General features: G+C 59.6%; 43 protein-coding genes and 1 other annotated feature (2 of these 44 only partly in view). Of the genes, 15 read left to right on the forward strand and 28 right to left on the reverse strand.

Features of this window, described 5'->3' with window-relative positions:
- Positions 1-747: the start of an asparagine synthase B gene (asnB, locus tag OGM81_03940; GenBank protein UYJ44295.1), read on the reverse strand. Its footprint begins 834 nt before the window's first position; only the first 747 of its 1581 coding nucleotides appear in the window; the start codon lies at positions 745-747; the stop codon falls past the left edge of the window.
- Between the two features lie 529 nt (positions 748-1276).
- Between asnB and OGM81_03945 the strand changes: the two genes are divergently transcribed.
- From OGM81_03945 to OGM81_03955, 3 genes are all read left to right on the forward strand, one after another.
- Positions 1277-2017, forward strand: coding sequence for an ATP-binding cassette domain-containing protein (locus tag OGM81_03945; protein ID UYJ44296.1), 741 nt, complete (start codon positions 1277-1279; stop codon positions 2015-2017).
- A complete protein-coding gene (locus tag OGM81_03950; GenBank protein UYJ44965.1) occupies positions 2017-2934 on the forward strand; it encodes a SufD family Fe-S cluster assembly protein in 918 nt (305 codons plus the stop codon). Before OGM81_03945 ends, OGM81_03950 begins: the two co-directional genes overlap by 1 nt.
- Before the next feature lie 180 nt (positions 2935-3114).
- Entirely contained in the window at positions 3115-3801 is a 687-nt protein-coding gene (locus OGM81_03955; protein UYJ44297.1) for a VanZ family protein, read from the forward strand.
- 301 nt (positions 3802-4102) lie between these two features.
- On the opposite strand, the gene ilvD is transcribed toward OGM81_03955, so the two are convergent.
- The 4 genes from ilvD to ilvB form a co-directional block, all read right to left on the reverse strand.
- Positions 4103-5761, reverse strand: coding sequence for a dihydroxy-acid dehydratase (gene ilvD, locus OGM81_03960; protein UYJ44298.1), 1659 nt, complete (start codon positions 5759-5761; stop codon positions 4103-4105).
- Between the two features lie 62 nt (positions 5762-5823).
- Positions 5824-6843, reverse strand: a complete 1020-nt coding sequence (gene ilvC, locus OGM81_03965; protein ID UYJ44299.1) for a ketol-acid reductoisomerase — start codon at positions 6841-6843, stop codon at positions 5824-5826.
- Between the two features lie 136 nt (positions 6844-6979).
- Positions 6980-7564: an acetolactate synthase small subunit gene (gene ilvN, locus OGM81_03970; GenBank protein ID UYJ44300.1), complete on the reverse strand. Its 585-nt coding sequence runs from the start codon at positions 7562-7564 to the stop codon at positions 6980-6982.
- Between the two features lie 10 nt (positions 7565-7574).
- Positions 7575-9239 (reverse strand): biosynthetic-type acetolactate synthase large subunit, encoded by a 1665-nt coding sequence (gene ilvB / locus OGM81_03975; GenBank protein ID UYJ44301.1) that lies wholly within the window; start codon positions 9237-9239, stop codon positions 7575-7577.
- Between the two features lie 83 nt (positions 9240-9322).
- Positions 9323-9567, reverse strand: a binding site (T-box leader).
- 126 nt (positions 9568-9693) lie between these two features.
- Here ilvB and OGM81_03980 point away from each other — a divergent pair.
- Positions 9694-10869, forward strand: coding sequence for an ATP-binding protein (locus OGM81_03980; GenBank protein UYJ44302.1), 1176 nt, complete (start codon positions 9694-9696; stop codon positions 10867-10869).
- A gap of 119 nt (positions 10870-10988) precedes the next feature.
- Here OGM81_03980 and ilvA read toward each other — a convergent pair whose 3' ends face one another.
- Positions 10989-12194 carry a threonine ammonia-lyase gene (gene ilvA / locus OGM81_03985; GenBank protein UYJ44303.1) on the reverse strand — a complete coding sequence of 402 codons (1206 nt, stop codon included), beginning with the start codon at positions 12192-12194 and terminating at the stop codon, positions 10989-10991.
- Between the two features lie 284 nt (positions 12195-12478).
- Here ilvA and kduI point away from each other — a divergent pair, with 284 nt between their 5' ends.
- Positions 12479-13324, forward strand: a complete 846-nt coding sequence (gene kduI / locus OGM81_03990; protein ID UYJ44304.1) for a 5-dehydro-4-deoxy-D-glucuronate isomerase — start codon at positions 12479-12481, stop codon at positions 13322-13324.
- Between the two features lie 123 nt (positions 13325-13447).
- On the forward strand, positions 13448-14257 hold the full coding sequence (locus tag OGM81_03995) for a gluconate 5-dehydrogenase (GenBank protein UYJ44305.1): 810 nt from the start codon (positions 13448-13450) through the stop codon (positions 14255-14257).
- 391 nt (positions 14258-14648) lie between these two features.
- On the opposite strand, the gene OGM81_04000 is transcribed toward OGM81_03995, so the two are convergent.
- The 3 genes from OGM81_04000 to OGM81_04010 form a co-directional block, all read right to left on the reverse strand.
- Complete coding sequence (locus OGM81_04000; GenBank protein UYJ44306.1) at positions 14649-15521, reverse strand: aldose epimerase; 873 nt, start codon at positions 15519-15521, stop codon at positions 14649-14651.
- A gap of 307 nt (positions 15522-15828) precedes the next feature.
- Positions 15829-17313 carry an altronate dehydratase family protein gene (locus OGM81_04005; protein ID UYJ44307.1) on the reverse strand — a complete coding sequence of 495 codons (1485 nt, stop codon included), beginning with the start codon at positions 17311-17313 and terminating at the stop codon, positions 15829-15831.
- 337 nt (positions 17314-17650) lie between these two features.
- On the reverse strand, positions 17651-19150 hold the full coding sequence (locus OGM81_04010) for a tagaturonate reductase (GenBank protein ID UYJ44308.1): 1500 nt from the start codon (positions 19148-19150) through the stop codon (positions 17651-17653).
- Between the two features lie 378 nt (positions 19151-19528).
- Between OGM81_04010 and uxaC the strand changes: the two genes are divergently transcribed.
- A complete protein-coding gene (uxaC, locus tag OGM81_04015) occupies positions 19529-20971 on the forward strand; it encodes a glucuronate isomerase (GenBank protein ID UYJ44309.1) in 1443 nt (480 codons plus the stop codon).
- Between the two features lie 118 nt (positions 20972-21089).
- Here the strand turns inward: uxaC and OGM81_04020 are convergent, their stop codons facing one another.
- The 10 genes from OGM81_04020 to typA all read right to left on the reverse strand — a co-directional run bounded on the left by OGM81_04020 (position 21090) and on the right by typA (position 35095).
- Positions 21090-21584 (reverse strand): DUF5662 family protein, encoded by a 495-nt coding sequence (locus OGM81_04020; protein ID UYJ44966.1) that lies wholly within the window; start codon positions 21582-21584, stop codon positions 21090-21092.
- 28 nt (positions 21585-21612) lie between these two features.
- Positions 21613-22947, reverse strand: coding sequence for a hypothetical protein (locus tag OGM81_04025; GenBank protein UYJ44310.1), 1335 nt, complete (start codon positions 22945-22947; stop codon positions 21613-21615).
- A gap of 217 nt (positions 22948-23164) precedes the next feature.
- Positions 23165-24787: an MBL fold metallo-hydrolase gene (locus OGM81_04030; GenBank protein UYJ44311.1), complete on the reverse strand. Its 1623-nt coding sequence runs from the start codon at positions 24785-24787 to the stop codon at positions 23165-23167.
- A gap of 69 nt (positions 24788-24856) precedes the next feature.
- Positions 24857-27673 (reverse strand): GH25 family lysozyme, encoded by a 2817-nt coding sequence (locus OGM81_04035; GenBank protein UYJ44312.1) that lies wholly within the window; start codon positions 27671-27673, stop codon positions 24857-24859.
- 246 nt (positions 27674-27919) lie between these two features.
- Positions 27920-29323 (reverse strand): FAD-dependent oxidoreductase, encoded by a 1404-nt coding sequence (locus OGM81_04040; GenBank protein ID UYJ44313.1) that lies wholly within the window; start codon positions 29321-29323, stop codon positions 27920-27922.
- 62 nt (positions 29324-29385) lie between these two features.
- Positions 29386-30090 (reverse strand): DUF308 domain-containing protein, encoded by a 705-nt coding sequence (locus tag OGM81_04045; GenBank protein ID UYJ44314.1) that lies wholly within the window; start codon positions 30088-30090, stop codon positions 29386-29388.
- Positions 30091-30103: 13 nt separating this feature from the next.
- Positions 30104-30703 carry a cytidylate kinase-like family protein gene (locus OGM81_04050; protein ID UYJ44315.1) on the reverse strand — a complete coding sequence of 200 codons (600 nt, stop codon included), beginning with the start codon at positions 30701-30703 and terminating at the stop codon, positions 30104-30106.
- 180 nt (positions 30704-30883) lie between these two features.
- A complete protein-coding gene (locus tag OGM81_04055) occupies positions 30884-32149 on the reverse strand; it encodes an oligosaccharide flippase family protein (protein UYJ44316.1) in 1266 nt (421 codons plus the stop codon).
- A gap of 24 nt (positions 32150-32173) precedes the next feature.
- Complete coding sequence (locus OGM81_04060) at positions 32174-33187, reverse strand: hypothetical protein (GenBank protein UYJ44317.1); 1014 nt, start codon at positions 33185-33187, stop codon at positions 32174-32176.
- Positions 33188-33265: 78 nt separating this feature from the next.
- Positions 33266-35095 carry a translational GTPase TypA gene (gene typA / locus OGM81_04065; GenBank protein ID UYJ44318.1) on the reverse strand — a complete coding sequence of 610 codons (1830 nt, stop codon included), beginning with the start codon at positions 35093-35095 and terminating at the stop codon, positions 33266-33268.
- A 233-nt stretch (positions 35096-35328) separates the two neighbouring features.
- Between typA and OGM81_04070 the strand changes: the two genes are divergently transcribed.
- Positions 35329-36990, forward strand: a complete 1662-nt coding sequence (locus tag OGM81_04070; GenBank protein ID UYJ44319.1) for a putative manganese-dependent inorganic diphosphatase — start codon at positions 35329-35331, stop codon at positions 36988-36990.
- A gap of 244 nt (positions 36991-37234) precedes the next feature.
- Here OGM81_04070 and gltX read toward each other — a convergent pair whose 3' ends face one another.
- The 7 genes from gltX to OGM81_04105 all read right to left on the reverse strand — a co-directional run bounded on the left by gltX (position 37235) and on the right by OGM81_04105 (position 46469).
- A complete protein-coding gene (gltX, locus tag OGM81_04075) occupies positions 37235-38677 on the reverse strand; it encodes a glutamate--tRNA ligase (GenBank protein UYJ44320.1) in 1443 nt (480 codons plus the stop codon).
- A 128-nt stretch (positions 38678-38805) separates the two neighbouring features.
- On the reverse strand, positions 38806-40095 hold the full coding sequence (gene hflX, locus OGM81_04080) for a GTPase HflX (protein UYJ44321.1): 1290 nt from the start codon (positions 40093-40095) through the stop codon (positions 38806-38808).
- Positions 40092-40670: a GNAT family N-acetyltransferase gene (locus OGM81_04085; protein UYJ44322.1), complete on the reverse strand. Its 579-nt coding sequence runs from the start codon at positions 40668-40670 to the stop codon at positions 40092-40094. The genes hflX and OGM81_04085 overlap by 4 nt, the downstream gene beginning before the upstream one ends.
- Before the next feature lie 8 nt (positions 40671-40678).
- Positions 40679-42127 carry a polysaccharide biosynthesis C-terminal domain-containing protein gene (locus tag OGM81_04090; GenBank protein ID UYJ44323.1) on the reverse strand — a complete coding sequence of 483 codons (1449 nt, stop codon included), beginning with the start codon at positions 42125-42127 and terminating at the stop codon, positions 40679-40681.
- Positions 42128-42360: 233 nt separating this feature from the next.
- Positions 42361-43674, reverse strand: coding sequence for a hypothetical protein (locus tag OGM81_04095; protein UYJ44324.1), 1314 nt, complete (start codon positions 43672-43674; stop codon positions 42361-42363).
- Between the two features lie 182 nt (positions 43675-43856).
- The gene (locus tag OGM81_04100; protein UYJ44325.1) at positions 43857-44798 is read right to left on the reverse strand and encodes a hypothetical protein; all 942 of its coding nucleotides are present in this window, start codon (positions 44796-44798) and stop codon (positions 43857-43859) included.
- 189 nt (positions 44799-44987) lie between these two features.
- Positions 44988-46469, reverse strand: a complete 1482-nt coding sequence (locus tag OGM81_04105) for a hypothetical protein (GenBank protein UYJ44326.1) — start codon at positions 46467-46469, stop codon at positions 44988-44990.
- A gap of 170 nt (positions 46470-46639) precedes the next feature.
- Between OGM81_04105 and OGM81_04110 the strand changes: the two genes are divergently transcribed.
- The 4 genes from OGM81_04110 to OGM81_04125 all read left to right on the forward strand — a co-directional run bounded on the left by OGM81_04110 (position 46640) and on the right by OGM81_04125 (position 50316).
- Positions 46640-47200, forward strand: coding sequence for a DNA-3-methyladenine glycosylase I (locus OGM81_04110; protein UYJ44327.1), 561 nt, complete (start codon positions 46640-46642; stop codon positions 47198-47200).
- A gap of 261 nt (positions 47201-47461) precedes the next feature.
- Positions 47462-48961 (forward strand): glycoside hydrolase family 28 protein, encoded by a 1500-nt coding sequence (locus tag OGM81_04115; GenBank protein UYJ44328.1) that lies wholly within the window; start codon positions 47462-47464, stop codon positions 48959-48961.
- A gap of 75 nt (positions 48962-49036) precedes the next feature.
- Positions 49037-49594 (forward strand): TIGR01440 family protein, encoded by a 558-nt coding sequence (locus tag OGM81_04120; GenBank protein ID UYJ44329.1) that lies wholly within the window; start codon positions 49037-49039, stop codon positions 49592-49594.
- Complete coding sequence (locus tag OGM81_04125; protein UYJ44330.1) at positions 49594-50316, forward strand: YggS family pyridoxal phosphate-dependent enzyme; 723 nt, start codon at positions 49594-49596, stop codon at positions 50314-50316. Before OGM81_04120 ends, OGM81_04125 begins: the two co-directional genes overlap by 1 nt.
- Positions 50317-50445: 129 nt before the next feature.
- Here the strand turns inward: OGM81_04125 and OGM81_04130 are convergent, their stop codons facing one another.
- Both OGM81_04130 and OGM81_04135 read right to left on the reverse strand, forming a co-directional pair.
- Complete coding sequence (locus OGM81_04130) at positions 50446-52521, reverse strand: elongation factor G (GenBank protein UYJ44331.1); 2076 nt, start codon at positions 52519-52521, stop codon at positions 50446-50448.
- A 274-nt stretch (positions 52522-52795) separates the two neighbouring features.
- The gene (locus OGM81_04135; protein ID UYJ44332.1) at positions 52796-55084 is read right to left on the reverse strand and encodes a SpoIIE family protein phosphatase; all 2289 of its coding nucleotides are present in this window, start codon (positions 55082-55084) and stop codon (positions 52796-52798) included.
- 218 nt (positions 55085-55302) lie between these two features.
- On the opposite strand from OGM81_04135, the gene OGM81_04140 reads away from it, so the two are divergent.
- The 3 genes from OGM81_04140 to OGM81_04150 form a co-directional block, all read left to right on the forward strand.
- Positions 55303-57075, forward strand: coding sequence for a sel1 repeat family protein (locus tag OGM81_04140; GenBank protein UYJ44333.1), 1773 nt, complete (start codon positions 55303-55305; stop codon positions 57073-57075).
- Positions 57076-57107: 32 nt separating this feature from the next.
- Positions 57108-57266 carry a binding-protein-dependent transport permease gene (locus tag OGM81_04145; GenBank protein UYJ44334.1) on the forward strand — a complete coding sequence of 53 codons (159 nt, stop codon included), beginning with the start codon at positions 57108-57110 and terminating at the stop codon, positions 57264-57266.
- A gap of 121 nt (positions 57267-57387) precedes the next feature.
- A protein-coding gene (locus tag OGM81_04150) for a radical SAM mobile pair system MarR family transcriptional regulator (protein ID UYJ44335.1) crosses the window boundary here: on the forward strand, positions 57388-57671 show its 5' portion. The gene runs 154 nt beyond the window's last position; the window shows 284 of its 438 coding nt (coding positions 1-284); its start codon is at positions 57388-57390; its stop codon lies off the right edge, out of view.

Genomic DNA, 57671 nt, shown 5'->3' on the forward strand with positions numbered 1-57671 from the left:
GATGGGCTTGCCCAGCTTTTTAGCTGCAATGGCGCAAACCAGGCTGGAGTCCAGGCCGCCGGAAAGCAGGAAGCCCACGGGGGTGTCGGCATCCAGCCGCTTATCCACGCCAGCCACCAGCTTTTCGCGGATGTTCGTCAAAATTTCAGGCAGTTCATCCTGGCTGTAGGCCGGGGTATCGGCGATGTCGCAGTAGCGCACAAACTGGCCGTTGCAGTAGTAGCTGCCGATGGGGAACGGATAGATCTTTTTGCACAGCCCAATGAGGTTTTTGGCCTCGGAGGCAAAGGCGATATGGCCGCTCTCGCTGTAGCCGTAGAACAGCGGGCGGATGCCGATGGGGTCGCGGGCAGCGATGAGCAGCTTTTTGCGGCTGTCGTACAGAATCATGGCAAACTCGGCGTCCAGATGCTTGAACATGTCCAGGCCGTACTTGTAGTACAGCGGCAGGATGATCTCGCAGTCGGAGTCTGACTCAAAGGTGTAGCCTTCAGCTTCCAGTTCGGCCTTGACGGGGCGGAAGCCGTACAGCTCGCCGTTGCAGGCAACGCAATCGGCACCGCGGAAGAAGGGCTGCATGCCCTCCGGCGTAAGGCCCATAATGGCCAGGCGGCCGAAGCCCAGCAGGCCGAACTCGGTCTCGGCGACGCGCTGGTCGTCCGGGCCGCGGCTGGTGGTGCGCAGCAGATACTCAGTAAACGTTTCCTTGGGCAGATCATGCCCGGCATAACCCATGATACAGCACATTTTGGTGACACTCCTTTAGATTTCCAACACCTGTTATTCCCCCGAACGGCAATAAAAAAAGACAGCCCATTCGCCCTGCATTAGGACGAATCGCTGTCTTGGATCCGCGGTGCCACCTAAATTACCGCAGCCGAAATAATGGCATACGGTCACTTTTTCCGTACACGTTCACCTTTGAAACGCTGCCGCTGTAACGCACGGCCTGCGGCATCCCCTACTCCTCTGCGGTTTCAGTTTGCAGCTGTCAGGTGTTCTTTCGCGCCCCGTCCCCGTCCCGGCTTACACCAGATGTCGGGCTCTCTGTGCGGATGTTGGGCGGTACTTTTCCCGGTCATCGCTTTTATCAGCTAAAGCATAGCACCATTTTGGGGCCGTGTCAAGCGTTTTTGGGTAGTTTTAGCTAACAGACCGTTTGGATTTTATTTTGCCTAAAATCCACCTTTTTATAGGGTTTTATCTTGTTTTGGGCGTTTTGGCATGGTACAATAAACTGCAGAGCATTATTTATTAACGGAGGAATCACCTTTTTATGTTAGAGCTTCGTCATGTCGGCTTTGAGACCGACGACAATAAAGAGATTCTGCGGGATGTCAGCCTGACTGTGCAGGACCGTTTTGTGGCCATCACCGGCCCCAACGGCGGCGGCAAATCCACGCTGGCCAAAGTCATTGCCGGTATCTACCAGCCCACCAGCGGCCAAATTTTGCTGGACGGCGTGGACATTACCCACATGTCCATCACCGACCGCGCCAACCTGGGCCTGAGTTACGCCTTCCAGCAGCCGGTGCGCTTCAAGGGGCTGCGGGTCAAGGACCTGCTGAGCCTGGCCGCCGGCAAAAATACCAGCGTCAACGAGGCCTGCAGCTATCTGAGCGAGGTCGGTCTGTGCGCCCGTGATTATGTGGACCGTGAGCTGAACGACAGCCTGTCCGGCGGCGAGCTGAAGCGCATCGAAATCGCCATGGTGCTGGCCCGCGGCACCAAGCTGTCCATCTTCGATGAGCCGGAGGCGGGCATCGATCTGTGGAGCTTCCAGAACCTCATCCGCGTGTTTGAAAAGATGTACGAGCAGACCCGCGGCAGCATCCTGATCATCAGCCATCAGGAGCGCATTTTGAACATTGCCGACAAAATTGTCGTTATTAAAAACGGCCAGGTGGAAAAAGAGGGCGCCCGTGCGGACATCCTGCCCGCCCTGCTGGGCAGTGCCGACGCCGGCAGCCCGGCCTGCAGTGTGCTGGCCGACAAAGTGGAAGGGGTGCGCAAATGATCGACGCAATTGAACAAAACCTGCTGCGGGAGGTCGCCGACCTGGACAGCCTGCCCGTAGGCGCTTACAACATCCGCGCCAATGGCCAGCTGGCGGGCCGCAACACCACCGCCAACATTGACATCGTGACCAAGGACGACAAGCCCGGCATCGACATTTACATCCGCCCGTTCACCAAAAACGAGAGCGTGCACATTCCCGTTATCCTGAGCCAGACCGGCCTGACCGATCTGGTGTACAACGATTTCCACATCGGCGAGGGCGCGGACGTGACCATCATCGCCGGCTGCGGCATCCACAACTGCGGCGGCGGCAACGCCCAGCACGACGGCATCCACACCTTCTATCTGGCCAAAAACGCCAAGCTGCGCTACGTGGAAAAGCACTACGGCGAGGGCGACGGCCGCGGCAAGCAGGTGATGAACCCCACCACCATCGTGCACCTGGCCGAGGGTGCGCAGATGGAGATGGAGACCACCCAGATCGCCGGTATCGACGATACCATGCGCAAAACCAGCGGTGATCTGGCCGAGGGCGCCAGCCTGGTCATCCACGAGAAGATCATGACCACCGGCGACCAGCATGCTGTGACCGATTTTGACGTAGACCTGAACGGCGAGGGCTGCTCGGCCAACGTGGTAAGCCGCAGCGTGGCCAAGGACGTGAGCAAGCAGGAGTTTATCAGCCACATCAACGGCAACTGCGCCTGCGCGGGCCACTCCGAGTGCGACGCCATCATCATGGACCACGCCTCGGTCATTGCCAGCCCGGCCCTGACCGCCAACAGTGTGGACGCCAGCCTGATCCACGAAGCCGCCATCGGCAAGATTGCCGGTGAACAGCTCATCAAGCTGATGACCCTTGGCCTGACCGAAAAGGAAGCCGAGGACCAGATTGTGAACGGATTTTTGAAGTAAGTTTTCACAACAAAACAGCCGCCCGGCGCAGAACCGGGCGGCTGTTTTTGTTGACGATGCGTAGAAAATTGCGTATACTGTGAAGTAGGCAATTCGGAAATCGTAACACATCCGAAATACAAGTAAGGAACTTGTTGCTATACCATAGAATAAAAAGGAAGGGGTTCTAGCATTAGGGATATGAAGATTAAAAGAAAACATAGTTTCCAATTTATGACAATATTATATTTTATAATCGTATTCTGTATGTGTATCACTCGATTTAATATCATCATGACTCTTGTCGGCGGTCCACTAACAAGAATTGATGCAGTCAACATGATACCCTTTCATAGCATCAGAGAGAATTTAAAGTATGGACACAGTCCTATTTCATGGGATATGCTTTATAATATAGTCATGTTTGTGCCATTCGGAATTATATATTGCTATTATCAGAAAACATTTTGCATATATAAAGCAATCGGCTTGTCGGTCTTAACAACATTTTCAATTGAAATGGCACAGTTTATTTTTAAAACAGGCGTTGTGGATATAGATGACCTTATTGTAAATACAATTGGCAGTTTAGTTGGTATCTTCTTTTATATTGCACTACAAAAAATATTGCAACGGGCACAAATGTTGGATGTACACGAAGTAATTGATACAGTTGCAACAATACTGCCTCCGTTATTCATCACCTTCGTTGTCAAAATGTTTTTTGGCGATGGTTCACCAAAGCTGCTTTTTATTCACAATATAGTTCTAATAAGCTATGGTATTTTCGACTATACATTTTTAATAAATGATTTTTCCTGGAAATCAAAGCTGTTTTACGCAGCATTTTATGTTGGGATTTTCTGGTTGCTCCTTGCCATACTATAGAAAATATAGTTGCAGGTAAAATCATTTCTGCATACCATGCACAGATTGCTAAACTCTAGGGCAATACCGCATAATTCTAAGTGCCGATACGGCGAGCGAGGTGCGGCAGCTGCTAAGCCAAAAGCGCAGATAATACTTTGTGTATTATCGAGCATTTTGGCAACGCAGATGCCGTGCCGCAGCCGCCGGAGCGGTGCTTAAGCCGTCAGGCGGGAATTGTGCGGTGTTGCTCTAGTTTTTCATTCAGCAAAAAAACGGCCTGCCCGTCAATGTACAACGAGCAGGTCGCTTTTATTTGCGATTATTTCAGCACAGCACCCAGGTTGGCGCTGGTGACAAGGCGGGCGTAGCGGGCCAGCCAGCCGGTCTTGATGTTCGGCTCGGGCTGGACATAGGCGGCCTTGCGGGCGGCCAGCTCTTCGTCGCTGACGGCCAGATGGATGGACGCATTCGGGATGTCGATCTCGATGGTGTCGCCTTCCTTGACCAGACCGATGGGACCGCCGGAGGCAGCCTCCGGGCTGACGTGGCCGATGGCCGCACCGCGGGATGCACCGGAGAAACGGCCGTCGGTGATGAGGGCCACGGTGGTATCCAGCTTCATGCCCGCCAGCGCACTGGTGGGGTTGAGCATCTCGCGCATGCCGGGGCCGCCCTTAGGACCTTCGTAGCGAATGACCACCACGTCGCCGGGGTGGATCTCGCCCGCATAGATGGCGGCAATGGCGGTGTCCTCGCTGTCAAAGACGCGGGCCGGGCCGCTGTGGACCTGCATTTCGGGCGCAACGGCGCTGCGCTTGACCACGCAGCCGTCCGGGGCGATGTTGCCCCACAAAATCTGCAGGCCGCCGGTCTTGGAGTAGGGGTTGTCGATGGAGCGGATGGCCTTGTCGTTCATGATATGGGCACCCTGGATGTTCTCGCCCAGGGTCTTGCCGGTAACGGTAGGAACATCCAGGTCCAGCAGGTCAGCCTTAGCCAGCTCGGCCTGCACCGCCGGGATGCCGCCTGCTTCGTACAGGTCGGGCATATGGGTGGGGCCCGCCGGGGCCAGGTGGCACAGGTTGGGTGTTTTGGCGCTGATCTCATTGAAGAGGTTCAGGTCGATGGGGCAGCCTGCCTCCTGGGCAATAGCCAGCAGGTGCAGCACCGTGTTGGTGGAGCAGCCCAGCGCCATATCGCAGGTCAGGGCGTTGCGGATGGAACGCTCGTTGATGATCTGGCGGGCAGTGACGCCGCGCTTGACCAGATTCATGATGGCCATACCGGCGTGCTTTGCCAGCTGCAGACGCTTGGAGTAAACCGCCGGGATGGTGCCGTTGCCGGGCAGTGCAATGCCGATGGCCTCACACAGGCAGTTCATGCTGTTGGCCGTGTACATGCCGGAGCAGGAGCCGCAGCCGGGGCAGCAGTTGCAGGTGCAGTCCTCCAGCTGCTCATCGTTGATAAGCCCGGCCTTGTAGGCACCGACAGCTTCGAACATTTTGGACAGGCTGACTTCCTCACCGCCGTAACGGCCGGCCAGCATGGGTCCGCCGGAGCAGACGATGGCGGGCACATCCATACGCACTGCCGCCATGACCATGCCGGGCACAATTTTATCGCAGTTGGGCACCAGCACCAGGCCGTCCAGCTGGTGGGCCATGTACATGGTCTCGACGCTGTCGCAGATCAGTTCACGGCTGGCCAGGGAATATTTCATGCCCACATGACCCATAGCGATGCCGTCGCAGACACCGATGGCAGGAATCAGAATGGGGGTGCCGCCTGCCATGCGCACGCCGTCCTTGACGGCCTGGGCCAGCTTGTCCAGGTTCATGTGGCCGGGCACGATCTCGCTGTAGGCGGAAACCACGCCGATCAGCGGGCGGTCCAGTTCCTCCGGCGTGTAGCCCAAAGCATAGAACAGGCTGCGGTTCGGTGCCCGTTCGGGGCCTTTTTTGACGTTATCGCTGTTCATTTTTTCTCTCCGTTTATCCAAAAGGCCTTCCCCGCAGGGGGGAAGGCGTTGTTTTGTTAAAATTACTTCTTCAGCCAGCTCATCATCTTACGCAGCTCGGCGCCGACCTTCTCGATGGGGTGCTCGGCAGCCATGCGGCGCTGTGCCAGGAAGTGGGTCTTGCGGCCGCCCTTGGGGCTCATCTCGGTCAGGAACTCGGATGCGAAGGTGCCGTCCTGGATCTCCTTCAGGACCTGCTTCATCTCCTTGCGGGTATCCTCGGTGATCAGGCGCTTGCCGGTGCGGTAGTCGCCGTACTCAGCAGTGTTGGAGATAGAGTAGCGCATCTTGGAGAAGCCGCCCTCGTTGATCAGGTCAACGATCAGCTTCATCTCGTGGCAGGTCTCGAAGTAAGCCATCTCGGGGGCGTAACCAGCCTCGACCAGGGTGTCGAAGCCAGCCTGGATCAGCTCGCAGACGCCGCCGCAGAGGACAGCCTGCTCGCCGAACAGGTCGGTCTCGGTCTCCTCCTTGAAGGTGGTCTCCAGGATGCCTGCACGGCCGGCGCCGATGCCGGAAGCGTAGGCCAGGGCGATCTCCTTAGCCTTGCCGGTGTAGTCCTGCTCGACGCAGATCAGAGAGGGGCAACCCTCGCCCTCGGTGTACAAGCGGCGGACGATGTGGCCGGGGCCCTTGGGGGCGATCATGATGACGTCAACGTTCTTCGGCGGGGTGATGGTCTTGAAGTGGATGTTGAAGCCGTGAGCGAAGGCCAGGGCCTTGCCCTCGGTCATGTAGGGGGCGACCTGGCTGTTGTAGATGTCAGCGCACAGCTCGTCGGGAACCAGCATCATAACAACGTCGCCAGCCTTGGCAGCCTCTTCGACTTCCATGACCTTGAAGTTCTCGTGGGTGGCGGCGAACTCAGAGGCTTTCTCCCAGTGGGCAGAGCCTTTGCGCAGACCGACGACGACGTTGACGCCGCTCTCGGCCAGGTTTTCGGAGTGGGCGTGGCCCTGGGAACCAAAACCGATGACAGCAACCGTCTTGCCGTCGAGAACGCCGAGGTTGCAGTCGGAATCATAATACTTGTTGATAGCCATGGTGGGTGTCTCCTTTTTAATGTTGAATTTTTTTATTTTTAATTTTTAACGAAAAACAAATTGTGTGGATACCGTTTTGTAGGGGCGGATACAAGCATCGACCCCTACGGATTGGTGGAAGATTTCAACCTTTTTGCTATTTCTGCGGGCAATGGGTGCCCGGCAGGGGCAACTGCGCATCCCGCACTTCCTGTGCGGGCTTTTGCATGTGCTGGTGTTTGCCGCCGCGCTCCAGCGCGGTTACGCCGGTACGGCAGAGCTCCAAGATCTCGTAGCCATTGAACATGGTCAGGAACGCGTCGATCTTATCGGGCTTGCCGGTCAGCTCAAAGACCATGCTGTCCGGCGACAGATCGATGATCTTGGCCTTGTAGATGCTGGAAATTTCCCGCAGCTCGGCGCGGCTGTGGTTGTCGCAAGCCACCTTTAAAAGCAACAGCTCGCGCTGCAGGCTCTTTTCGGGGTCCAGCTCAAAGACCTGGCGGGTGACTTCCAGCCGCTCGGTCTGCAAGATCAGCTGGCTGAGGGCCTGCTCGCTGCCGCGCAGCGTGACCGTGATACGGCTGATGGAGGGGTCGTTGGTGGCCGAGACCGTCAGGCTGTCGATGTTGAAGCCGCGGCGGCAGAACAGGCTGGCCACGCGGGCCAGAACACCGTTGCTGTTATCCACCAGCAGGCTGATGACCCGGCGCTGGTTATTGGGGTTTTGTGTCTGTTCCATGCAGCTCACCTCATTCCATGATGATGTCTTCGATCGTGCCGCCGCCGGGGATCATGGGCAGCACTTTTTCGTCCTTGCCGATGCGGCAGTCGATCCAGCTGGGGCCTTGCTGCTTCATGGCATCGGTGAAAGCGGCCTTGAACTCCGCCGGAGTAGTGGCACGGTAGCCCTTGGCACCAAAGGCCTCGGCCAGCTTGACGAAATCGGTCTTGCGGTGGGGGTCGGTGTCGGAGTAGCGCTTCTCGTAGAAGGTCGTCTGCCACTGGCGGACCATGCCCAACACCTGGTTGTTGAAGATGACCGTGATGATGGGCAGGTCGTAGCTGACAGCGGTGCAGCCTTCGTTGAGGTTCATGTGGAAGGAGCCGTCGCCGGTGAGCATGACCACACGGGCATCGCGGCCCAGGGCCATTTGCGCGCCGATGGCCGCGCCGTAGCCGAAGCCCATCGTGCCCAGGCCGCCGCTGGTGAGGAATCCGCGGGATTTGGTGTGGTGCAGATATTGCGCAGCCCACATCTGATGCTGGCCGACGTCGGTAACATAAACAGCTTCAGGCCCGGCCTGTTCGCAGATCTCGTTGATGATCTGATGGGGTTTCAATTCGGTGTCACTATCCACAGGTTTGTAGTCCATGGCCTGCCAGACGTGGATCTGATCCATCCAATCGGCGTGCTTGGCCTCTTTAACGTGGGGCAGGATGGCCTGCAAAACGTAGCTGGCGTCGCCGGTCAGGCTCAGGTCGATGTCCACGTTCTTGCCCAGCTCGCTGGGGTCGATGTCGATCTGGATGATCTTGGCACGTTTGGCGAAGGCGTCAGGGTTCAGGGCCACGCGGTCGCTGAAGCGGGTGCCCACGGCGATGACCAGGTCGGCCTCGTCGATGGCCTTGTTGGCAGTGTAGCAGCCGTGCATGCCCAGCAGGCCGAGGTTATGCTCTTCGCCGTAGCTCAGCACACCGGCAGCCATCAGGGTGTAGGTAGCGGGGATGTCGGCCTTGGTCAGCAGGTCGCGCAGGGGCTGGCAGCCCACCGCACTGCGCACACCGCCGCCGAAGTAGACGATGGGGCGCTTGGCCTCGTTGATCATGGCGGCGGCTTTCTGCACGTCCTCCTCATTATAAGAGGTAACGGTGCGGATCAGCTCCGGCTCTTTGGGGGTGAACTCGCAGACCGCGGCGGTGACGTCCTTGGGGATGTCCACCAGTACCGGGCCTTTGCGGCCGGATTGGGCAATGCGGAAAGCCGCACGCATCGTGTCGGCCAGATCCTCGACCCGGCGCACGGTGTAGTTATGTTTGGTGATGGGCATCGTGATGCCCTCGATGTAGGCTTCCTGGAAGGAGTCCTTGCCCAGCAGGGTGGTGGCCACGTTGCCGGTGAAGGCGACCATGGGCACGCTGTCCATGTAGGCGGTGGCGATGCCGGTGACCAGGTTGGTGGCACCGGGGCCGCTGGTGGCCAGCACCACGCCGGTGCGGCCCGTGGCGCGGGCGTAACCGTCGGCCGCATGGGAAGCGCCCTGCTCGTGGGCGGTCAGCACGTGGCGGATTCGGTCAGAATTTTTGTACAGCTCATCGTAAAGATTCAGAACCGCGCCGCCGGGGTAGCCGAACAGGGTATCCACGCCCTGCTCGACCAGGACCTCGACGAAGATCTGTGAACCGGTCAATTTCATCGTGTTTGCTCCTTCCTGAACTTGCCCGCCTCTAAGGCAAAAAAGTCTTGCGGGTATAAAAAACAGCCTTTGCCTCTTTCGTTCAAAGAGACAAAGGCTGTGAATCAGCTCTCTGCGGTACCACTCTTTTTGGAGCGCCTGCTCCCACCTCATGGGCTTCCAACAAAGCCCGGCACTGTAACGGGTGCGCCCGTATCCCCCTAATAGGTTTCGTTCGGGTGATCTGCTCCGGGATCAGTTCGCAGCTCGTTTCTCCTTCTGCCTTGCACCGACCGGCAGTTCTCTGCAGGGAACGTGACTGTTACTAACTTCCCATCCAAGCATTTAGATTTGTGTTAAACTATACCGCAATTTTTCAGGGTTGTCAAGTTTTTTTGTGGAAATCTTGCAACTTTTTGCGGCGGCGTTTATACTGAGTGTGTAAGTCTCTTTGGGAAAGGATGATAAAGCGTTTATGCAACGTAAAGATTGGGCCGCCCGTGTGGACGGGCTGGTCGTGTTTCGCGGCCTGCTGCAAAGCGAACCGCTAGCCTCTCTGCGCGCGGCTCTGGCGGCAGATGCTGCCGGGCTGACCGGCGCGGTGGCCGCCTTTGAAAGCGCCCTGTTTACCCAGGGCACCAACTGGACCGAAGTCCTGCTGGACGCCGTGCTGGAGGACGAGAATCTCTGCCTGCGCACGGCTGCCGGCGGGGATGCCGGGCCGGTGCTGGAAAAGGCACTGGAAAACGAACTGGAATTTTTGCAGCAGCTTGGCACTGCTGGGCTGGATGACCTTTGCCCCGAAGCCCCGGCCTTTCTGCCGCGGTGGGAGGTAAGCCATGACGCCAACTATGCAGCCGCCTACCAGGCGCGCCGCGCGGCCGTGGGCCAGAAGGGCTACGGCATGTTTGCCCGCCACCATGTGTTTACAATCGAGGATGGCCGCCTTGTGCCGGTGCGCTACCCCGATCCCCAGCGCCTGAGCGAACTGCCCGGCTACGAGCGGGAGCGGGAAAAGGTCATTGCCAACACCCGCGCCCTGCTGGAGAGCAAGCCCACCAACAATGTGCTGCTGTATGGCGACGCCGGTACGGGCAAATCCAGCACGGTCAAGGCCATTGCCAACGAGTTTGCGCCTGACGGCCTGCGGCTGATCGAGGTGAAGAAGAACCAGCTGTACCAGATCCCCGCCCTGATGGACGAGCTGGCGAAGAATCCGCTGAAGTTCATTTTGTTCATCGACGACCTGAGCTTCTCGGCCAACGACGACAACTTTGCCGCGCTGAAAGCCATTCTGGAGGGCAGCGTGGGCGGCCGCAGCCACAACGTGGCCGTGTACGCCACCAGCAACCGCCGCCATCTGGTCAAGGAAAGCATGAGCGACCGCAGTGGCGACGACCTGCATGCCGCCGATACCCGTCAGGAGCTGATGAGCCTGGCGGCGCGGTTCGGCCTGACGGTGACCTTCCAGCAGCCGGATAAAGACCGCTACGACACCATTTTGCTGGAGCTGGCCAAGCAGTACGGCGTGCAGATGCCCAGCGACCAGCTGTTCATCAAAGGCCAGGCTTTTGCCCTGCGCGCCGGCGGCCGCAGCCCCCGCGTAGCCAAGCAGTTTGTGGAACTGCTGGCAGCGGGTGTGAAGGTGTAATGATGTGCCCCCTTGCAGAGGGGGCCTTTTTATTTTATAACGCGATTTCTGTAGGAGCGGATGCTTGCATCCGCCCGTGGGTCGATGCAAGCATCGACCCCTACATATTTACCTGCACATCACGCTCTCTCCGTCACCAGCTTAAATCCCGCTTCGGTGAGCTTTTGCTTGATCTGCTCGATCTGGGCGGCATCGCGGGTCTCCAGCCCCAGCTTGAGGAAGCAGCTGGTGATGGCCATGTTGGCATCGCTTCGGTCGTGGTGGACGCTGACCACATTGGCGCCGCAGGCCGAGACAATGTCGCTGACCAGGCTCAGCTGGCCGGGCTTGTCCTCCAGGGCGATCATCAGGTTGGTCTTGCGGCCACTCATGACCATACCGCGGGTGATAACGCGGGACAGGATGTTCACATCGATGTTGCCGCCGGAGATCAGGCAGACGGTCTTTTTGCCTGCCAGCGGCAGCTTGTTGAACAGTGCGGCCGCCACCGGCGTGGCACCGGCCCCCTCGGCCACCAGCTTCTGGTTCTCCATCAGCGCCAGGATGGCCGCGGCGATCTCGTCCTCGCTGACCGTGACCACGTCATCCACGTACTGGCTGACCATCTCATAGGTGGTCTCGCCGGGCGTCTTGACCGCGATGCCGTCGGCGAAGGTGTCTACGTGGTCCAGCGTCTCGTACTTGTGGTCGTGGAAGGCGTGCTCCATGCTGGGGGCACCGGCAGCCTGCACACCGTAGACCTTGACCTCGGGGCGCAGGCTCTTGATGGCGAAAGCCACGCCGGAGATCAGGCCGCCGCCGCCGATGGGCACGATGACCGCATCCACATCGGGCAGCTGGTCCAGGATCTCCAGGCCGATGGTGCCCTGGCCCGCGATGACCAGCTCGTCATCGTAGGGGTGGATGAAGGTCATGCCAGTCTCCTGCTGGAGCTCGACGGCGCGGTCGTGGGCGTCGTCGTAGGTACCCTTGACCAGCTCTACCTCCGCGCCCAGGCGCTTGGTGCTTTCCACTTTCATAATAGGGGCACCGTCGGGCATGCAGACCACACTTTTAATGCCCATGCTGGTGGCGGCCAGCGCCACGCCCTGGGCATGGTTGCCGGCCGAGCAGGCGATCACGCCCTTGGCGCGTTCTTCCTCGCTCAGCTGGCTGATTTTATAGTAGGCACCGCGGACCTTGAAGCTGCCGGTCACCTGCAGGTTTTCGGTCTTCAAGTAGAGATCTGTGCCGGGGCAAAGCCGGGGCGCGGCGATCAGGTCGGTCTTGCGGGCGACTTTTTTCAGTACGAATTTGGCGTGGTAGATCTTGTCCAGTGTCAGCATTGGGCTGCTCCCCCTTGAAATTGCAATAGTTCAGCCCGACCCTGCGTACAGGATCGGGCATCGGCTGCACCGTTGCAGCTGTGATATACTTGATTATAGTTGAGTTTTACTAATTTGTAAAGTGAATAATTTTCATGTTTAAATGTTATTGGCACCGTTCACAAGAATCTTTTCGCATCTTTGTGGAATATTGCTAATTTTCCAGCCTTGACAAACGCGCTATAATAAAAAAAAGGAAATAAGGCAAAAAACATCCGCTTTGGCGGTAAGGAGGATTCACTTTTATGGACATCCGCTATTCCTGCAATCAGCGCGATTTTAAGCGCTACACCACCGAGGAAGTCCGCGATGAAATGCTGATTACCGGCCTGTACAAGGCTGATGAGGTCGTGGCCGTTTACAGCCACGTGGACCGCATGGTCACCCTGGGCTGCATGCCTGTACATGAAGAAGTTTCCATCGACAAGGGCATCGACATCTGGGCCAACTTCGGCACCCATTACTTCCTGGAGCGCCGCGAGATCGGCATCTTCAACATTGGTGACGGCTCCGGCACCATCACGGCCGACGGTGTGGAATATCACCTGAATGTCAAAGACTGCCTGTACATTACCCAGGGCACCCAGAAGGTCACCTTCAAGAGCGATGACTCCGAGCATCCCGCCAAGTTCTACATGGTCTCCGCCCCGGCACACTGCCGCTACGAGACCAAGCTGATCACCCTGGAGCAGGCCGCCAAGCGTCCCCTGGGCAGCCTGGAGACCTGCAACAAGCGCACCATCAACCAGTTCATCCATCCCAGCGTGCTGAAGACCTGCCAGCTGTCCATGGGCATGACCTGCCTGGAGCCGGGCAGCAACTGGAACACCATGCCCAGCCACACCCATGAGCGCCGCATGGAGATCTACACCTACTTCGACCTGCCGGATGACCAGGTGGTCTTCCATATGTGCGGCGAGCCGCAGCAGACCCGTCACATCGTGATGCACAACTACGACGCTGTTATCAGCCCGTCCTGGAGCATCCACAGCGGTGTCGGCACCTCGAACTACACCTTTATCTGGGCCATGGGCGGCGAGAACCAGGAGTTCGATGATATGGACAACATCGCCACCACCGACCTGCGCTAAACGCAACGATTTTGCGGTAGTTTTGCTGCAAAAATGTGCGCATTTTGCGCAACTGCTTTTGTTTCCCGCGTCTGCCCCGCAGGCGTTTCGGATATTTTTATTGAATTTTAGGAGGTTTTAAACATGTCTGTTTGCACCCCGAAATCTTTTGATCTGACCGGCAAGGTCGCCCTGATCACCGGCGCTTCCTACGGCATCGGTTTTGCTATTGCTACCGCTATGGCCAACAACGGCGCCACCATCGTTTTCAACGACATCAAACAGGAGCTGGTCGATAAGGGCCTGGCCGCCTACAAAGAGGCCGGCATTGATGCCCACGGCTATGTCTGCGACGTCACCAACGAGGACGCTGTCAAGGCACTCGTCAAGCAGGTTACCGAGGAAGTTGGTCACATCAACATTCTGGTCAACAACGCCGGTATCATCAAGCGTATCCCGATGACTGAGATGAGCGCTGCTCAGTTCCGTCAGGTCATCGACGTTGACCTGAACGCCCCGTTCATCGTGGCCAAGTCCGTTATCCCTGACATGATCGAGCAGGGCGGCGGTAAGATTATCAACATCTGCTCTATGATGAGCGAGCTGGGCCGTGAGACTGTCTCCGCCTACGCTGCTGCTAAGGGCGGCCTGAAGATGCTGACCAAGAACATCGCTTCCGAGTACGGCCAGTACAATATCCAGTGCAACGGCATTGGACCTGGCTACATTGCTACCCCGCAGACCGCACCGCTGCGTGAGATCCAGCCGGACGGCAGCCGTCATCCGTTTGACCAGTTCATCGTTGCCAAGACCCCCGCTGGCCGCTGGGGCAATGCCGAGGATCTGGGCGGCCCCGCCGTCTTCCTGGCATCTGAGGCCTCTGACTTTGTCAACGGCCTGATCCTCTACGTCGATGGCGGCATCCTGGCCTACATCGGCAAGCAGCCGGGGTAACTTTCTCTTACTTTCTTTGAAAAGAAAGTAAGCAAAGAAACTTTAATATAGGGCAATACTGCATAATTCTAAGTGCCGATACGGCGAGCGAGGTGCGGCAGCTGCTAAGCCAAAAGCGCAGATAATACTTTGTGTATTATCGAGCATTTTGGCAACGCAGATGCCGTGCCGCAGCCGCCGGAGCGGTGCTTAAGCCGTTAGGCGGGAATTGTGCGGTGTTGCCATAGGCATACCAAAAAGAGGATGCAACTGGAAGGTTGCATCCTCTTTTATTTGTTAAAACGCTTTGTAGGGCGAGCTCGTGGCCGTTTGCCATGTAAAAAACTTTTCCGGGAAACGTGTTGTTTCGCCAAGTTTGCGGGCGACCAATGGTCACCCCTACATTTTCCGCTTAGCCGATCTCAATGCTCCAAGCGAAAGTCTTGCTCTTGCCGGGGTTCAGCTGCTCGTGGCGGCCTTCCTCATTGACGGAGTTGGCCCAGCCGTTCCAGGGTTCCATGCAGACGAAGCTCTCGGCGTTCTGCTGCCAGAGGACACCCTTGCCGAAGGCAGCCTCATCAAAGGCGACCGTGACCTTATGGCCATTGCCGGAATCGGTCAGCACCATGGGGCTCTTCACGCCGGTCAGCAGGCGGATGGAATCCGCGGCATCATCCTTTTTGGTCAGGGTGATCTGGGCGGGGGCGGCGGGCTGATTGCCCTTGGCGTTCTCGCTGCAGGTGGCAGCGGTGATGTCGAAGCTGACATTTTCCAGCTTGGTCACACCAAAATAGGGATGGAAGCCAACGCTGAACGGCATCGGCTTATCGCCGGTGTTCTTCACGGTCAGGGCCAGGCCCGCCTTGCTGCCTGCCAGGGTGTAGCGCATGGTCAGAGCAAAATCAAACGGGTAGACGAACTTGGTCAGGCCGTTGGGGGTCAGGGACAGCTCGATGGCGTCCTCGGTGGCGGACTTGACCTGCCAGGGCAGCAGGTCGGCCAGGCCGTGGACCTCGATGGGATGATCGGCACCGCCGAAGTGATGCGCGCCGCCATCCGGCTTGCCGCAGTTGGGGAACAGGATGGGCACGCCGCAGCGGGGACGGTCGGTGGATTCAAAGTTCTTGTCACGCAGCCAGAGATACTCCTCGCCGGCCTTGGTGAAAGACGTTGCCATGCCGCCCTTTTCCGGTGTGACGGTCAGGGCATAGTCGCCATCCGTCAGGGTCAGGGTCTTGTAGTTGACGCCATACTTCTCGTAGACGCCCTCGGTCAATTTAGCCATATTACAACCTTCTATTCAACCCATCGCGCACTTTCCCGTGTCATATCCCGCTTGGTTTTACGCTTTTGGGCATTTTATATTAAGGCAACACCGCACAATTCCCGCTTTACAGCTTAAGCACCGCTGCTACGGCTGCGAAGCACAATCTGCGTTGCAAAAATGCTCGATAATACACAAAGTATTATCTGCGCTTTTTGCTTAGCAGCTTGTACTTCTCGCTCGCCGCATCGGCACTTAGAATTATGCGGTGTTGCCTTAAAAGTTTCTTCGGTTTCTTCTTTTCAAAGAAGGAACATAACCCCCGTAATCAAAGCACGACGCCGTCCTTGAAGATGGAGATCTCGCGGAAGCCCTTCTTCTCGGCGCAGGTCTGCTTGCCGGAAGCAACATCCAGCACCAGCTGGTACAGGTCAGCGCCAGCCTCGTCCAGGGTACGCTCGCCGTCCGCGACCACACCGGCATTGAAGTCGATCCAGGTCTTTTTCTTGGCGGCCAGCTGGCTGTTGGTAGCGATCTTCAGCGTCGGGGCGGGTGCGCCGAACGGCGTGCCGCGGCCGGTGGAGAACAGCACCATGTGGGCACCGGCGGCGGTCAGCGCAGTGGCGGAGACCAGGTCGTTGCCGGGGCCATACAGCATGTTCAGGCCCTTGGTGGTGACGGGCTCACCATAATCGATGACATCCATGATGGGGGCAGAGCCGCCCTTCTGGACGCAGCCGCAGGACTTGTCCTCCAGCGTGGTGATACCGCCCTGCTTGTTGCCCGGGCTGGGATTGTCGTAAACGACCTCGTTGTGGCTGATGAAGTACTCTTTGAAGCCGTTGATCATCTTAACAGCCTTCTCAAAGACCTGCTCATTCTGGCAGCGATCCATCAGGAACCCCTCGGCGCCGAACATCTCGGGCACCTCGGTCAGCACGGTGGAACCGCCGCGGGCGCACAGCATATCGCTGAAGCGGCCGATGGTGGGGTTGGCGGTGATGCCGGACAGACCGTCGGAGCCGCCGCACTTCATGCCGATGACCAGCTCGCTGGCGGGGATCGGCTCGCGCTTGAACTGGGCAGCGTAGGCGGCCAGCTCTTTCAGGATCTCGCGGCCTGCGACCAGCTCGTCCTCGACATCCTGGCAGGTCAGGAACTTGACGCGGTCAGCGTCGTAGTCGCCCAGTTCTTCCAGGAACTGCTCATGGGTCAGGTTCTCGCAGCCCAGAGAGAGCACCAGCACAGCGCCGGCGTTGGGGTGGCGGACCAGCGAAGCCAGCAGCTTGCGGGTCTGGGCATGGTCATGGCCGGTCTGGGAGCAGCCGAAGGGATGGGTGAAGGTGTACAGGCCGTCGATGGAGCCGGTGACCAGATCCTGGTTGTCCCGCACGAGGGCTTTGGCGCAGTCGTTGACGCAGCCGACGGTGGGGATGATCCAGATCTCGTTGCGGATGGCGGCACGGCCGTCCTTGCGGCGGTAGCCCATGAAAGTCTCCGGGGCCGCCGGGGTCAGGGGATGTACGTCGGGATGGTAGCTGTACTCGATCTCGCCGGACAGGTTGGTCTTGACGTTGTGGGTGTGCATCCAGGTGCCGGGCACGGCGTCAGCGGTGGCATGGCCGATGGGGAAGCCGTACTTGATGACATTCTCGCCTGCCTTGATGGGAGTGATGGCCATCTTGTGGCCCTGGGGGATATCCTCAACAGCGGTGACGGTGGTGTTATCCACGGGGACAGCGGTGCCCTTGGCGATGGGGTGCAGGGCAACGACCACGTTATCTTTGGGGTTGATCTTAATAGCGATGGGCATAATAAGACTATCTCCTTAATCTAGTTATGGCAATACCGCATAATTCTAAGTGCCGATACGGCGAGCGAGGTGCGGCAGATGCTAAGCCAAAAGCGCAGATAATACTTTGTGTATTATCGAGCATTTTGGCAACGCAGATGCCGTGCCGCACACCGAGCCGCAGCGAGGCGCTTCGGAGCGCAACCGCCGCTTGCGGCGGCTCTTGGCGCGGAGATCCGCCGGAGCGGTGCTTAAGCCGTTAGGCGGGAATTGTGCGGTGTTGCCTTATAATAAAATTGGGGCCGGAGGGCATCCTCCGGCCCCAGTGGGGTTTATTTTATGCGTTGCCGCGCAGGAATCACAGGCAGCTCTTGTAAGCAGCCAGAGCGCCCTGCTCACGAATCATGGTCAGGTTCTTGACGGTAGTTTCCTCGAAGCCGGCGACCTTGGTCAGGTCCTGGCCCCACATCTGCTCGTTGGTCATGACGGCATGGACGAGAGTCGGGATATCGTCGTTCTTGTGCTCGTTGTAGAATTCCAGAGCCCAACGATCATCGGAGACGGTGTACTCGTTGCCCTTGGCACGCTTGCAGACCAGGCCTTTGTCGGTCAAGCCCTGGACATCGTTGCTGTAGAAGGCAATGTAAGCAGCGAAGCTCATGGTCAGGCAGGTGGGCAGCTTGCCGTTCTTCTCGATGTACTCGAGGAAGGAAGGCATGTTGCGGGCACGCCACTTGGAGGTGGAGTTCAGGGAGATGCTCATCAGCTCATGGTTGACGAACGGGTTGTTGAAGCGGTCCTCCACAGCAGCGGCGAACTTCTTGCAGTCGTCCTGATCCAGGGGCAGGATGGGCACGACCTCATCCAGCAGCATCTTGTTCATGTAGCCCAGGATGGTGTCGTCATGCATGCAGTCGCGCACGATGTCGTAGCCGGCCAGGTATGCGCCCAGAACAAAGCCGGTGTGGGCGCCGTTCAGGATACGTACCTTGCGCTTCTTGTACGGGCTCATATCGGGGGTAACGAAGACGTGATCCTCGAGGCCAGCCTTGCGGAAGGGCAGAACGTCGTTCAGCTTGGTGTCACCCTCAATGACCCAGACGCCGAAGACCTCACCGACATCCAGCAGCGGGTCAGCATAGCCGTGCTTGGCTTCCAGTTCAGCAACTTCCTTCGGGTCACGGATGCGGCCGGGAACGATACGGTCAACCAGAGAGCCGCAGAAGGTGCAGTCCTCGTTGACGTACTTCTTGAAGCCGTCCTCCAGGCCCCACTGCTCGATGTACTGGTTGACACACTTCAGCAGTTCCTTGCCGTTGTTGTCGATCAGCTCGCAGGCCAGCATGATGATGCCCTTCTTGCCTGCCTTATAGCGGTGATACAGCACCTGGGTCAGCTTGCCGGGGAAGCTGGATGCGGGAACGTCCTCCAGCTTGCAGGCGGGGTCGTAGACGATGCCGGCCTCGGTGGTGTTGGAGACGATGATCTCGAGGTCGTCGCTGGCGGCAACGGCCATCATCTTGTCAAAATCCTCTTTCTCATACGGGTTCAGGCAGCGGGACACGCTGGAGATCACGCGCTTGTCATCGACCTTTTTTCCGTTTTCGCTGCCGCGCAGGTACAGGGTGTAGAGGCCCTCCTGCTCGTTGATCATCTTGGCCAGGCCGGGGGCGATGGGCTGGACCAGCACGCACTTGCCGTTCCAGTCAGCCTTCTCGTTGGCCAGGTCGAACCAGTAGTCAACGAAAGCGCGCAGGAAGTTGCCCTCACCGAACTGCAGGACCTTTTCGGGGGCATCTTTCAGGACATAACCGTCATAGCCGGACTTTTTCAGAACCTCGTAATTCAGAGTTTCCATATTGCTTTCTCCTTATCACTTCATAGTTTCAGCGTGCGCACCGCACGCCTTGCTTAATTATCATTTTAGAGTCTTTCCCGCCTGCCGTCAAGGTTCTTTTCGGGATTCTTTTTCAACAAATCGCACATATTTTGCAAGTTATTTTTTTATCTATGTTCCTTTGGCACCCTGCACAGCTTCACCTTGCAAAATTCAGCAATTTTGACGCGCATACCGCAATTTTTACAACTTGTTGAATTGCTTTTCTTTATGTATAATAATAGCAGAGTATGTGCTTTCGGCGTTAAAACCCTGTGCAAGTATCGTTCGCTTGCCAAAGGGCCGCGCCGGGGGCGCAGCCCGCCACAACCTATATTATCTGTAAGGAGCGTTTTGTACATGAAAGCTTTTATGGACAAGGACTTTCTGCTGGAGACCCCTACCGCCCAGCACCTGTATCACGACTATTCGGCCAAGCTGCCCATCGTAGACTATCACTGCCACATTCCCCCGCAGGAGATCTACGAGAACCGCCGCTTTGAGAACATCGCCCAGGTGTGGCTGGGCGGCCATCAGGTCCTGGCCGATGGCTCTGACTACTACTTTGGCGACCACTACAAGTGGCGCGTGATGCGTTCCAACGGCGTACCCGAGGAGTACATCACCGGCGACAAGCCCGACCGCGAGCGTTTCCAGAAGTTTGCCGAGGCCCTGCCCATGGCCATCGGCAACCCGATGTACACCTGGTGCCATCTGGAGCTGAAGAAGTACTTTGGCTACGAGGGCGTGCTGAACGGCGACACCGCTGAGGAAGTTTGGAACCTGTGCAACGAGAAGCTGCAGAATGACCCGAAGCTGACTGTCCGCGGCCTGATCGCGCAGAGCAATGTTGCCATGGTCGGCACCACCGATGACCCCATCGATTCTCTGGAGTGGCACAAGAAGATCAAGGCTGACCCGTCCATCAAGGTCGTCGTGGCTCCCTCCTACCGCCCCGACAAGGTCCTGAACATCCGCAAGGAAGGCTTTGCCGATTACATCCACAAGCTGGAGAACGTGGTCGGCCGCAAGTTTGCCTGTGCCAACTGCGTTGTCAACGCTCTGGATGAGCGCCTGCAGTTCTTCGTAGAGATGGGCTGCCGCGCCTCTGACCACGGCCTGGATTACATCCCCTACGTGGATACCAACGCCGAGAAGGCTACCGCTGCTTTCAAGAAGGCCATGGCCGGTGAGACCCTGACCCAGGAAGAGGGCGACGAGTACACCACCTACGTGCTGCTGGCCCTGGGCCGCCTGTACAAGAAATACAACGTGGCTATGCAGCTGCACTACAGCTGCCTGCGCAACGTCAACGAGAAGATGTACCGCAAGCTCGGCCCCGATACCGGCTACGATATGATCGCCGTGACCGATTGCAGCGCTACCATCAGCAGCCTGCTGAGCAAGCTGACTGAGACCGACGAGTGCCCGAAGGTCATCCTGTACAGCCTGAACCCCGCCGACTTCGACATGCTGGGCACCCTGATGGGACCCTTCCAGGATGACGAGATCCCCGGCAAGATCCAGCTGGGTTCCGCCTGGTGGTTCTGCGATACCGACGACGGCATGTACCAGCAGATGAAGACCCTGGCTCGCCTGGGCCTGCTGGGCAACTTCATCGGTATGCTGACCGACAGCCGCAGCTTCCTGAGCTATACCCGCCACGAGCTGTTCCGCCGCCTGATGTGCAACCTGATCGGCGGCTGGGTCGAGAACGGCCAGTACCCCAACGATGACAAGGCCCTGAAGCAGATCGTCGAGGGCATCAGCTACTACAACGCCAAGCGCTACTTCAACCTGTAATTTACGGGAGTTTTATTCCTTTCTTGAAAGAAAGGAACCGAAAGAACTTTAAACAAATAAAACAGCAAAATGCCCCTGCCTGGGGATGGTTCAAAACCAACCTGGGCAGGGGCGTTTTTTATTTCTTTTTGCCTAATAATTCTTTGCGGATATACGCAAAACATGCATCCTCGCCCTCATCGCGCAGGATCAGCAGGCAGGTCTCCAGCTGCTTTCTTGTCTCGGGGTGCAGGATGTAATGGTCTTTGCTGTGGTCGTAGTATTCCCATGCAACGGCATCTGTGTAGTTTTTGCCTTTGTAGTTTTTGCTGGCGGCAATGCGGTCACACACCATCTCGGCTACGTACTTTTCCGGCATGCGCATACCGGCCATGGCGTGGTCGCCGCCCGGTGCGTAGTCGATCCAGTATTCCAGATGGTGCTTATTGCGCCCCTTATGGTGCAGCCAGGCGGCACTATAGCCTTCTTTCTGGCGCTGGGCGTTGTTGGGGCTGCAGATCCCCTGCCAGTACTTGGCACCAGCCCAGAATTCCACCGGGGACAGCTTGCTTAAATCGTGGGTAAGGCCCTGCCAGTACAGCCCGCAGCGGAAGCAGTTTTGCATCACCAGCATTTTGTGGTGGTGGATCGTTTTGTAATGTTTAATGGGATGCCACAAGGTCGGGTCTCCTCCTGAACAGCAAAGATACGATTTCTTTTGTCATGACCACCAGTGCCAGGCAGCTGACCGGCACCAGCGCAAAGTGCCACAGCATCGGCACCAGATGGGTATGTATGGCGGCGTGGGCCTTGGAAAGCACCATCCACGATACCGGCGCGGCCAAGCTCAGCACCCAGGCCGTGGCCAGCGGGGCCAGTTTGGCCGGCTGCCCGCGGCGGGCCAGCAGTACGGCGCAGAGGATGCCCTCTGCCAGCACCGCAGCCAGCAGCGGCAGCAGCGTAATCGTCACAGGGCCGAACTGCAAAAGCGGCTCCTTGTTTTCCACAAAATAGAGGTACAGCACCTCCGGGATGGTGACGGCACGCACAGCGTTATCGCTGACGCTGACGCGGCTGGTGACAGCCTGGGTCATGCTGGCGAAAGCCTCGGCGGCGGTGCCGAAATACTGCACCTCCTGCCAGAACCACAGCCCGAGTGCCGCGGCCATGCCGCCCAGTGCCGCTGCGCCGGTGCCTACCGTGCGGCCCAGCCAGCGGCGGGCGGCGGGCAGGTTTCGGTCAACGCAAAGGGATTGCATGAGTGCGCAGCAAAGCGGGATCTCGCACAAAATCAAAAAGGTGGAGACAAACTCAAACCCGCACATGCAGCGGATGAGTACCGCCAGCGCCACCAGCCCAAAGCACCAGCCGGACGTGCGGCCTTTGCGCACGGTAACGCGGCAAAGCAGCAACGACGCCAGCACCGGCAGCAGCCAGGTCCACAGGCACCAGTACAGGTCTTTCATACCCCGCTGGGGCCAGGGGGCAAACACAACGGCCACCACCCAGACCAGCGCAGCCGCCGGGCCTGCCTGCCGCCAGGCAGCCAGCGCCAGCAGCAGCTCGGCTGCGTAAAACAGGATGCAGTTTACGGTGTACAGCCAGGTCTCCCGCGTCTCGCCGCTGGGCTGTACCAGACGAAACGCGCGGTTAAGCAGCCCGAATGCCCAGCCCTGCAGGCCGGATTGGTGGGTGTAGGCCTGGAAATCCTCGGCGTTGACCGGCGTGTTTTCCCGGAACCAGGTGCGGTTCTGGCTGTCGCTCCAGTCCTGGGTATACACCCCCATAAAGCCGCCGGGGGCGGATTGGTGGTTTTCCATCTGGAGCATCCGGCCAAACACCAACGGCTGGGAGCCGGTATCCCAAAAGCCGGTGGCGTAGGTGCTGGCGTTCTGCCGCCAGTGGGTCAGCAGCGCCGCCAGCAGCACCACCGCCAGCAAGGTAAGCACCCGCCGCAGCCAAACCGGCAGGCGGGTAAACGGTTGATGAATCGGCATAAATTGAAAGTTCCTTAAATCTTTGCTTTAGCGTATCTCTAAAAGCCTCCCTCTGCGAGACAGACTCCCCCGGTACGGGGGAGATGGCGCAAAGCGCCAGAGGGGGAGCGGTGGCGCGAAGCGCCGGAGGGAGAGAGCCTTGCCTAAAGCTCTCTCCCCCACCCGCTCCGCGGGAGCTCCCTCGCAGAGGGGACCAAAGATGCACGGCTCACATATTTTATCTATCCCACTTATCGCACAAGCTGGCGATCTGGCTGGCGAACTTGGCCAGGTCCTTGTTGGCACCGCCCTGGTTGTGGCGGATGACTTCCATCAAACGCTGGCCCATATTGACCAGGCGGTCGTAAGCAGCGCTGGTGCGCACATTGGCTTCGGTGCGGGTCTTGACGATTTTTTGCGTGTTACCGGTCTCGGCGCAGGCGGCGCGGCCATCGCTGACGATCCAGACAGCGCCGTTGTAGGGCGCGTCGGCCTCGTAGCCTTCAGCCCGCAGCTTTTCGGCCCAGTGGGCGGCCACGGCATCCTCGCCATGGTTGACAAAGACGAACTTCGGCTTTTCGTCAAAGGCGTGCAGCCAAGCGGCCAGGCCGTCCTTGTCGGCGTGGCCGGAAAGCCCGCTCAGCTGCCGGATGCTCGCCTTGACCTGCACCGGCTCGCCAAACAGCTTGACTTCCTGCGCGCCGTTGACCAGCGCGTTGCCCAGCGTGCCGGGGCTTTGGTAGCCCACGAACAGCACGGTGCACTCTGGCCGCCAAAGGTTATACTTTAAATGGTGGCGGATGCGGCCCGCGTCGCACATGCCCGCCGCCGAGATGATGACCTTCGGCACGGGGTCGCCGTTGATGGCCATGGATTCTTCTTTGGTCTCGCTGATGTGCAGGCCGGGGAACTGCAGCGGGTTCCGGCCTGCCTGCACCAGGGCCAGGGCTTCCTCGTCATAGCACTCGCTGAAATTCTCGCGGAAGATAGTGGTGGACTTGCTGGCCAGCGGGCTGTCCACGTAGACCGGGAAGTTTCCGTGGCCGGTCACGCGGCCCTCGGCCTTGATCTGCCGCAGAAAATACAGCAGCTCCTGGGTGCGGCCCACCGCAAAGCTGGGGATGACCACGTTACCGCCCTTATCAAAGGTAGATTGCAGCACATCGGTCAACTCGCCCAGGTAGTCCGGCTTGGGGCCGTGGCTGCGGTCGCCGTAGGTGGACTCCATAATCAGGTAGTCTGCGTGGCCGGGGTTGGCGGGGTCCTTGATGAGCGGCTGGTGGGTGTTGCCAATATCGCCGGAGAAAACGATGATCTCCGGCTGCTTGCCCGGTTCGGTCACGCGCAGCGAGATGGACGCACTGCCCAGCAGGTGGCCTACATCGGTAAAGCGCATCTCGATTTTACCCGTTGGTCCATCAAACAGGTTTTGCCAGGTCTCATAGGGGCAGGGCACGAACTGCTGCATGACCTTCTCGGCATCCTCGACGGTATAATCGGGTTCGACCATCTCGGCACCACTGCGCATGGCCTTACGGTTTTTCCACTCAGCCTCCTGCTCCTGGATATGGGCCGAGTCCTCCAGCATGATGGCACAGAGGTCGCGGGTGGCGTCGGTGGTGTAAATGGGGCCGCGGTAGCCGTTTTTGTACAGGTACGGGATGCGGCCCGAGTGGTCGATGTGGGCGTGAGTCAGCAGCAGAGCTTCGTAGGTGCCGGGGGCATAGGGCAGGTCGGCGTTTTCGTAGACGTCGCGGCCCTGCTCCATGCCGCAGTCGATCAGGATACGATGTCCTGCAGCTTCCAGCTGGGTACAGCTGCCCGTAACCTCACGGTCAGCGCCTAAAAAGGTAAGCTTCATAGAATACGCCTCCCCATAGAAAATCGTTTAGATTCTTCTACGATCAAATTTTACGGCTCGCTGCCGTTTTTACTTGTTATTCCGTCCGACGCCATATCGCGGGGCTTCGGGCAGGATGAAATCGGTGGTAAAGTTCTCGGTCAAATCGTTGATGTTCATGCGCACATCCCAGTACACATCGCCGTAATCGCGCAGCACCGTGTAATTTTCGGTGCCGATGGTGGCCAACGTCTGGGTGTCGGTAACAATGAGCACGGTATCCCCTGCCGGTTCGTACTCGCTCAGGGATTCCTGATAGGTGCGGGAGACACCGTCGAGGCCTGCCAGCGTGCGGGCGGTGTCGGCGCTGACCGAAACCAGCTGCACCCGGGCTGCCTTGGGCAGCAGGTCCAGCAGCGTGCCGCGGCTGATGTCGCCGTACTCCGGCTCGCCCACATTTCCTGCCAGTGCCGTGAACTCGCTGCCGGTCCAGCCCTCGGGCCAGTGGTCGCGGTCGTTCTCAGCGATTTCCTGATACAGCGCTGCCAGATAGTTGGCGAAGCTGATCGTCTTTTCAGCGTCCGGGTTGGCCGCGTAGGTGAACAGCGGCGTGTAGTAGATGCTCTGGTCGTCGGCATCCAGCCCGGCCAGCTTGGCGGCGGCGTAGGCGTAGGCCTCGGCCCCCTGCTGCTGGGCTTCGTCGACCGTCTCCGCGGGGGTGCTGGTATCCTTTCCGCCCACAGCCTCGGTGTCCTTGTCCGGGTCGGCAGCATCGCCGCCGGTCTGGGTGTCATCGGTCGTGATGGTCAGGCTCTCCAAGGTGGAGCGGCTGGCCTGCAACGTATCGGCGGTCACAGTGTCGGCCCCGCGCACGGCCACACCGCCGCCCTGGGTGAACACCAGGTCAAAGCGGGCCACACCGTCCAGTCCCAGCGCCGCACCGGCGCGATAGAGAGTATCCTGGCCGCTGGCGCTGCTGCTGCCGTCCACGATGGCGGTCACGCCCAGGTCTTTCAGCGTGGTTTGCAGCGCGGCGGTGTCCATGCCGGGGGTGGCGATGCAGATGATGGCATCCACGCCCTGGGCCTGCAAAGCAGCCACCTGTTCGCTGGCGGTCTGGGTCAGGTTGTTGGCAAAGGGCGTTTCCTCGTTGACCAGGCTGATCTTGTTGTTGACGGTGTCGGCATCGGCCAGCGAGAAGAACCCGATGCGGTAGCCCGCACGGGTGATTACGTAGTTCATGCCGTTGGTGATGCGGTTGCGGTTCCAGCTGGTAGAGCGGTAGAAGATTGCTGCACCGTCAGAATCCCGCAGGTTGGCAGCCAGCGACGGACCGCTTCCCATATTGGCGTCGCTGCGCAGGCGGGAGATGCCGTAGGCCAGGTCCTCGGCCCCGAAGGCCTGCAGATCGTACCCGGCAGCGGAAAAGCTGCTGAGCATATCCATGCCGCCGGTCATGCTGGCCACGGTGGTGCCGTGCAGGCTGCCGCCCGCGTCCACGAGGATCGAATCCGGCGTGCTGGCTTTCAGCGCGGCCACATCGGCCAGGCTGACGTTGTCGTTGGCCCGCTGGCCCGCCAGGGAGCCGGTGGCAAAAATGGGCACGGTGATGTCGCCCACCCGCACAAGGCACTGGATGCTCTCGGTGCCGTCGGCCAGCGTGGCGGTGATGGTACACTCGCCGCTGTCGGCCTTGGCGCGCACAAGGCCGTGCTTATCCACGGTCGCCACACTCTTGTCGCTGGTGGTCCAGAAAATTTTCTGCCCGCCATTTTCCTCGTCCGGCTGGTTGGTGGTCAGGTTCGCGTAGGCATCCTTACCGTCCAGATGCAGCTCCGTCTGGCGGGTGTCGTTGAGCAGCGTCGGCGTGGCCGTTTTGCCGTTACAGCTGGAAATTTCGCCGAAAGCAAACGGCCGCATGACGAAATCAATATCCACCGTCTCGCTCTCGACACCGTAGTCCGCGCCAGGCTCGGAATAGCTGCACTGCCACATATCGTAGGTGCCGGTGTAGCCCAGTTCGTCCGCAAAGCGGGCGATCCAGAGATTCTCGCGCCAGGGGTCGAACGCCGCATCACTGAAGCGGGCGCGCACCCAGTTCAGCGAGGCATAGATGCCCTGTTTGCCGGTGTAGCCCAGCTCGGTCAGGCGGTCAAAAAACGCTTTGGTGATGGCGGCCATCTCATCCGGGAAGATGCCGCTGATGCTCTTGTCCTCCAGATCGTAGTAGACGGGGTAGGACAGCCGGTAGGGCGCGGCGGTGTAGTCCTCGAGTCCCTCCTGCGGCGGGGCAACCAGGCCCAGCAGGCGGGCAACGTGGTCGGCCTCGCTGCGGGCTTCGTCCTCGGTGGTAGCGTAGGAGTAGATGTACGCGCCGAACGGGATGCCCAAACGGGTGCACTCATCAGCGTTGCGGCGCCACTGGGGATCGTCCTGGTTCCATCCCTGCTCCTGGCCGTCCCACTCACCGCCGAAACCGCAGCGGATGATGGCGAAGTCGACGCCGTTGCTCTTGGCCTTTTCCCAATCGACCGCGCCCTGATATTTCGATACATCGATGCCTTTCAGCACGGCGGCAGGCATAGCCTCGCCGCTCTCATTAAAGTAGTAGCCCAGTTCATTCTTCTGCCAGGCAGCCGCCGGGGTGCCGAAGTCTGCCTTGGCAGGCCCGGTGGGACCAGCCGAGCAGCGGGTAAGTACCACAGCCAGCACAATGACCAGCACCAGACAGGCGGCGCAGAGGCCCAAAACAGCCCGGCTGCGGCGTTTTTTGCTGGTTTTTCTGGGCGGCTGTTTGGGTGTACGGGGCGGCACACCTGCCCCACCCTGCTGCCGGGCCGGCCCAGCCCCGGAAACAGCCCTTTGCGCACGCGCCGGGCTGCGGTATACTTTGCGTTCGTCTGCCACGATGATGCCCTCTCTTTGTCTATATATAAAAATGTGTATAGTCGTTTATGTATGACTGGACTTTAAAGCCCTCTCCCGGATAGGCCTTTTAAGGGGATACTAATTAAGAATAGTGTATCATTTTGTCAAAGAAAATACAATCCAGGAGAGACGGTAGATTTTGTAAAAAATTTAGCACCCCGGCAAAACTGCAGGGGTGCCAAAACAGCCGGCCCGAAGGCCGGCTGCCAAGTATGTGTTTACAAATCAAAAGCCGTGCTTTTCCATCAGCTTGCGGCCCATCAGTACGCCCATAACGGAAGCCATCATCAGGCCGCGGGTCCAGCCGGAGGAATCGCCCAGGCAGTGCAGACCCTCGATATTCGTCTCCAGGTCGGTATCCATCTTGACCTTGTTGGAGTAGAACTTCAGCTCGGGGCTGTACAGCAGGGTCTCAGGGCTGGCGAAGCCGGGCACGACCTCATCCATCATCTTGATGAACTCGATGATGTTGACCATGGCGCGGTAGGGCATGGCGGCGGTGATGTCACCAGCCACGGCGTCCTTCAGCGTCGGGCGCACGTTGGTGCGGGCCAGTTCCTTGGCCCAGGTACGCTTGCCGTCCAGGATGTCGCCGTAGCGCTGCACCAGGATGTGGCCGGCACCCAGCATGTTGGTCAACTCGCCGACTTTCTGTGCGTAGGCGATGGGCTGGTTGAACGGCTCGGTGAAGTTGTGGCTGACCAGAATGGCCAGGTTTGTGTTGTTGCTCTTCTTCTCCTTGAAGCTGTGGCCGTTGACGACAGCGAGGTCGTTGTCGTAGTTTTCCTGGGCCACAAAGCCGCCGGGGTTCTGGCAGAAGGTACGCACTTTGTTGTGCCAGGGGGCCGGGTAGCCGATCAGCTTGCCCTCGTACAGGACCTGGTTGATCTTCTCCATGACCTCGTTGCGGCACTCGACGCGGACACCGATGTCAACGGTGCCGGGCTTGTGGGCAATGTTGTGCTCGGCGCAGAGCTTCTCCAGCCAATCGGCGCCGCGGCGGCCGGTGGCGATGACCACCTGCTTGGCGTAGATGTCGCGGGATTCGTCCTTCTCGCGGATGCGCACACCCTTGCAGGCGGATTCCTCGAGGATGATGTTCTCGCACTCGGTGTTGAACAGCATCTCCACGCCGGCGTCGGCCAGATAGTTCTGGATGTTCAGGTAGAGCTGCTGGGCCTTCTCGGTGCCCAGGTGGCGGATGGGGCAATCGACCAGCTGCAGGCCCGCCTGGATAGCGCGCTTGCGGATGTCCTTGATGTCGGGGCCTTCGTAGACGCCCTCTACCTTCGGATCAGCGCCGAATTCCAGGTAGATCTTATCGGTGTAGTCGATCAGTTCCTGGGCGAAGTCCTCACCGATCAGGTCGGGCAGTTCGCCGCCGACCTGGTAGGACAGGGACAGCTTGCCGTCCGAGAATGCGCCCGCGCCGGAAAAGCCGGTGGTGATGGCGCAGGTCGGCTTGCAGTTTACGCAGACACCGGTTTTATCCTTGGGGCAGTGGCGCTTTTCCACAGGCTTGCCCTTTTCGATAAGCAGGATCTTGTGGGGATTGCAGCTTTTGCGCAGCAGCTCCAGCGCGGTGAAAATACCGGCAGGGCCGGCGCCTACGATGATCAGATCATACATGGATGGGGGTTCTCTCCTTTAAAAATATGTGGGGACATTTATAACAGGGTGCAGGCACCCGGTCAGGTTTTGCTGGAGTCCTCGTCGGACACGTCAGTACTCTCGGCATCGTACACGACAGGTTCTCCGTCCCGGGTCGCGTCCACGATGTCGGTGTCCGCGGCCTCGGCTTCGTCCAGGGCATCACCCAAGGCGGTCAGGGTCGCGTTGACGGCGGCATTGGCCATGCGGTCCAGCGTGCGCAGCTCCATGGCCGCATACAGGATGCAGCCAAGATTCAACGCACCTTCGACGATCAACAGGATGCCGCAGAGCATCACCACACTAACAGCCGCGCCGAACGGGTGCCAGATGAGCAGCGCACCCAGCGCAATGGACACAATGCTGAACAGCAGCAGCATCCACCACTTTTCGCCTTTGCGCTTTGCCAGGTCAATAGCCGAGCCGATGCGGCTGCAACCATCCACCACGATAAAGATGCCAAACACCACCGGCAGAAAGCTGGCCACCACCTGGGGTTTTGCTAAAGTGAACAGGCCCAGCCCTGCCGTGATGACGCCGCCCACCAGCATAAAGGGCGCGGTGAAGCCGGTGCCCCGGATGCGGGCGTACTGGATCAGACAGACAATGCCGGTGATAAGCACCACCACGCCAAAGGCGTAGCAGATCCACAGCAGACTGGTTTCCGGCATAATGAGCAGCATCAGCCCCAGCACGATATAGGCGATGCTCATCAGCATCATTCCGCTTTTGACATAGCGCAGCATAGCAGCACGCTCCTTACTTGTTCATGGCCTTGGCGGCATCCACGATCAGGTCGGCACAGGTGTCCAGACCCAGCGCGGCATTCAGGCACAGGTCATAGTTTTTGGCTTCGCCCCAGCGGTTCTCGGTATAGTAGTTGTAGTAGCTGGCACGGGCACGGTCGTGCTTGGCCAGTTGGCTTTCCCACATGCGGTCGGGCATCTCCTTGGCATCGGGGCGGATTTTTGCGCGCCCCACACGGTCGGCCACCGGTGCGTAAACAAAGGTGCGCAACACATTGGGACGCTCCCGCAGAACATAGTCACCGCAGCGGCCCAGGATCACGCAGGGTCCCTGGGAGGCCAGTTCCTTGATGACGTTGCTCTGCAGAATGTACACCTGATCGGCCAGGGGCATAGTATTGCCCATCATGTACAGGCTGTAGATCAGGCTGCCGCTGCGCTGGTTCTCGCTGGCGGCGATGGCCTCCTCGGTCAGGCCGCTCTTTTTGGCGGCCAGGGTGATCAGCTCCTTATTGTACAGCGGGATACCCAACTTATCGGCCACGGCCTGGGCAATCTCGCTGCCGCCGGAAGCATACTCACGTGCCATTGTAATAACCATAGGTTCCTTCATAACTGATACACCTCACATTCAATTTGCTGCACGGCGGGCAACCACCGGTGCAGACTCTTCCATCTATAGTATACCCCCCTTTGTGCAAAAGCGCAAGAAAAAAATCATACTATTCGCGCAAAAACTGTGCAATGTCCGGCCCCATAAACAGCAAAAAGCTCCCCGGATGGGGAGCTTGTTTTATACCGTTGCTTTTTCTTTCTGCGGGGCAAGGGCGATGTAGATCAGGTTGGCTGCCAGCACCAGCAGCAGGCCGCCGCCCATGATGTACAACATCTGCGCCACCGAGTGATGGAACCGGGACACCAGCACAAAAATCAGCAGATACCCCGCCGTCATGCTGACGGCGAAGAAGCCTGAACGGCCCAGCGGCATCAGGTAGTTGATGAGGATCGTCAGGCAGGCCACCGGCACCACATAGAACGAGATGGGTAGCAGCAGGTCGATGGCGGCAAGGTAACGTTCGCCAAACAGCAGGCCGATCATCGGGCGGCCCACCACGTTCATGCCCACGGCGCACAGCATCGCAACACCGCCGCCCCAAAGCATGGCGCGCTTGAGCAGCTGGCGGGTATCGTGGCCGGTGGATTGGCGCTCAGCCACCATCGGCAGCAGCACCGGCACGATGGCGTTGGCTAAGTACAGCGAAATTTTGCCGATGACACTGCCCGAGGAGTAGATGCCCACCTCCGCCGGGTCAGCAGCAAAGGTCTTGATAAGCAACACATCACCGTTGGCCATCAGCAGCAAAAATAGCTGAAACCAGAACGTACTGACAAAGTAGCGCCGTATCTCGGTACGGTCCAGATGCAGCTGCTCTATTTTGGGTGCAAAGAACAGGTCACGTGCACACCAGAAGCAGAACGCCGCCGTGGCAAACGCTGCCAAAATTACAGCTGCCAGGTTGCCGCCGATGCCGAAACCCATCCGCACAAAAGTGATGCTGAGCAGCAGGCGGATAGCGATATTGAGCACACCGTTTATGCTGTAAGGTACGAATCGCTTAACACCTTGCAGCGTACAGCTGAAAACCGGCGCCACACAGCTGAACGCCACCACGACCATGGTGGCCAGTATGTAGCGGGTCTCCTCGATCTGCAAAACATTGGCGATGATACTGGACAGCGCCGCACCTGCAGCGAACACCACACAAGCCAGCAGCACACTGGCACGCAGCATTTTGTGCATAAAGCCGCCGATCAATTCCGGTTTGCCGACAGCCTGATACTTGGCCGTGTAAGTAGCTACCAGCGTCGAGATGATACCCGACGGCACACCGACAACAATAGACAGCGACAGCAGCGTGTTGATGGTGCCGTAATCTGCCGGGGAAAGCAGGTTTCCCATTACGATTTGATATAGATACGTAACGACATTGGCTAGCATGGAGATGGCAAACACGATCGCGCTGTTTCGTTCAAATTCGCCAAGTTTGAATTTTTTCATAGGGTTCCTCGTACTATGGATGCTTTATTTGTAACGGCCTTTGTCGATGGTCTCCAGATGAGAGAACTTGCCGCCGTTCCAGATAATAGCGGTGTAATAGCCGTTGTTCATGGTACTGATAATGCAATCACACTGGGACAGTAGATAAATATCGCCCAGGTATTGTTGCGTATTCTCGTATTTACTGGATTTATCCGTCAAGTCAGACGAACGGTTCACATGATTCGACTCACCCAACTTGAAGCGGACAGAATCGGAATAGAATACGTTATCGAACTTCGATGCAATAAGGTCCAGCGCCGTCTGTTCCTCGGACTTAACAAAAACGCCAAGTTCCCGGCCACTCTTCTTCCAGCACTGCAAACGGTCTTGCAGCAGCGGGACAGCTTCGTCAGCGGTCAACTGCACTGCGTGACCGTAAAAGCGTTTGTTTAGATCTGAGCCACGCATAGCAATGCCAATCAAGTCCATATTTTCTGGCACATCCAGCGAGGCTTTTACCTTGTCAGCATACGCCTGCATTTCCGCATTGAACGGCGCCCGTTCCGCCATCTCGTGCTGCCATTTCAGCACTTCCGGGTCTTTATCGCCGGTAAAGTTACAGCGCTGGTCGCTGCCGTTGGAGAGGATGACGTTTTTGCTCTGGTATACTTCTTCCAGCGTGTAGCGCTTGCCGGTGGCGGGGTCGAGCGGCTGCTCAAAGAAATACTCCCACACATTGGTCGTGCCGTGGATGGGATGGTCCTCGTTATACAGGGTCTGGTAGTTCTGCATATCCACCACAGGGATCCAGCCGTTATCATAGGCATATTTCATATAGCCCAGCACATAGTTATAGTCGGCCAAAAAGCCTGCTGCCGGGGGATACAGACGGATGACGAAGAAAGTCTTGTCCGGGTTTTTATTTCCAAAAGACTTTTTCTGCTCCGGCATGGTCAGGTTTTTGTAGGCTTCCCACACGGCCATGCTGGCCTTGAACACCCACTCTGGGGCATGGGCCGGTATCCAGGAACGCATCTTGTCCAGAAAGCTGTTCATATCATTGTCCTTTTAACGCAAAAGGCTGCTGCCCGGTGTTTGCGGTGCAGCAGCCTCCTTTGGTTCAGTGTGAAAAAATCACTTATTCTTCTTGCTGGCGGCCTTCATGCGGAGGTCATGGTCCAGGATGCGCTTGCGGATGCGCAGGTTTTCGGGGGTGACTTCCAGCAGCTCGTCGGGGGCCAGGAATTCCAGGCAGCCCTCCAGGCTGAACTTGCTGACGGGCACCAGGCGCAGGGCATCGTCGCTGCCGGAAGCGCGGGTGTTGGTCAGGTGCTTGGTCTTGCAGACGTTGACGGTGATGTCCTCACCGGTCGGGGTGTAGCCGACGACCTCGCCCGCGTAGACCTTCTCGCCTGCGTTGACGATCAGGGTGCCGCGCTGCTGGGCGTTGAACAGACCGTAGGTGACGGCGTCGCCGGTCTCGAAGCTGATCAGAGAGCCGGTGGAACGGGTCTGAATGTCGCCGCACCATTCCTCGTAACCATCAAAAATGGTATTCATGATGCCTTCACCGTGGGTGTCGGTCAGGAACTGGCTGCGATAACCGAACAGGCCGCGGCTGGGCATACGGAACTCGATGCGGGAACGGCTGTTCATCATCTGCATGTTCATCAGGATGGCCTTGCGGGCACCCAGGGCGGTCATAACATTGCCCTGGTAGACCTCGGGCACATCGATGACGACACGCTCCATAGGCTCCATGACCTTGCCGTCCTCCTCGTGGGTCAGAACGTGCGGGGGGCTGACCTGCAGCTCATAGCCTTCACGGCGCATAGTCTCGATGAGGATTGACAGGTGCATTTCGCCGCGGCCCATGACGCGGAAGGAATCGTTGGTGGCGGAATCCTCGACCTTCAAGGCAACATCCTTCAGCAGTTCGCGCATCAGGCGGTCACGGATCTGGCGGGAGGTAACGTACTTACCCTCTTTGCCGGCGAAGGGAGAATCGTTGACGGAGAAGGTCATTTCCACCGTAGGATCGTTGATCTTAACGAAGGGCAGGGGCTGCACCTTGCTGGGATCGCAGATGGTGTTGCCGATGGAAATATCAGGCAGACCGGCAAAGGCAACGATGTCGCCAGCCTGGGCGCTCTCGATGGGCTCACGGCCGTTGGCCTTGAAGTCAAACAGCTTGGTGATGCGGCCGCTCATATGCACATCGGGGTTGTGCCAGTCGCACACCTGGATGGCGGAGCCGACCTTGATGACGCCGTTCTGCACACGGCCAACGCCCATACGGCCCACGAAGTCGTTGTAGTCGACGCTGGAGACCAGCATCTGCAGCGGCTCGTCAGGCTCGCCCTCCGGCGGCTGCACGTACTTGAGGATGGTGTCGAACAGGGGCTTGAGGTCGGTGCCGGAGGAAGGATCGGTCCAGTCATAGCTGGCGGTGCCGTTACGGCCGGAGCAGAAGACCATCGGGCTGTCCAGCTGCTCGTCGGTAGCGCCCAGATCCATCAGTAGCTCAAGGATCTCATCGATGACCTCGGCAATGCGGGCGTCGGGACGGTCGATCTTGTTGACGGCGATGACCAGAGACAGGTTCTGCTGCAAAGCCTTCTGCAGAACAAAACGGGTCTGGGGCATGCAGCCCTCGGCAGCGTCGACCAGCAGCAGAACGCCGTTGACCATCTTCAGCACGCGCTCGACCTCGCCGCCGAAGTCGGCGTGGCCCGGGGTATCGACAATGTTGATCTTGACGCCCTGATACTCGCAGGAGCAGTTCTTGGCCAGGATGGTGATGCCGCGCTCGCGCTCGATATCGCCGGAGTCCATGACACGCTCGGCGACCTGCTGGTTGGCGCGGAAAGCACCGGACTGCTTCAGCATCTGGTCGACCAGGGTGGTTTTGCCGTGGTCAACGTGGGCGATGATCGCGACATTGCGTAAATTTTCCTGAATCATATACGTTCCCTCTCTGATTGGTTTGCGATTGAATGCCTATCTATAGGGGGATAAACCCCAATATCCACATACTTATCTATAATACGCTATCATGTAGTATTTGTCAAGAATCGCAAATTATAAAATAGTATGCTATAATATAAAATGTTGGATAGTAATTGAAAGGGATTTTGTACATTCCGTGGGGAAGGACGCAGTTTCCCAAAAAACAAGACAAGAGAGGGAAAGAACACATGGCAACAAAACCGATGCGCCGCATCAACATCATCGGGCACCAGAACCCCGATACCGACTCGATCTGCTCGGCCCTTGCCTATGCCTGGCTGAAAAACCGCGGCAGCCTGGAAGGCCTGTACGAAGCCCGCCGCGCCGGGCATATCAACCGCGAGACTCGCTTTGTTTTGCAGCATTTCGGCGTGGAGCCGCCGCGCCTGTGCACTGATGTCAGCCCCCAGATCAAAGACATTGACATCCGCAAACAGGCGGGCATTGACGGCGAAATGAGCGTGCGCGCCGCCTGGAACCTGATGCGCGATGTCGAGATCGACACCCTGTGCATCGTGGATAACGAGGGCGAGCTGCAGGGGCTTATCACCATCAAGGACATTGCCGATGCCAACATGGACCTGTTTGACACTGCCGTACTGGCCGCCGCCAGCACCCGCTACTCCAATCTTTTGGAAACGCTGGAGGCTGAGCTGGTAGTAGGCAACGCCGACACCCGCATCGACAGCGGCAACATCTGCATCGGCACCAGTCCCGAAATCATGGAGGAACTGGTCAAACCCGACGATTTAGTCCTGGTCTCCAACCGGTACGAGGCGCAGATGTGCGCCATCGACTGCGGTGCCCGGGCCATCATCGTCTGCTGCGGCTCGGCAGTGCCCCGCACCATCGTGGCCCGCGCCCAGGAGAAGGGCTGCGCCATCCTGGCCACCCCCTACGACACCTACGCTGCCGCGCGGCTCATCTCCACCGCCGCGCCGGTGCGCCACTTTATGCGCACTAAGGAGCTTCTGAAATTCAGCGTAAACACGCCCATTGAGGACGCCCGCAAGGTCATGGCCAGCGTGCGCCACCGCTACTTCCCGATTCTGGACGAGAACGGCAAGTACTGCGGCGTGGTCAGCCGCCGTAACCTGTTGAACCTGCACCGCAAGCAGCTGATTCTGGTGGACCACAACGAACGCCAGCAGGCTGTGGACGGCCTGGAAGAAGCCGATATTCTGGAGATCATCGACCATCACCGCATCGGCAATTTGGAGACTACCGGGCCGGTCTACTTCCGCAATGTGCCGGTGGGCTGCACAGCCACCATTTTGTACCAGATGTTCGGCGAGCAGGGCATGACCCCCTCGAAAGAGATCGCGGGCCTGCTGCTGTCGGCCATTTTGTCCGACACGCTGATGTTCCGCTCCCCCACCTCGACCCCGCAGGATGAGGCCGCTGCCAAGGCGCTGGCCGCGCTGGCGGGCGAGGACATTCCCACCTACGCTGAGCAGATGTTTGAAGCGGGCGCCGACCTGACCGGCCGCGACGCCGAGGATGTGTTCTGCTCCGACTTCAAGGTGTTCAGCCGCGGCGACGCCAAGTTTGGCGTGGGGCAGTCCATCTACATGACGGACAAATCCCGTGCCGCCGCCGAGGCACTGGTAGGGCCGTTCCTGCCCGAGGCCAGCCGCCGTGAGGGCCTGCCGATAATCTTCTACATGTTCACCGACATGAAGACCCAGAGCACCGATCTGATGTACTGCGGCAACGCTGCCGAACAGATCGTGCGCGACGCGTTCCATGTAGAGCCGAAGGACGGCAAGGCCTGGCTGCCGGGGGTCGTCAGCCGTAAAAAGCAGTTGATCCCGCCGCTGCTGGCCGCACTGCAGGCGCATCAGGAGTAACACACATTTAAAAGGCTCCCTCTGCGAGACAGACTCCCCCGATACGGGGGAGGTGGCACTTCGTGCCAGAGGGGGAGCGCTGTCAGCGAAGCTGACTGAGGGAGAGACAGTATCTTTAGCTGCTGCCAAATCGTAGGCTCTCTCCCCCACCCGCTTCGCGGGAGCCTCCTCCCAGAGGGGACCGCACCTAAAAGTAAATGCCCGTTGCACAAACACCGTGCAACGGGCATTCTTTATTGGTAATTTACAGCTTTTCCAGCGCGGCCTTTACGCGGACGATGGTTTCTTCCTTGCCCATCATAGCGGCCAGGTCGGTGCCGCCGCCGGGGGTACGGGCTTTGCCGGATAGGGCAATGCCCAGCGGGAAGAGCAGCCAGCCGTTCTTTTTCTCCATCTGCTCGGCCAGGGTCTTGCAGGCCTCAAAGATGGCATCGCGGTTCCAATCGGCCTGGGCTTCCAGCACCGGCAGCAGGGCGGCCAGAGCCTCCTTGGCGGATTCCGGCGTGGTCTTCTGCTTTTTGTTGCGGTACATCTCGGCATCGATGGGCAGCACGGCGTCGAAGAAATCCAGCTGCGGCGGGATGTCCTCCAGCACTTCACAGCGGGGCTGCAGGTTGGCGCACAGCAGGTCGCGGTCGATGTCGCGGTGCACAGCACGGTCGATGAACGGATCGGCCAGGCGGCGGAACTCCTCGGCCGGCAGGGCGCGGATGTAGGCGGCGTTGATGGCACGCAGCTTAAGCGGGTCAAAGATGGCAGGGGACTTGGAAATGCGGGCAGGGTCCCAAATCTTGATCATTTCCTCATGAGAGAAAATTTCCTGCTCGCCCTCGGGGGCCCAGCCCAGCAGCAGCAGATAGTTCAGCACAGCGGCAGGCAGGTAGCCTTTGGCCACCAGGTCCTGATAGCTGGCGTCGCCGTTGCGCTTGGACAGCTTATTCTGGGCGTCCTTCATAACCGGCGGGCAGTGGACGTAGATGGGCTTTTCCCAGCCGAAAGCCTCGTACAGCAGGTTGTACTTGGGGGTGGAGGACAGATACTCGCTGCCGCGGATGACGTGGGTAATGCCCATCAGGTGGTCATCCACCACGTTGGCGAAGTTGTAGGTAGGCATGCCGTCGGTCTTAATCAAAATCTGGTCGTCCAGTTCCTTGACGTCGACCTCGATATGGCCGTAGACCACATCGTCGAAACCGGCCACGCCGGATTCGGGGATCTTCTGGCGGATGACGTAAGGCTCACCGGCGGCCAGCTTGGCGTCGATCTCCTCCTGAGTCAGGTGGCGGCAGTGGCCGTCGTAGTGGGTCATCTCACCGGCGGCGCGCTGGGCCTCGTGCATCTCGTTCAGGCGATCCTCGGTGCAGAAGCAGTAGTAAGCCTTGCCCTCCTTGACGAGCTGCTCGGCATACTGTTTGAACATGCCCATGCGCTGGCTCTGCACATAGGGGCCGACGGGGCCGCCGATGTCGGGGCCTTCGTCCCAGGTCAGGCCGGTGGCGCGCAGCGTGCCGTAGATGATGTCGGTAGCGCCCTCGACCAGGCGGCCCTGGTCGGTATCCTCGATACGCAGAATGAACGTACCATCGTTATGGCGTGCCTGCAGGTAAGTGTACAGTGCGGTGCGCAGGTTGCCGACGTGCATATAGCCCGTGGGCGACGGCGCAAACCGGGTACGAACGTTAGACATGGTGAAAACCCCTTTGTTTTAAATTAGTATCCCGTAAATTGCAGGGGCCGGTGCTTGCTTCGGCCCTACAAACATGTTTTTGTTCTCAAACGACTTCATTATAAAGCGAAGACAAATCGCTGTCAACCTTACACAAGATACGGCTCAAACCGATGCAGATCGTCGATCTTGACGGTGGCGCGGTAGTAGACGCCGTCCTCTCGGTATTCTTCCTCGGCCACGCTGCCGCGGCTGCGCAGGATGTCGGCCAGCGCCAGTTTATCGTAGGGCAGCAGCACCTCGATGCCCCGCACACGGTGGGCCAGCACATCATCGATCTTGGCCAGCAGGGCGGGCAGGCCCACGCCCGTTTTGGCGCTGGTCAGCAGGATGTCCGGGTCAAAGGACAGCAGATTCGCTGTATCGCACTTATTGTACACCACCAGCTGGGGGATGCCCTCGCAATCCAGGCTGCTCAGTACCTCATCGGTGACGGCCAGCTGCTCGGCAGCCTGGTCGTCACCGGCGTCGGCCACCTTTACGATAACGTCCGCATAGGCGGCTTCTTCCAGCGTGCTCTTGAACGCTTCCACCAGGTGGTGGGGCAGGCGGCTGACGAAGCCGACCGTATCCACCAGAATAATTTGCAGGCCGCTGGGCAGGGTCAGCTTGCGGGCGGTGGGGTCCAGCGTGGCGAACAGCATGTCCGCCTCAAAGATCTGCTCGCCGCACAGGGCGTTCAGCAGGCTGGACTTGCCCACGTTGGTGTAGCCCACCAGTGCCACCACGGGCACATTGTTTTTCTGGCGGGCGCGGCGGGTCTCACCCCGGCGCTTCTCCATCTCTTTAAGACGGCCTTCGAGATGTTCAATGCGGTGGTGCAGGTGGCGGCGGTCCAGCTCCAGCTTGGTTTCACCGGCACCGCGGCGGGCACCACCGCCGCCCCCGCCGCCGCCGCCCTGGCGGCTGAGGGATTCACCCAGGCCCTGCAAACGGGGCAGCTGGTAGCGCAGGGTGGCCAGTTCGGTCTGCAGCTTGCCCTCATTGGTGGTAGCGCGGGCACGGAAAATTTCCAAAATCAGCATCGTGCGGTCCAGCACTTCCACCTGCAAAGCGGCGGACAGGTTGCGGATCTGGCTGCCGGTGAGTTCGCCGTCAAAAATAGCTGCCGCAGCGTTCAAATTTTGGCAGACAAGCCGCGCTTCGGCCACCTTGCCCTCCCCCAGCAGGGTGGCGGCTTCGGGGGTGGCGCGCTTCTGCGTAACCTCGGCCACGGCCTCCATGCCGTTGGCGTCAGCCAGCGCCCGCAGCTCGTCCAGGCTGCGGGCCATATCGTACTTGCCCTGATCCAGCGCCAGCAGCACGACGGGCAGTTTCTCGCCGTCCTGCTGTTTCTGGGCCGTGGTGCCAAAGTCCAAATCGATCGTATTCTCGCTCATAGATCCTCTTTTACCAGGTGGTAGGCGCGACAGGGCACCGCCGTGCCGTCAAATTTGTGGTCGATCACATCGTGGTCGTAAACGAAACCGGCTTTTTGCAGCACGGCGCTGCTGGCCACATTCTCGTTGGCATGGATGGCCACCAGCCAGGGGGCATCCACCGTGTTGAACCAGTAGTCCCGCACGGCGCAGAGGGCCTCGGTCATATAGCCGTTGTTCCACCACTTGCGGCCCAGCGCGTAGCCCGTCTCCCAGGCAGAGCCCAGAATTTCGGTGTTCAGGTGCCAGCCGGTCTTCAGCTCCGGCGCGGGGAACAGGCTGATGGTGCCCATCAGCACGCCGCTGCGCTTATTCTCCACGCCCCACTGGTAAAAGGTGGGGTCGCCGTAGTGCTTTTCCCACTCGTTCAGCGTCTCGGCGGTCTCGGCCCAGCTGCGGTGGGCGTTCCAGCGCAGATACCGGGTCACCTCGGGGTCGCTGGCCCAGTTGTTGAACATCATCTCGCTGTCATCCATGGTCAGCCGCCGCAGCAGCAGCCGCCCGGTCTCCAGTTCCTGTGTACCGCAATGTTTCATGGTTTTCCTCACTTCTTTAACAGGCCGCGCAGGATGCCCAGCCCCATATTCCACAGTTTGAGCAGTTGGGCGCGGTAGAGGGTGCAGTAGATGAACAGCACCGCGCCGGTGAGCACGAATTTCAGGACAAAATGCTGCCACAGCAGCGTGCCGGCCGCCGTGACGGCGAACGCCAGCAGAAAGCCGGAGATGGTCTTGGCAAAGCTGGGGATGGTGCGGTAGTACATCTGCCCGGTAACGCTGCGGTACAAAAATGCCAGACCGTTGCTGGCGGCCAGCGCAAAGGCCGCGCCGGTCATGCCGAAGCGGGGCACGAAGGCCGCGCACAGCCCCAAATTAGACAGCGCCCCGATGCCAATGCCAATGGTATCATGCCAGGGTTTGCGGGCGATGGAGTTGCCGTAGACGGTGCCCTCGCACAAAATGTTGAACACCACCGCCAGCATCAGCAGCGGGAAGATGGTCAGGCACTCTTTTTTGTTGGGGAAGATGAGGAATACGATGTCTTCAAACATCACCAGCACGCAGAAAAAGCCGAAGATCAGCAGGTTCAGCACGTCGTGCACGCGGCCAATGCGCTCCTGTTCCTCGCGGTAGTGGGCGTACACATAGGGGCCCCAGTAGGTGGAGAAGCCCGCCTGGATAGCGGTGACCAGCTGCGCCAGGCTGTAGCCGAAGGCAAAGAGTCCCTGGGCGCTTTCGCCGCACTCGTTGCCCACAAAGGACAGGCAGATGCCGCTGGACAGGCTGAACAGAATCTGCGCCGGGGCCAGCGCGATGCCATAAGGCACAGCCACCTTGGCGATACCGCCGAATTTTTCGGCAGGCAGCGGACTGAAGAAGGCGCTGCGGTACTTATACCCAAACGCAATGACCACCACGCCGAAGCTGATGATGGCCGCCATGGCCAGCAGGTAGACGTTGGAGGTGAAGAAGCCGGGCAGCAGATAGATGAGGTTGAAGCACCCCTGCATCCACAGCGTCTCGGCGGTGTAGGCTTTCAGGTCGTTTTCCAGCCGCAGCAGCACGTTCAGGTAGCGCACCAGCATGTACAGCGCGGCGTTCACGAACAGCAGCGGCACCAGCCCCTGGCCGTCAGCGCCAAAGCCGAAGGCCACCGCCATGGGCCGGGCGGCGAACAGGCTGCACACAGCCCCCAGCACCAGCATGAACACCACCGACATCCGGGTGCAGGCGGCAAACAGCTGGCGGGGTTCGGCCCCGGCGGGCGGCTCATGGTAAAAGCGCAGCAGGGTCTGGTCCAGGCCCAGGATGCCAAGGTTCATGACGGTGGCGGTGTAGGTCATAAAGGTGACCGGCGCGCCCAGCACCTCGGCAGGCAGCAGGCCCTTGACGATGAGCGCCAGGCCGGTGATGGCAAAACCCAGGTAGGTTGCCACCGAGTATTTCATTACGTTGCCGGCAAAGGATTCCCCGGCGGATTTTTTCTCTGGCATGATTCGAGGTCCTTTCCCGCCTTCTTTGAAAAGAAGGAAGCGAAGAAACTTTTATACTTATGGCAACACCGCACAATTCCCGCCTAACGGCTTAAGCACCGCTCCGGCGGCTGCGGCACGGCATCTGCGTTGCAAAAATGCTCGATAATACACAAAGTATTATCTGCGCTTTTAGCTTAGCATCTGCCGCACCTCGCTCGCCGTATCGGCACTTAGAATTATGCGGTATTGCCTTATTTCACGTAGGGCCTGATGCGGGCCGTCATGGCTTCCACCTGCTCGGGCGTCACATGGGCTTTATCCACATAACCGTAGATGCGCTGGGCGAAATTGGCCAGCGGCGGGCAGAAGGCGAACACCTTTTTCGGCTCCCAGCCGCGGCGGTACAAAAAGTGTACGCCCGCCAGTGCACAGAATTTCAGCAGGTTAAAGTGGGGGGTAAAGCCCTCGCCCATCGGCTCGTCCCGGGGGGGATTTTTGTAGACATTCTCCAGCAGATCGGCCATGCGGATGTAGGCCGGCGTCTCGCTGGGGTCGAAGTAGCCCTCGATGACTTCGCGCGCAATGGGGAACGGCGGGTCGTCCTGCTGCATGGCGGCGGCAAAGTCCGCGTAAGTGGTGATATAGCGGGCGTTCTTGTAGATGACCGGGTCATACTCGTGCTCAATGGGCACAGGGCGCAGGATGTGGCAGCTTTTGCCCGCCATGTACACCTCGGCGATAGCGGTGCTCATCCAGATGGAGATGGAGTCCGCTGCCACGATCCACTGCTTGACCGAATCGGCAAAGATCACGTGGAAGTTGGGGCATTTCCTGGCCAGTTCTTCCAGCGCGGGGCTGTTCCACTCGCTGGGGTGGCGGCGGTAGACAAGCTCTACCTCCGGGTGGGCAGTGAGGTACTGTTCAAACCAGCTCAGCGTCTCTTTCATCGATACACGGTTTGTTTTGGCAAAGCCGGTAAAGTCGGTGCCCGCCATTCTGGAAAGCTCGGCCACCTCGTCATTGTTCATGCTGGCGTAGCCGAAGCTGGAAATATACAGGTGCAGCTTTTTGTTGGGGTCGAGGTCGAACTCCCGGCAGAGGGTGGCTTTATCCTTAAAATACCCGTTAAATTCAGGCCGCAAAAAATCCATCATGACGGCGCCGGTCACGGGGGTGTTTTTGGCGTCCATGCCGTGGGCCTGCAGGCGGGCGGCGGTGCGCTTGCCCCAGCAGGTCTGCACGCAGCGCTTGGCGTTGCCGTTCATGTTGAACCAGTCACCCTCCTCCTGCGTATCGGAAAGCATCTGCTCCCAATGCAGGTTGACGATCTTGTTGCATTTGCCGATGTTGTTGTAGACGTGGCTGTTGATGGCCTCGTTATCATACATGCAGCTGGCGACCAGCACTTCCGGCTTATCTTTGCCGAAAAGCCGCAGGTGCTTGGGGTCCAGCAGCTGGCGGATCTCGGCGGTATAGCCGCGGCGCTCCAACTCCAGCTTGAGCAGCAGGTCGCTCTCATATTCGCGCACAGTGTGCTCGTACAAAATCAGGAAGTCTAAAGCCATGGTTTGCCTCGTTGTAGATTTAATTGCCAATTTACTTCGGCCCCCTCTGGGAGGTGGCTCCCGCATAGGCGGGTGGGAGAGAGCGCCTGATCGCCAATGCTTCGGATACCGGTAATGCTCTCTCCCTCCGCCCCTTCGGGGCACCTTCCTCCCAGAGGGAGGCTCTTTAACAGTCTACTTATTTACCCTATATCCGTAAAAAGTTCTTCTGTCCAGTCCGGCAGGCCATACTTTTCATCCAGGTGGAAGCCATCAAAGAACTGCGTATCATCGTCGGTAATGCAGCTGCCGTTCCACTCGTAATCCAGCAGGGTGCAGCCAGTCTCGGCGGCGATGGCGTGCAGTTCGGGCAAGACCTCATCCTGCATGGCCTCGGTAATGCCGAACGGATCGCACACCTCGGTGCGCACATTCTCGGCCATGGGCGGCAGCACGATGGTCAAGGCGATGCCTTCGTTCTGGCAGCGGGCGGCCAGCTCGGCCAGGCGGGTCAGCTGGGCTTCGTTCAGCGTCCAGCTGCGGCACTTGGGGGTGATGGTGGCTGGGTAATCGTACAGTTTGCGGTGCAGCGGCAGGGTAGTGCCATCGTCCGCCAGATAGTCTGCGGCGGTCCAATCGCCGGATTCAATGGTATCCGGCGTGCCCTTCAGGGTGTCCATCGCCACGGTCAGGGCGTTGACGTTGTATTCGAGATTCAGGCAGTAGGCCAGAGGGTTGTTCAGCGTTTCCTCCAACGCCTGGAAGCGGTCGGTGTTGTACCCAGCGTTGAGGGTGTAGAACGAGACTTCCACCAGCAGGCTGTCCACCTGATTGCCGGAATCCAGCACGTAATCGGCCAGGTCCAGCGTTTCTTTCAGCGATGCACCGCCGAAAGCCAGATTTTGCCACGCCTTGCCGCTGACCTGCTCGACCCGGGCCATATCAAAGTGGGCCAGGCGGCTGTCGCCCAGGATCAGGTTGGTGCCCGGCTCCTGCTGGTAGGCCCGCACCCGGGCCACCGGCTGGCTGGAGGTAGCGGAGGCTTTCACCCCAAAGTAGTTGTTCGGCTCAAACGCCGCAAAAAACACGAACCACACCACGACCGGGATGCAGAGCAGCGCCAGTTTTTTCAGGATATTTTTCATTGGGCGAAAACCTCCTTTCTTTTTAAACCGTCAGCATCGGCGGACATGCGCCGCCGATGCTGACACCTCTTGAGCAAAAAAGTGCATTTTTGTGTCGTCAGGCGTGAAAATGTGCTTTTTGCGACGGGGTGAATCCAAAGGAGGGGTGCAGCCACAAGCGATGAACCCCTTCTTTGAGCGCGAAGCGCGTTAAAAGTTTGCATACATGCCAAACCCGGATGCCCCGCCAAAGCCGCCGTTTTGCATGATATAACCTACCAGCAAACAAATTACTAATACGTAGTAAATCCCCCAGCGGTGCTTTTCGTTGGCCAGGCAAATTTCGGACGGCTTATTTTTATAGGTAAAGGCGCGGCGGGCGTCAAGGGCAAAGCCCAGGGCCAGCGTAACCACCACAAAGGCGTAGTAGGCCGCCACCATGATGGTGTTGGCGTAGAACCCGTTGTAGGCCGCGCCGTACAGCTCGGCCCCAAAGCGGGCCGGGGACCAGCCGGTGAACCAGCCGCCCAGGTAGGCGAAGGCATCCCCCGCCGTTAAGCCCGCACCGGACATGCCCACGCAGAAAAACACCATGCTGATGGTCCACAGCACAAACACGCCCGCACGCTTGGCCCACAGGGTTTTAGCCGGGGCTTTCTTTTTGGGCTTGCCGAAGCGGCGGTGCATCAGTTCCTCGCCCAGGCGGTAGCAGGCCTGCAGCAGGCCCCAAATAACAAAGGGCAGCGTGTTGCCATGCCAGAAGCCGGAGACAAAAAACACCGTGAACACGCAGAATTCTGCAGGAAGACGCCGGATCTTTCCGCCCGTCAGGCCTGAGACATCGGCCCAGGCCAGCGGCATAAACAGGTAGTCCTGCAGCCAGGAGGAAAAGCTGATGTGCCAGCGGCTCCAGAAACCGGAAAAGTTGGTGGCAAAAAACGGGGTCTTGAAGTTTTCGGGCAGATTCAGCCCCAACAGCAGGCCCACAGCCCGCGCCACTTCAGAGTAACCGGAGAAGTTAAAATACAGCTGGAACGTGTAAAAAATTGCTGCCAGGATCAGCATTGGCCCGCCGTAGCTGCGGTAGTTGGGGAACACCTCATCCACCACCAGGCCCAGCACATCGCTGATGGCCACCATTTTAAACAGGCCCAGCGCCAGCAGCCGCAGGCCGCGCACCGTGCGGGCGGCGTCAAAGCGATGCTCCTGCTTAAGCTGCGGCAGCAGGTCCCCGGCGCGGCAGATGGGGCCTTGGGTGATGGTGGCGAAAAAGTTGAGATAAAGCACACAATCGATGAAGTTGGTCTCGACCTCGCAATCGCCGCGGGCAGCGTCGATCAGGTAGCTGATGGCCGCGAAGCTGTAAAAGCTGATGCCCAGCGGCATAGCCACAGCCTGCCAACCGCCATCGGCGGCAAAAGCGCCGTTATATTTAAAGAAAGCCAAAATTACCAACAGGCCGATCACGCCCACCCGCAGCGCCGCTGTTTTGTGCCGCTGCATCGCCCGGCCGCAGGCGTAGGTACACGCGGCAATGGCGATAGTGACAGGCAGCATGGCGGGCATGGCCTTGGCGTAAAAGTACCAGCTGGCCGCCAGCAGAAACGGATTCTGCCAGCGCTGCGGCAGGTGCAGGTACACCGCAGCCACGATCAGCAAAAAGCCGAAAAAGCCAATGCTTTGCAGGCTCATACGGCACACCTCCCCAGAATAGTGATTGTAACATCTTATTATACACAATTCAGGGGCAGGGTGCAAGCCTTGCTAAGCGTGTTATACTATAATTATAGGCAGGGACACACCGTGTGTGCCTGCGGGCCGATGCAAGCGGCCCTTACAACCTCTGGCAAAGGAGCTATGCTATGACCTGGTCCGATGGAAAATGCAGGTGCCGTTGGGCGAACCCGGGCAACCCGCGGTATATCCGCTACCACGACGAAGAATGGGGCGTGCCGGTGCACGACGACCGCAGGCTGTTTGAAATGCTCATTTTAGAGGGCTTCCAGGCCGGGCTTTCGTGGGAGTGCGTGCTGAACAAGCAGGAGGCTTTCCGCCGGGCGTTCGACGATTTCGATTGGGACAAAGTCGCCGCCTACGATGAGGCCAGGCAGGCCGCGCTGTACGCCGACCCCGGCATCATCCGCAACCGGCGCAAAATTGCGGCGGCCGTAGGCAACGCCGCTGCGTTTGCTGCTATCCGGCAGGAGTTTGGCAGCTTTGATAGCTACCTTTGGCAGTGGACCGGCGGCAAAACGCTGGTGGAGCGCGGGCCGACCACCTCTCCCCTGTCCGACGCCATCTCGAAAGATTTGAAAAAGCGCGGCATGAAGTTTGTCGGCTCCACGATCATTTACGCCTATTTGCAGGCCGTGGGCGTGCTGTATGCCCACGAGCCGGGCTGTTTTTTGGAGGCAGCACCCTAGGGTGTATCTGAAAAGTCCTCAGCGCTGTTCAATTCTACTAAAAAGCACATCTGCTGCGTTGCTCATCCTTGCAGCTGTTGCTTTTCAGCGAATTTTCCAGCACTTTTGACTTATCAGATACACCCTAGCGAAAATCCGCCCCCGGTGGCCCCCAAATCTTGGCAAGTTTTGCACCTTTTCGCCTGTTGTTTTCTGTGTTACAATAAAGGCAGAGAATGAGGAATATGCACAAAAACCATTGCATCATCGAAAGGAACCCCCATGTTTGAAACACATGTTTTTGCACGCAGTACCGCACATTCTGCCGTGCTGTACTGGGATAAGCCTGCGGCTGCCGGGGCCGGGGCGCAATATACCGTCTATCTGGGCGGCCAGCCCGTGGCCACCTGCGGCCGCACCCACTTTACCCTGACCGACCTGCGCAGCCAGAGCGACTACCAGGCCGACGTGTTTTTCGGCCATCAGTGCGTGGGCAGCTGCGTATTCCGCACCACACCGGTCAAGAACCGCCTCGATGTGACCGAGGCACCGTTCTGGGCCAAGGGCGACGGCAAAACAAAAAACACCGCCGCTTTGCAGCGTGCCATCGACGCCTGCGGCGGCGGGGATGCCGTGTACATTCCCGCCGGCATCTACCTGACCGGCGCGCTGCGGCTGCACAGCAACATGGAGCTGTACCTGGACGAGGGCGCCATCTTGCAGGGCACCGCCGAGATCGTTGACTACCAGCCCCGCATCCCCAGCCGGTTTGAGGGCACCGAGATGCGCTGCTACTCAAGCCTTTTGAACCTGGGCACGCTGGACCACGCCGCCGGGCCGAACTGCGAAAACGTGGTCATCCGCGGCAAGGGCACCATTGCCAGCGGCGGCCGCGAATTGGCTGAGAAGATCATCGCCGACGAGCAGGAGCACCTGAAGGACTACCTGGCCGAGCACGCCGCCCTGGTGGCCGAGTGCGAGAACGAGCGGACCATCCCCGGCCGGGTGCGGCCGCGGCTGATCAACATGAGCAACTGCCGCAATGTGTGGGTACACGGCCTGACGCTGAAAAACGGCGCCAGCTGGAACCAGCACATGATCTACAGCGACAACATCACTACCGACCACTGCCGCTTTGTATCCGAGGGCGTGTGGAACGGCGACGGCTGGGACCCGGACTCCAGCACCAACTGCACGCTGTTTGCCTGCGAGTTTTCCACCGGCGGCGACGCTGTGGCCATCAAGTCCGGCAAAAATCCCGAGGGCAACAACATCGGCCGCCCCAGCGCTCATATTTATGTGTTCGATTGCCGCAGCACCGCCGGGCACGGCATCTGCCTGGGCAGCGAGATGAGCGGCGGCATCGAGGATGTGCAAATTTGGGATTGCGACCTGACCAACAGCTGGTCGGGCATTGAGATCAAGGCCACGCCCAAGCGCGGCGGCTATGTGCGCGGCGTGTCGGTGCGGGACTGCACCGCCTCCCGCCTGCTGGTACACACCGTGCCCTACAACGACGACGGCGAAGCGGCCCCCCGCCAGCCGGTATTCAGCCATTTGAGCTTTGAGCGGTTGACCCTGACCGGCCGCGGCCTGCGGGACGGCAGCTTTGAGAACGTGGAGCCGATTGAGCTGGCAGGCTTTGACGCCCCCGGCCACGAGCTGCGGGACGTGGTGCTGGACGGCATCACCGTGGAGAACGAGACCGGCACCATGACCCTGCCGGTGCAGTACTGCCGCGGGCTGACCATCCGGGACCTGACCTGCGCGGCCCGCAAATAACCTTAGCAAAACGGTGGAAGTGTTTTCGTGTTCTCGTTTCCGCCTACAAAATAAAACGTATCAAGGAGGTTTATTATGGAACTTTCTGAACTGACTGCCCAGGCCCGCAAGGCCACCGAAGAATTACTGGAAGCCGCCCATCTGGAGACCGGCGATGTTTTCGTCGTCGGCTGCTCCAGCAGCGAGATTCGCGGCGGGCGCATCGGCCATGATTCCAGCATGGAGGTTGCCGCCGCCGTGCTGGCCGGGGTGCTGCCCCCGCTGCAGGAGCAGGGCGTCTACCTGGCCGCCCAGTGCTGCGAGCATCTGAACCGCTCGATCGTCATTGAACGCGAAGCCGCCAAAAAGTACGGCTATCAGATCGTGGCTGCCGTGCCGCAGCCCCACGCGGGCGGCAGCTGGGCCACCAACTGCTGGCGCACCTTTAAGGACCCTGTGCTGGTGGAGGAAGTGAAAGCCGCCGCCGGTATGGACATTGGCGGTACGCTGATCGGCATGCACCTGCGCCGGGTAGCCGTGCCGGTGCGCTTGTCGATGGATCACATCGGTGAAGCAATTTTGCTGTGCGCCCGCACCCGCCCGCCGTTTATTGGCGGCAGCCGCGCGGTGTACAGCGACACGGAGGTGCGTTGATGGACGAAGCACAGAAGCAGGCAATGGCCGAGGCCGTTGCCAGGATCCGCGAGAACATGACCACCGCCGCCAAGGCCGCAGGCCGCGATCCCGGCGAGGTGCTGCTGTGCGCCGCCTGCAAAACCCGCACAGTGGAAGAAGTGCGATACAGCGCCGATTTACCCATTGACCTGTTTGGTGAAAACCACGTGCAGGAACTTGTGGAAAAGACCGACGCCGGGGCTTACAACGGCAAGCCGGGGCATTTCATCGGCCACCTGCAGACCAACAAGGTCAACAAGGTGGTGGGCCGCGCCGCACTGATCCAGAGCGTGGACAGCACGCGGCTGCTGGATAAGATCGAGGCCGCCGCCGAGCGGCTGGGCATCACCCAGGAGATCCTGATGGAGATCAACATCGGCGCCGAGGAAAGCAAGAGCGGCGTTGGCCCGGATGACCTGTGGCCGCTACTGGATGCTGCCGCCGCCAAGACCCACATCAAGGTGCGCGGGTTGATGGCCATTCCGCCCGCCGATGCCGATGACACCGCTACCCGCCGCTTTTTTGCTGAGATGCGGGAATTGCTGGCAAAGGCCGCTGCCCGCGGGTACGAAAATGCCCGGATGAATATTTTGTCCATGGGCATGAGCCACGATTATGCCGCCGCCATTGCCGAAGGTGCGACGATTGTGCGCGTAGGTACGGCGATTTATGGGGCAAGAGATTATAGTAAAAAGAAGTAACCCATTTTCCGTTTCCTCACAACATATAATCAACATACAAAAGAGCGATGCAGTTTCCCACTGCATCGCTCTTTGTTTTAGGAAATATTAAAAGTTTCTTTGCCTACTTTCTTTTCCAAAGAAAGTAGGTTAGTCCTCGTCGGCGAAGTTGCCGAGGGCTTTGGCCTGCTCGATGACCTTGGCTTCCAGCATCTGGGGCAGAGTCTCGTAGCGGACGAAATCGAAGGTGTACCAGCCGCGGCCCTGGGTCAGCTGACGCAGGAAGGTGGTGAAATCCTGCATCTCGGCGATGGGCACCTCGGCCTCCACGACCTGCAGGCCGTCCTCATCCGGGTTCATGCCCAGCACACGGCCGCGGCGCTTGGTGACCTCACCCATGATATCGCCGGTGTTGTCTGCCGGGACATGGGCCTGCAGGGACCCGATGGGCTCCAGCAGAACAGGGCCAGCTTCAGGAACAGCGGCCTTGTAGGCCAGCTTGGCGGCCATAATGAACGCCATTTCACTGGAATCCACAGGGTGATAGCTGCCGTCCAGCAGGGTGGCTTTCAGGCCGACCATCGGGTAACCGGCCAGCACGCCGTGCTCGGCCGCCTGGCGGACGCCCTTTTCAACAGCGGGGAAGAAGTTCTTCGGTACGCTGCCGCCGAACACGTTCTCGGCAAACTCGATGTCCTCGCCCTCGATAGGCTCGAACTGGATCCAGACATCACCGAACTGGCCGTGGCCGCCGGTCTGCTTCTTGTGGCGGCCCTGGGCCTTGCAACTCTTGCGGATGGATTCGCGGTAGGGCACGCGCGGGGTTTCCAGCGTGATCTCGACACCGAACTTATTCTTCAGCTTGGCAAGGGCGACTTCCAAATGCTGGGTGCCCAGGCCGCTGATGATCTGCTGCTTGGTCTCGGGATCGACCACGAAGGTGATGGCGGGATCTTCCTCAATCAGGCGGGCCAGCGCGCCGCTGACCTTGCCCTCGTCGCCCTTCTTGGCGACCTTGACGGCCATGCGGTAGCAGCCGGTGGGGTAGGCGGGTGCGGGCAGCGCCACCACGCGGGCGGGGTCGCACAGGGTATCACCGGTCTTGGCGGTGGCCAACTTGGAGACAACGCCAATGTCGCCGGTGGTGATGGCAGCCGTGTCGGTCTGCTTTTTGCCGCAGACGATGAGGGTCTTGCCCATGCGCTCCGGCTGGCCGGTGCGGGCGTTGACAGTGTTGCTGGCGGCGGTCAGCTTGCCGGACAGCACCTTGATAAAGCTCATCTTACCCACGAACGGGTCGGCCACGGTCTTAAAGACGTAGGCGCACAGCGGGGCAGCGGGATCGGCAGTGATGTCGACAGGGTTACCGTCCTTATCCTCGCCCACGGCAGCGGCGGTGTCAGCGCCGGGCAGCAGGACGTTCATGTTGTACAGCAGCATATCCAACGCCTGGTTGTTGACGGCACTGCCGCAGAATACGGGGGTGATCTGGCCGCTGCGGACGCCCGCGGCCATGCCCTGGACGATCTCCTCGGTGGTGAAAGGCTCACCCTCGAAGAACTTTTCCATCAGGGCTTCGTCGGTCTCGGCGATGGCCTCGCTCATGGCCTGGATCAGACCCTCGAAGCGGTGGCCGATGTCGGGCAGGTCGATCTGGACCTGCTTGCCGCCCTCGTACTTAAAGGCTTTCTGGCTGAACAGGTTGATGTAGGCGACGGTGCCGTCGTCCAGGCGGACCGGCACAACACAGGGGCAGACGCTGGGGCCGAACTTGATCTTCATCTGCTCCAGGATCTTGAAGCAGTCGGCGTTTTCCAGGTCGGCTTTGGTGACAAAGACCATCCGCGCCTTGTTGTGTTTAATGGCCAGCTGGTAGGCTTTCTCGGCGCCGACGGTGACGCCGGAACGGCCGGACACGCAGATCAGCACGCTTTCGGCGGCCATGATACCCTCGGCTGCGCCGGTCTCGAAATCGAACAGGCCGGGCACATCGATGAGGTTATATTTGATGCCCTCGTACTCAACGGGGACAACGCTGGAGTTCAGCGATGCCTTGCGGCGGATCTCTTCGGGGTCGAAGTCGCTGGCGGTGGTGCCGTCCTCAACACGGCCCATGCGCTCGGTCGCGCCGCTCATGTACAGCAGGGCTTCGGTCAGCGTGGTTTTGCCGCAGCCAGCGTGGCCGGCGACCAGAATGTTGCGGATGTCTTTGCTTGCATAGTCCATGGAACAATCAAACCTCTTTTCGCGCCGGGGGCCCGCCATGCGCTGCGTGCCCGCTGCGGCGTTTTAAATTTTACAGAGAGCAGGCTCTCTAAGTGGTGAATTTGAACACATCTCACCGATTGATACTACTTTACCACAGATTTGCAGAATTTTAAACAGTTTTTTTGAAATTTCTGAAAATATTTTGTGAAAACAGATATTGAATGTATTTTTGTGGGGGTGCGCGCGGATACCGGCCCCGCCTACCTTGCGGCAGGGCCGGGCTGCTGCCTGTTCACCCGGCTTTGCCAAGCGCAAACACCGCTACGGTGATGTCATCCTGTTTTTCCCCGGCCCGTCGGGCGGCGGCATCGGCTATGGTTTCGGCGGCCTGCTGCGGGGTGTGGCCCAAGCGGGCGCAGAGCTGCAATTGCTGCGTCAGCCATTCGGTGCCATCGGTCAGCGCACCGTCGCTGACCAGCACCACCCAGTCCCCGCTGTCCAGCGCAAAGGTGGTGCTGCGGCCCACGAGACTTTCCAACACGCCCATGGGCAGGCTGGCGCCCTCCAGCATGCGGGGCAGGCCGCCCCGCACCAAAAAGCTGGGCGCGGCCCCAGCCTTGAACAACCCCGCCCGGCCTGTGTAAAGATCCACCGTCAGCAGGTCCAGCGTGGCGCCAGATTCCTGCTCGGCGCTCTTTAGGCCCAGCGCCACGTTGACCAGCCGCGCGGCGCTCTCGGCGGCAAAGCCTGCCCGCAACAGCTGGCCCGTCAGGCGGGCGGCCATCTGGCCGTCCACAGCGGCGGCGCGGCCGGTACCCATGCCGTCGCACAGCAGCAGTTGGGCGCGGCCGCTGGTATCGCAAAAGCAATCCAGCGCGTCACCGCTGACGTTCTGCCCCTTAGCCGGGCGTCCTGCGGTGCCAAACGTCGCCGTAAACAACGGCCGTTCGCCAAAAGTCAGCATTGTGACCGTGCGGCAGTGGGTAACTTCCGGCAGGTCCATGTCCCGGCGGCAGATGCGGCTCACCTCGGCGGTCAGGGCCTTGATCTCCTCCTCGGTAAACCGGGTGCGGGCGATGGTCACGGCGGCAGTCAGACGGCCTGCCAGGTCGGAGGTAACGCTGCACTCCAGCGCATCCAGCCCCAGCCCCGCAAAAAGCTGGGCGACTTTTTCCTCCCGCCTGGGATCGGGCAGGCCCGCCTGGCCCAGTTTGCCCGCCAGCTGCGCCAGTGCCCCCGCCATGGCGCTGTACTGCTCGGTCAGGGCGGTGCGCAGCATGGAGGCCCGCGCCCGCGTCTGGCGGCGGCTGCGCCACAGCCGATACCCATGATTGGCCGCCGTACACAGGTCCGCCGGGTGGATGCACACCGACAGCTGCCCGGGCAGGTCCTCCACCTCCACGCGGCCCCGGCTCTCCAGCATGGGCTTGAGTTGGTACAGCCCGTCCATGGCCGTGGCATAGCCCCGCACCCAGCACCGGCTGCGGCGGGTGCAGGTCTGGCAGGTGGTGCGGGCGATGTGCTCCACCACGAAGTCAAAGTTTTCCCCTTTGGGCGGCATCTGGCGGGTGCAGACGGCGTTGACCGTGTCAGCGATGTCGCTTAAGGTATCCGCCACACCGGCCAGGCGGCGGGCGGCACCGCTTAACCCCTGGGTCTGCACCGGCGGGGCGGGCGGCGGAAACACCACCCGCAGCCACGCCCCCGGCACAGCCAGCGCCGCGCCGAGGCCCACAGCCCCGGCCACAAACAGCGGCAGCACACCGGCGGCATCGGGGGCGGCCAAGGCTCCCAGCACGCAGCCCGCCGCAAAAACGCCAGCACAGCGCAGGCGCTCGCCGGGGTAAAGGCAGGCTGCCGCCAGGCTTCCCAGTGCCACCGCCAGCGCCGCGTAGCAAAGGTTCGGGCTGGCCGCCGTGATGGCCGCCGCCAGCGTGATGCTGACCACAGCGGTCTCCTCCAACGTGCCGGCAAAGGCGGCGCACAGCCCGGCTGCTGCGGCCACCGCCAGGCCCGGAGCCAACGGCCCGCGGGCACACCGCTGCAGGCAGGCGGCCGCGATGGCCAGCCACAGGCACAGCCCCCGCGGCTCCCGGTAAGGGAAACGGCGCATCAGCCAGGCAGACCCCGCCGCCAGCAGCGCCGTGGTGCCGGTGGCCGCCGCCTGGGACAGGTCGACGTAGCCGCCCGCGAAAAAAAGTACGGCCGCCTGGACCAACGCCAGCGCCAGACACCCGGCCCAGATGCCCGCGTTTTTCGTGTTGGGCTTGTCCTGCAGCAGCCGCCGCACCGCCACAGTGGCCGTGAGCGCCGCAATAACCTTGACCCCCAGCACCGCAGGCTGAAACGCCAAACTGCTGATGAGCACGCCACCTGCCGCGGCAAACAGGTAGAGCGGCGGACAGACCATCGTGAAGGCCAGCCCAAAGGGTGCGGCCCCGCCGTAGACCTGCCCGGCCCCCAGCACCAGCCCCGTGGCGGCCGCCGCCCCCTGCCACAGCAGCGCCGCCCCGCGGGCACCGGGCAAGATAGCAGGCAGTTGTACGTTTGTATGCAGTTTTTCTCCCAAATAAGTAGCCATAGCAGCATGTCCCCCTTTATCTATATGCCGATCGGTGCCATTACCATACCACGCCCGGACGTTTGTTTTTGCCGCAGAGCGGGGAAACCCGATAAAGCTTTGCAAACAGCAATAATTACCGCCGCTGGGACACGCCGCGCCGAAAAAGCGCCGCGAAGCCTTTTTTTCGGCGCACAGCTATGCTACAATGTTTATAATTGAGGGAAAGGAAGCGTTTTATGGAGATCCATCATTGCGAGAACCCGGTCTGCCGGTTTGTGACCCGCCATGCGGTCCCCGACATGTGCCCGCTGTGCGGCGGGGCGTTCTTTCAGCCCAGCGATGGCAGCGACTTAGTCGCCGCCGATTGGGTGGCTCTGGGCATCGAGTCCAAAACCGACGGCCGTTTTGATGACGCCTTTTCTGACTTTGAAAAAGCCGCCGCCGAGGGTGACGCTGCCGGGCAGTGCATGCTGGGCCTGGCCTACGAGACCGGCGAGGGCGTGGCCCAAAGCTGGCCGGATGCCGTGCTGCTCTACCGCGCCGCCGCGGGCCAGGGCCACGCCCAGGCCCAGTGCAATTTAGGCTGGTGTTATGAGTTCGGCAAGGGCGTGCCCCAGGACGCCAAGGCCGCGGCCCGCTGGTACGGCGAAGCCGCCCTGCAGCACGACCCCCGGGCCGAGTATTGCCTGGCCATCTGCTACACCAACGGCACCGGCGTGGCAGCGGACCCCGTGCGCGCCGTGCAGCTGTATACCCTATCCGCCCAGGCGGGGTTTGTGCCTGCCATGCGCAACCTTGCACAGATGATCCATTTAGGACGCGGCACCGCCAAAAACGACGAAGCTGCCCTGGCCTGGTACCAAAAGGCCGCTGCCCAGGACGACGCCCGTGCCCTGTTTATGTGCGGCCAGTTTTATGAGAAAGGCTTTGGCGTGGAGTCCAACGCCCCGCTGGCTGCCGACTTTTACCTGCGCGCCGCCAGGCAGGGCTATGCCCCGGCCCAGGCCTGCTATGCCATCTGCCTGGAGTGCGGCCGCGGCGTACCCGCCAACCCCACCGAGGCCGTGCAGTGGTACACCCGCGCCGCCCGGCAGGGGGACACCCAGGCGCAGTTTGCCCTGGCCGTCTGCTGCGAGCAGGGCACCGGCACGCCCCAAAGCTGGGGGGACGCCATCCGCTGGTACAGCATGGCCGCCGCGCAGGAGCTGCCCCAGGCATTGTTGAATCTGGGCCTCTGTTACGAGCGGGGCGCTGGCGTGCGCCGCAACCCCGAGGAAGCCCTGCACCTGTACCGCCGCGCAGCCCGGCTTGGCCTGCCCGCCGCCGAGAACCGCATCGGTGCCCTGTATGAGCGGGGCGACGGCGTGGAGCAGAGCTGGCCCACCGCCACGGCCCATTACCGCCGCGCCGCCGAGGCCAACTACGCCCCCGCCCAGTGCAACCTTGGCTGGTGTTACGAGTACGGCCAGGGCGTGCCGGAGGATCTGACCCTGGCCGCCGCATGGTACGGCAAGTCCGCCGCCCAGGGCTTCGCTCGGGCGCAGTGCTGCCTGGGCTGGTGCTATGAGTTCGGCAAAGGTGTGGAGCTGGACGAGGCCCGGGCGGTAGAGCTGTATCGCGCCGCCGCCGAGCAGGGCCTGCCCCGCGCCCAGTGCTGCCTGGGCTACTGCACCGAGAAAGGCATCGGCACCGAGGCCGACCCCGCAGCAGCCGCCGAGTGGTACCGCCGCTCCGCCGAGGGTGGGTATTCCCGGGGAATGTACAACTACGCCTGCTGTTTTGAGAACGGCACCGGCGTGAAAAAAGACCTGCCTCTGGCCCAGCAATGGTACGAGCGCGCCGCCAAAGAGGGCCTGCCCGACGCCATGTACGAGCTGGGCGTCTGGTACGAGGACGGCCGCTGCGGCCCCAAAGATGCCGCCCAGGCCCTGGCCTGGTACAAAAAAGCCGCCGAGGCCGGGCATGACCGGGCCCGGAAAGCGGTGGAGCGGATGGAAAAGCTGGTGTGACAAATCGAAATTTGACAAAGGAGTGTGATTATATGGGTAAAGCGATTTTGGCAGTAATTGTTACATTGATTGTTGGTTATTTAGGTACGGTCGTAGGACTTGAACTTTTAGGTAATTGGGATGAGTTTGGATTGCTCATTGCTATTGCAGTAATGGGTGCTTTTATCATCTACTTCAATGACAAGAAGTAAGACAACTTCCGGTTTGTTTAATTGGACAAATCGGGATTTACTTCTACTTAGACATACAAACTGTTGACAGTAAAACTCCTATATAGTATTATTTGATAAAATACTATATAGGAGTTTTTGTGTGAACATGAATGGCGGATTTCTTGTTACCAAAATAAAACAACTTGGAGATCGAATCTTTGAGAAGATTCTCAGCGAAAAGAATATTGATGCGTTTAACGGAGCCCAAGGGCGTATTCTTTATGTACTGTGGCAGGAAGATGGAATCTCAATCAGGTCACTCTCGATTAAATGTGGATTAGCGATAACTTCTCTTACTACGATGCTGGAAAGAATGGAAAATCAAGGGCTGATAAGACGTGTTCAGTCTGAAACGGACAAAAGGAAAACACTCCTGTTTCTGAC

The sequence above is a fragment of the Oscillospiraceae bacterium genome (assembly GCA_025758045.1).
Lineage (GTDB): Bacteria > Bacillota > Clostridia > Oscillospirales > Ruminococcaceae > Gemmiger.

Coding starts and splice junctions, on each gene's coding strand:
- ilvB (UYJ44301.1), bottom strand. CDS start 9,239: ATGAAATTGACCGGTTCACAGATCTTCGTCGAGGTCCTGGTCGAGCAG.
- OGM81_04130 (UYJ44331.1), bottom strand. CDS start 52,521: ATGGACTATGCAAGCAAAGACATCCGCAACATTCTGGTCGCCGGCCAC.
- OGM81_03945 (UYJ44296.1), top strand. CDS start 1,277: ATGTTAGAGCTTCGTCATGTCGGCTTTGAGACCGACGACAATAAAGAG.
- gltX (UYJ44320.1), bottom strand. CDS start 38,677: ATGTCTAACGTTCGTACCCGGTTTGCGCCGTCGCCCACGGGCTATATG.
- OGM81_04140 (UYJ44333.1), top strand. CDS start 55,303: ATGGAGATCCATCATTGCGAGAACCCGGTCTGCCGGTTTGTGACCCGC.
- OGM81_04070 (UYJ44319.1), top strand. CDS start 35,329: ATGGCAACAAAACCGATGCGCCGCATCAACATCATCGGGCACCAGAAC.
- OGM81_04040 (UYJ44313.1), bottom strand. CDS start 29,323: ATGTATGATCTGATCATCGTAGGCGCCGGCCCTGCCGGTATTTTCACC.
- OGM81_04005 (UYJ44307.1), bottom strand. CDS start 17,313: ATGCCCATCGCTATTAAGATCAACCCCAAAGATAACGTGGTCGTTGCC.
- ilvN (UYJ44300.1), bottom strand. CDS start 7,564: ATGGAACAGACACAAAACCCCAATAACCAGCGCCGGGTCATCAGCCTG.
- OGM81_04100 (UYJ44325.1), bottom strand. CDS start 44,798: ATGAAAAATATCCTGAAAAAACTGGCGCTGCTCTGCATCCCGGTCGTG.
- OGM81_03995 (UYJ44305.1), top strand. CDS start 13,448: ATGTCTGTTTGCACCCCGAAATCTTTTGATCTGACCGGCAAGGTCGCC.
- OGM81_04105 (UYJ44326.1), bottom strand. CDS start 46,469: ATGAGCCTGCAAAGCATTGGCTTTTTCGGCTTTTTGCTGATCGTGGCT.
- kduI (UYJ44304.1), top strand. CDS start 12,479: ATGGACATCCGCTATTCCTGCAATCAGCGCGATTTTAAGCGCTACACC.
- OGM81_04055 (UYJ44316.1), bottom strand. CDS start 32,149: ATGAAAAAATTCAAACTTGGCGAATTTGAACGAAACAGCGCGATCGTG.
- OGM81_03980 (UYJ44302.1), top strand. CDS start 9,694: ATGCAACGTAAAGATTGGGCCGCCCGTGTGGACGGGCTGGTCGTGTTT.
- OGM81_04125 (UYJ44330.1), top strand. CDS start 49,594: ATGGACGAAGCACAGAAGCAGGCAATGGCCGAGGCCGTTGCCAGGATC.
- OGM81_04145 (UYJ44334.1), top strand. CDS start 57,108: ATGGGTAAAGCGATTTTGGCAGTAATTGTTACATTGATTGTTGGTTAT.
- OGM81_04000 (UYJ44306.1), bottom strand. CDS start 15,521: ATGGCTAAATTGACCGAGGGCGTCTACGAGAAGTATGGCGTCAACTAC.
- OGM81_04050 (UYJ44315.1), bottom strand. CDS start 30,703: ATGAAGGAACCTATGGTTATTACAATGGCACGTGAGTATGCTTCCGGC.
- OGM81_04085 (UYJ44322.1), bottom strand. CDS start 40,670: ATGAAACATTGCGGTACACAGGAACTGGAGACCGGGCGGCTGCTGCTG.
- OGM81_04030 (UYJ44311.1), bottom strand. CDS start 24,787: ATGAAGCTTACCTTTTTAGGCGCTGACCGTGAGGTTACGGGCAGCTGT.
- OGM81_04135 (UYJ44332.1), bottom strand. CDS start 55,084: ATGGCTACTTATTTGGGAGAAAAACTGCATACAAACGTACAACTGCCT.
- OGM81_04020 (UYJ44966.1), bottom strand. CDS start 21,584: ATGCTGGTGATGCAAAACTGCTTCCGCTGCGGGCTGTACTGGCAGGGC.
- ilvC (UYJ44299.1), bottom strand. CDS start 6,843: ATGGCTATCAACAAGTATTATGATTCCGACTGCAACCTCGGCGTTCTC.
- OGM81_03955 (UYJ44297.1), top strand. CDS start 3,115: ATGAAGATTAAAAGAAAACATAGTTTCCAATTTATGACAATATTATAT.
- hflX (UYJ44321.1), bottom strand. CDS start 40,095: ATGAGCGAGAATACGATCGATTTGGACTTTGGCACCACGGCCCAGAAA.
- OGM81_04095 (UYJ44324.1), bottom strand. CDS start 43,674: ATGGCTTTAGACTTCCTGATTTTGTACGAGCACACTGTGCGCGAATAT.
- OGM81_04010 (UYJ44308.1), bottom strand. CDS start 19,150: ATGGAAACTCTGAATTACGAGGTTCTGAAAAAGTCCGGCTATGACGGT.
- OGM81_04045 (UYJ44314.1), bottom strand. CDS start 30,090: ATGCTGCGCTATGTCAAAAGCGGAATGATGCTGATGAGCATCGCCTAT.
- OGM81_04110 (UYJ44327.1), top strand. CDS start 46,640: ATGACCTGGTCCGATGGAAAATGCAGGTGCCGTTGGGCGAACCCGGGC.
- typA (UYJ44318.1), bottom strand. CDS start 35,095: ATGATTCAGGAAAATTTACGCAATGTCGCGATCATCGCCCACGTTGAC.
- OGM81_04115 (UYJ44328.1), top strand. CDS start 47,462: ATGTTTGAAACACATGTTTTTGCACGCAGTACCGCACATTCTGCCGTG.
- OGM81_04120 (UYJ44329.1), top strand. CDS start 49,037: ATGGAACTTTCTGAACTGACTGCCCAGGCCCGCAAGGCCACCGAAGAA.
- uxaC (UYJ44309.1), top strand. CDS start 19,529: ATGAAAGCTTTTATGGACAAGGACTTTCTGCTGGAGACCCCTACCGCC.
- ilvD (UYJ44298.1), bottom strand. CDS start 5,761: ATGAACAGCGATAACGTCAAAAAAGGCCCCGAACGGGCACCGAACCGC.
- ilvA (UYJ44303.1), bottom strand. CDS start 12,194: ATGCTGACACTGGACAAGATCTACCACGCCAAATTCGTACTGAAAAAA.
- OGM81_04060 (UYJ44317.1), bottom strand. CDS start 33,187: ATGAACAGCTTTCTGGACAAGATGCGTTCCTGGATACCGGCCCATGCC.
- OGM81_04090 (UYJ44323.1), bottom strand. CDS start 42,127: ATGCCAGAGAAAAAATCCGCCGGGGAATCCTTTGCCGGCAACGTAATG.
- OGM81_04025 (UYJ44310.1), bottom strand. CDS start 22,947: ATGCCGATTCATCAACCGTTTACCCGCCTGCCGGTTTGGCTGCGGCGG.